Below are 57,671 nucleotides of genomic sequence, written 5' to 3'. Positions count from 1 at the left end.
CGACGAGCTTGGCGATATTGCGGGTGTTCGTATTATGTGCCAATTTGTAGATGATATTTCGACGGTGACAGAGCTAATACGACAACGTAAGGATATGCGCGTTGTTGAAGAGCGCGATTATATCACCCATAGTAAACCAAGTGGTTACCGTTCACATCATATGATTGTTGAATACCCCGTTGAAACCATTCAAGGAAAAAAGGTAGTGCTAGCTGAGATTCAAATTCGTACATTAGCTATGAATTTTTGGGCATCAATAGAACATTCACTAAATTACAAATATAAGGGCATGTTTCCAGAGGAAATAAAGAATCGTCTGCAAAGTGCCGCAGAGGCTGCATTCCGGTTAGATGAAGAAATGTCATCGATCCGTAGTGAAATTCAAGAAGCGCAAGCCTATTTTAGTGAATATAAAGAGGCATCGAATCCTAGTTTACTATCAGAGAAGGAGCGTGACTCACAATGAAATTTTCCATTCAATCACGTAGAGATGCACAATCAAATGAATTAATGGAGCTAGCAAAAACATATTTGCAAGATTTTGGATTAACATATGATGAAGAGACGCCTGAAATTGTTGTATCAATAGGTGGGGACGGAACGTTATTACATGCTTTCCATCGCTACTCACATTTGCTAGATCAGGTTGCGTTTGTCGGTATTCATACAGGTCATTTAGGATTTTATGCGGATTGGAAGCCTTCGGAATTAGAGAAATTGGTGTTATCCATTGCCAAGAAGGATTTTAATGTTGTTGAGTACCCATTACTGGAAGTAAAAGTAGAGCATCATAATACAGATTCCAATACTTATTTGGCATTAAACGAAGCGACGGTGAAATCACCGGATGTTACGCTCGTAATGGATGTAGAGTTAAACGGGAATCAGTTTGAGCGATTCCGTGGCGACGGGCTTTGTGTTTCGACACCTTCAGGTAGTACAGCCTATAATAAAGCCCTTGGAGGAGCTATTATTCATCCTACATTAGCGGCGCTTCAAATTACTGAAATAGCATCTATAAACAATCGTGTTTTCCGTACAGTTGGCTCACCATTGATTTTACCAGCACACCATCACTGTGTTTTACGTCCAGTTAATGAGCAAAACTTTAATATGACAGTTGATCATATTCAAGTTACACAAGGCGATGTGAAATCCATTGCTTTTAATGTAGCCAATGAAAAAGTTCGCTTTGCACGCTTTAGACCTTTTCCATTCTGGGAACGTGTGCATGAATCATTTGTTGCCAATGAATAATACCGATACACGTTTTACGCTCCGTTTTCTAGCGGAAAAGGATGGCCAATTATTACGTGAAGCTTTAGCAGAGTGGCAAATATCCAAACGAGCCTTAACAGCTATTAAATTTGATGGGGGTTTATTGACGGTCAATGGTACCGAACAAAATGTACGTTACCCTCTTCATATAGGCGATCAGGTAGAAGTGAAATTCCCACCAGAAGAGAAAAGTGATGGGCTTGCTATTGAATATGGCAAGCTTGCTGTTATTTACGAGGATGAGGCTCTGTTAGTGCTCGATAAACCAGCACATCAAAGTACCATTCCATCTCGTGAGCATCCAACTAAAAGTATTGCAAATGATGTTTGCGGCTATTTCGAACAACAGAGTTTAGCTTCTACCATTCATATTGTGACAAGACTTGACCGGGATACATCTGGCTTGTTATGCATTGCGAAACATGCGCATATTCATCATCTTATGGGTCTAGCCCAACGGCTTGGTGAAGTGTCACGTGAATATGAAGCAATTGTACATGGACATTTAGCAGAAGATTGGCAGTCTATCGTGGCGCCCATTGGACGAAAAGAAACGAGTATTATTGAGCGTGAGGTACGACAAGATGGCCAATATGCTCATACGGATGTAACAGTATTACAGCGTTTTTCAGTTCAAGGAGAGCCGATGACTCATATTCGCTTAAAGTTGCATACAGGTCGAACACACCAAATTCGTGTGCATATGAGTTATTTGGGTCATCCGCTCGTTGGTGATGATTTATACGGAGGGAGTCGCAAGCTAATAGATCGACAAGCATTACATTGCGTATCGTTATGTTTGCAGCACCCTCTAACAAAAGAGAAGCATTATTTCACTAGTCCGATAAAGGATGATATGCAACGAATATTAAATAATTGAGGAGGTGTTCGCAAAAACGGGCATCTCCTTATCATTTTTATTAAAAATAATTATCTTAATAGCATGTTAACAGAAAAATAATCAATTGTAGGGTATAGTATAGGAGAAAGTTGATGTTATCTAAAAAAAGAGTTTGCACAAACAGTACATGCACACTATTATATAAAAGGTAGATTTACATCAACGTATGTAAAATGAATTCAACGCTCGGAAGGAGGGGACAAGCATGATAGAGGAAAGAAATGAAAAGGATGATGTGCAATTCGACGAGGCACATTTACGAGGTATGCTCGAGACCAATGATATTACCGCATTCCGTGATGAGTTTTTAGAACTTCATCCATATGATCAGGCAACGTTTTATGAAAAGGTGGAGCCTGATATACGAAAGATCATCTATTCGTACTTGTCTCCGACGGAAATGGCTGATATTTTTGAGGCAATCGAATTAGATGATGATGAATATAAAGCATATTTAGCAGAGATGGCTCCCGCATATGGTGCGGAAATGCTGTCCCATATGTATGCAGATGATGCCGCAGATGTTTTAAATGAGCTGGATATGCAGCAACGAGAAAGCTACTTAGGCATGATGGACGAAGAAACGGCTGGAGAGATTAATGAGCTTTTGAGCTACGATGAATATACAGCTGGTTCTATTATGACAACTGAATACGTGGCTATTCCTGAAAATTCTACAGTTCGTTCGGCCATGGCGATATTACGTAAAGAGGCACCGAATGCCGAAACGATTTATTATATTTTCGTAGTGGATGAGGCACATCGACTTACAGGTGTTATTTCTCTACGTGATTTAATTATTGCAGACGAAGATACACTTATTCGCTCAATTATGAATGAACGAGTTGTGATGGTACATGTTGGAGATGACCAAGAGGAAGTAGCACAAATTATGAAAGATTATAATTTCTTGGCGACACCGGTTATTGATGATAAAGGTGAGCTTTTGGGGATTATTACAGTCGATGATATTATCGATGTTATTGATGAGGAAGCATCTGAGGATTACTCTAAGTTAGCGGGTATTTCAGATATGGATAAATTTGATACAAATCCTTGGCAAGCAGCGAAAAAACGATTGCCATGGCTTGTCGTATTATTGTTTTTAGGCATGCTAACAGCGAATTTAATGGGGCAGTTTGAAGATACATTAGATAAGGTTGCGCTACTGGCTGTCTTTATTCCACTGATCTCGGGTACATCGGGGAATAGTGGGACACAAGCATTGGCTGTTGCCATTCGAGGTATTGCTACAGGTGACGTTGAAGAACATAGCAAAATGAAACTGTTACTTCGAGAGGCTGGTACTGGAATTTTGACTGGTATTGTTTGTGGTATCATTGTAATCGGCATTGTATATATATGGAAAAACGAATTAATATTAGGCATGCTTGTAGGTGCAGCTATTTGTGGTTCAATTTTAGTAGCAACACTTGCAGGATCATTTATCCCATTATTGATGCATCGTATGAAAATTGATCCAGCTGTTGCATCAGGTCCGTTTATTACAACGTTAAATGATATTACAAGTATTTTAATTTATTTAGGACTAGCGACAATGTTTTTAAGTCAAATAGGCTAAGAACCAATTTCTTCATTTTTGCATATTGTAGGGAAAAAAGGGAAGTGATAATTGTGGAGCGAGAGCCACGCTTATATATAAAATCACCAACTTATTTCTTAAACATTTCCAAAATGCTACATGAACTTGATTTGGATGAAAGTACGTCTGTGTATGTAAGGGATCAATATGAAAACGAGTCGAGTGAAGAAGAAACGTTGCCAAAACAAAATGAAGATAAAGTAGAAATACAAGTACAAGAACAAATTGATGAATATATAATCAAACAATTGCAGTTTTTGGAAAAACCGTTTCGTCAAAAGGCCTATCAGCCATTATTAATTAGTTTAAAAGATGGCAGAAAGTTGAGTGGAACTGCCTCTGATATGCAAGTTGATTCACTTATGTTGACGTCGAGGGAATTTAATACGCAAGAAATTATTTACTTTGAAGATATTGAACAAATATTATGGCGAGGGAAACAATTGCCAACATTATAAAAAAAGTGTACAGCAGAGGATGCTGTACACTTTTTTTTTATGTGTAGTGTGTCAAAGGAGAAAGACTTAATCACAAATCCCTAAGTCAACATCAGCGATACATTGTACAGCGCAGAAACAAGATAGATCCACAGTAATACAGCTATCAGTTGAGTTCCAATCGTCTACTTTACAAATTTTCTTCATATTGACGCAGCAGCCATCACGACTTAATAAGTCAACTGTGCTTTCAGTAGAATCATAAGTACATAAAGGTTCTAAAACACGTAAAGTAGCACAGCATTCATCAAACATATCTTCGACACGGAAAAATACTGATGTACATTTACATGGATCTGCTGATGGTGAGCTAAAGAATGCTTTAAATGGAGTACCGTCTTTTGTAATTAACATGAATACGCGTGTATCTGCTGCTGAACGTGCAGGACTTACAATCCCGCCTAGTGGTTCTAAGAAACAATTTGCTGTACATGGGGAACACTCATCTCGCACCGCTTGATTTTGAATATCTAAAATTGCACGAACTACGTCACAAACGCAGCCTGCTGAATGGATAGGTCCAATAGGATTTGTTGGTTTACCACAACCCATATCGTCACCTCCTTTCTTTCTAACTACTTCTACAATATGTACTTTTAAAATAAGGAATCGGGCTTTCGTTTACTTATTCAAATGAATAGTTTTTTTCTGTGTGGAGAAACTGAGAGGAAAAGGAGGGTAAATACTTGAGGTTATTAAGAATGATGTTGCCTCTATTAGTCTGTATGACATTGCTTATTGGATGCACGGAAAAAGAAAAATTTATTGTTTATGGTTCTCCGCAAAACGAAGAAGAGCTTGAGTCTTTATTAAAAGAAGAAAAATTTGTTGAAAAATCAACTGTTATTCAAAATGACGATAAAATGCTTGTAGCGGTGCAAATTAAACCAATAAAAAAATGGAACAAGACTAAATTAGAGAAAAAACTACAGAAGAAGTTTGATGAAAAATACCCTGACAAAGAAATTTTCGTTTCAGCTGATTATAAAATATTTTATGAAGCAAATAAAATAAAAAAGGATCAACTTGAAGATAATAAACTAAGCGAAAAAATGACTGAGCTAGAGAAGCTTGCAAAGGAGGAAACATAATGGAAAAAGAGCAATATCAAAAACTTGAGCAAAATATAACACCAACTCCACCCTACTTAAAAAATGCTGTAAAAGCATTCATAGTAGGAGGTCTAATTTGTACAATCGGACAAGCAGTTTCTCTTTTTTATATGGTTTTCTTTAATTTCACGGAAGCAACTGCAGGGAATCCAACAGTAGCAACAATGGTGTTTTTCGCAATGATCTTGACTGGCTTAGGTTTATACAAAAAAATTGGTCAATTCGCTGGAGCTGGTTCGGCAGTGCCAGTTACAGGGTTTGGTAACGCCGTTATATCAGCTGCAATTGAACATAAATCTGAAGGTCTCGTACTTGGTGTTGGCGGCAACTTATTCAAATTAGCTGGATCTGTTGTGTTATTTGGCGTAGTATCTGCATTTTTTGTAGCACTTATTAAATATATTCTTGTGACGATAGGGGTGGTTTCATGGTAATCATATTTCCATCAAAACCATCGTTATTAGCTGGTGGCGTGGTGGCAGGACCGTTAGAAGATCGTAGTACGTTTAAACAATATTTTGATACAATCTACGACGATGAGCGCTGGCAAATGGAAACAAATGAACAAGGCCATCGAAAAATGATTGAAGAAGCATGTGAAATTGTGATGAAAAAAGGTGAAATTACAACTGGAGAAGTCGATTTTTTATTAGGTGGCGATTTAGTTAATCAAATGACACCTACTAATTTTGCTGCAAGGGAATTAGCCATCCCATTTATCGGATTATTTTCAGCATGTGCTACCTCTGTTTCAGCTGTTATTGTGGCTAGCCTTTTAACAGAGCTTGGAGCAGCGAATTTATCAATTGCCGGTGCTTCAAGTCAGCATAATGCGATAGAACGCCAATTTCGCTATCCTATCAATTATGGGGCACAAAAACCTCAAACGGCGCAGTGGACAGTAACGGCTGCTGGGTATGCACTTATTGGTAAACATCGAGAAGACGCTCCATGTATTGAAGCGGCGACAGTTGGAAAGGTTATTGATTATGGGATGGATGATCCATTTCATATGGGCGCTGCAATGGCTCCTGCTGCCTTTCAAACAATTAAGTCACATCTTGAGGAGCGTAAACAAGAAATTTATCATTATGATTTAATTTTAACGGGTGATTTAGGACAGCTTGGCTTAAAACTTCTTAAAGGGATGCTTGTTGAGAGTGGCATAAAAAATGAAGAACTAACACTTTTACGCGATGCTGGAGCAGAATTTTACGGTCAAGATGAAGCATTTCAATCTGGGGCAAGTGGAGCAGGCTGCTCAGCGGCTGTTTTTTTTAGTTATGTTATTCAAGAACTCCGAGCAGGCACATATAAGCGTGTGCTTCTTGTAGCGACAGGTGCGCTACTATCTCCACTTTCATTCCAACAAAAAGAAACGATTCCATGTACGGCACATGCGATAGAAATTACAATGAAATGAGGCAACAGCATGGTTACGACATTTATTTTTGCATTTATTATAGGAGGCATTATCTGTGTTATCGGTCAATTATTAATGGATGTTGGTAAATTGACACCAGCACATACATTAAGTACATTAGTTGTCGTTGGTGCCATTTTAGATGGAATGGGTTTATACGAGCCGCTAATTCATTTGGCGGGTGCAGGTGCAACAGTACCTATTACATCATTTGGTAACTCCTTAACACATGGTGCAATGGCGGAAGCAGAAAAACATGGATTAGTGGGCGTGTTAACTGGAATGTTTGAAGTAACAAGCTCAGGAATCAGCGCTGCTATTGTTTTTGGCTTTATAGGAGCTTTAATTTTTAAACCAAAAGGGAATATTGACTAGACGAATACCCCTCTCTAATCTGCAACTTTACATATTATAGGTTGTAGAAGGGAGGGGTGCTTTTATGGGATATCAGGGCTGGTGTGCACAACCTTATGCAGGGATGAATAGCTGGAACAATAATTATTGTGGAGGTAATAACAATAGTGGCTATGGCTCAACGTTTGTCTTAATAGTTGTCCTATTCATTCTTCTAATTATTGTTGGTGCTACTTTCGTTAACTAATTTTCTAGCTATTAGTGATTTATAAAACGTTTTATATTATTTAGGCTTTAACTTTAATTCTGTGAGTATATTAATAACTTACTAAATTAGGTTAAAGCCCCCAACCGTTGTCATAGATGTTTTGTGCAAAACCTATGCGCACAAAGCATTAACGACAATGATGTTGAGGTGGAATTGATAGGAGGGGGAACATGCATCGCTCGTTTTTTAATTCGATTGAGCAAAAGACAGGCGTTTCAATGGATGAAATCTTTGCATTAGCAAATGCAATTCAACATGCAGATTTTACCAATGAAAAACAAGTAAGAAAAATTGTACGTCGTGTTGGCAAAGTGTCCAATAGACAAATCACACAAGAGCTTGAAGATAAAATAGTAAAGTCTATTATTCAAGATGGTGCTTCACTAGACTTCGACAAGCTTGCTAAAATGATGAAGTAATGCTGAAAGCTAGCATTATTTAATATATAAAAGAGCTTAAATGGCTACTTAAAATAGATAACTATTTTCTAAGAAATAAAAAAAGGTGTTACGATTATGCTTTGGCATATCGTAACACCTATTAATTAAATCATTTTTTCCATTGCTCGATGTGGTATACCGGCATCCATAAATTCAGGAGATGTTACCGTATAGCCAAGCTTTTCGTAAAAAGGAACAGCGTAGCTTTGCGCATGGAGTTTTAATTTCTTCTGGTCAATGGAAGTCGCGTAGTTTTCCATTTCCTTCATTATTAAGGCACCTAGTTTTTTGCCACGCTGACTTTGCAAAATACATACGCGTTCAATTTTTGCAGTATGCTCTTCAATGCTACGGAGACGAGCAGCACCAACAGGTTCATCGCCCTCATACATAATGAAATGTGTTGCAGTGTCATCTTGCGCATCACATTCTAAATGAAGTGGAACACCTTGTTCCTCTACAAAAACCTTTTTTCGAACAGCAAATGCATCGCCATGTTCTTTCTCTGTTTCAACAATCTTAACGTTATACAAAAATTATTCAGCTCCAGTCAATCGGAATGTTTCATATGTTGTCCATGACCCATCTTCCAATTGATATAAAAGATGAATACGATCAATACTATCTTTTTCATCAACCCCTGTCATGCGGAGTTGGCCAAAAATATCATCATGCTCTGAATCAGTCATTTTTTGTGCAATTGTAATGTGTGGGACAAAAACATGTTTAGAATCCCCAAAAGGAATTTTTTCTTCAATCACACGATGGAATGCTTGTAATTGTTCAGTTGGTTCGATGCGGAAATAAATCGCATTTGTTGTTGGGAAAAACGAACTAATGCGTGATGCGTGAATGCTTAAAGGTGCATGATTGGCAGCAATGTCATCTAATTGCTTCACGATGGATTGAATATCCTCTTCCGTTGCATCAAAGCTGTCCTTTAATGTCATATGCGGTGTAATCTTTGCATAATGCGGATCGTAACGTTTGCGATACGTGTTCGCTAAATCTTGCAATTTTTTTGATGGAAAAGCCACAATTCCGTACTTCATAGTCCATTACCTCCCGTAAATAAACAATTTTTCTATCTAAGTATAACAGAAAATTAAAAATACGTAATTTGAATCGCCCAACATTAATTGAAATTTTCAATTAATGCACGTCTTAAATCAGGTTTCCAATATTTCCATGTATGATTTCCATCGAACTCTTCATAAAATGTAGAAAAGCCTTTGCTTAACATAAGATTATGCAACTGACGATTTGGTGTTAAGAAATCTTTTACAGTTTTATCCATTGTTACAACTTTATCTTCGTTTTTTCCAACGATATGATAAATAGAAATTGCCCCCGGATCTTTGAAGTATTCAACAGCTTTCAGTACATCTTCGTCAACATAAGGTGATTGCAAAATAACTTTTCCAAAAATGCTTGGATACTTTAAAGCAGCCATTAAGGAAGCGGTTGCAGCCATAGAATCACCAATGACAGCGCGACTCATACCCATCTGGTACGTTGCATATTCAGCATCCAAATAAGGAACAAGTTCATGTGCTAAAAAGCGCAAATAGGCTTCGTGTTGTTCACCACTCGGAATATATTTATGACGGCGATCTTTAATATCTTTATATGGAACAAATGCAATGATTAAATTTTCGATTTCATAGTCATCGATAAGTTCATCGGCTAGTTTTGTAATACCTCCTAGTTGGAAATAGTCCTTACCGTCTGATGCGATTAAAATATTGTATTTGTATAGTGGAGAATAATTAGCAGGGACATAAATATATAACTCTAATTCCTCCTGCAATGCTTCACTATAGAATTTTAAATCTTGTACAGTTCCCTTATCCAATGATGACACTCCTTCATGTGTTTGTGACAAAATTGTACCATATTACGTAAGTAAAGGTATAATAGGTTGGGCTAGCGTTATACTAGCAAAAAAACTGAAATGAGGGTTAGTTATGCATGATAAAAGTATTCGCGTACATTCAGAAGAAGTGGCGAAAGCAGCTCAAGCTGCACTAATTCGTCGTGGTGTAGAGTTAGAGGACATTGCTGAAATTGTTTATGAAATGCAAAAATCCTACAATGTAGGGTTAACATTAGAGCATTGTATTCATTCGGTTGAACGTGTATTGCGTAAACGTGAAGTCCAGCATGCAGTATTAGTTGGGATAGAGCTAGATGAATTAGCTGAAAAAGGGCTATTATCATCACCTCTTCAACAAATTATCGAATCCGATGAAGGATTATTCGGAGTAGATGAAACAATTGCGCTAGGGTCTGTGTTTACATATGGAAGTATAGCTGTAACAACATTTGGACATTTAGATAAACAAAAAATCGGTATCATAAAAAAACTAGACACAGAGCCAGGGCATCATGTTAATACATTTTTAGATGATTTAGTTGGCAGTATTGCAGCTTCCGCAGCCTCACGTATTGCTCACCGTATGCGTGACTTAGAAGAAGAAGGCGAAACATTTGCAGATATTGAGCCAGAAGAGCTTGGTCCAAAACCAAAACCACATAATGAAATTTAAAATGTTGTTTAAATAAAGAGTCCCTCAAAAGTTTTGGGGGAGCATTTAATGTCGACTAAAGGCATCAAGAAGTTTCAATCTTGATGCCTTTGTTGTTTTTTCATGTTGATCGTCATAAAGTAGAATTTCTCTACCAACGTTCAGTTGATTGAAGTGAAGGGCGACGACTCCTGCGGGAACAGCACAAAACGTAAGACGCAACAAACCGCGCGCTAGCGAGGGTTGCGGCTTACGATGTGCCCGCGGAAAGCGTCCGCCCGTAACGGAAATCAACGGCAGAAGTCATTTATAATTATTTCGACTAACCCTTTTTATCCCATGACCACAAATTTTTTATTGAAAGTATTCTGTTTTCATTGACTATTAAGTTGATTGAAGTGAAGGGCGACGACTCCTGCGGGAACAGCACAAAACGTAAGACGCAACAAACCGCACGCTAGCGAGGATTGCGGCTTACGATGTGCCCGCGGAAAGCGACGCCCGTAACGGAAATCAACGGCAGTAATCAACGGCAGTAATCAACGTTGTAGTGTTTGGTGATTTTAATTTTCCACCATCTACATAACTTGAATAACATAGCTTGGTATTTTATTTGAGAAGGCTGATTTTATAATTGGTACAATCACACTCGGAGGATACTTGAAAAATTCTTCAGAAGACAAATCAAATTCATTGTGATATTAGTCGACTTTATTGATAATATAATTAAATAATGTTTTGTAATAATGATGTAAGAAGAGAGGTACTGAAAATGAGTGACAAAGATATTAAGACGTTAATCACTAGCGGAACAATTATTTTTGCTGTTGTTTTGTATTTAATATTCAGATAAATTTTAAAATCTTCAGTTTAAATTAACTGAGGATTTTTGATTTTTGACAAATAGGAGTATGGAATTTAAAAATATAGTTTAATTTTAAGGAAGTAGGATATTGAATTGAAAAAATTATTATTCGCGTTGTTTTTTTCAACATTGCTTATTAGTGGATGTACGGAAGAATCTAGCACCGATAGTGTTAAAACTGAAGATATACAAGGAATTGTAGCTTCAACAAAGGAAACTACTGAAAAGCACGATGTGAGTAAATTTGAAGAATATGAGCTACAGGATGTAATTGACGGCGACACTATAAGAATAAAATATAATGGTAGCTCTGAAAAAGTACGTTTTCTTCTCGTAGATACTCCTGAAACGAATCACGAAACGTTAGGGGTACAACCTTTTGGGCCAGAAGCGAAAGAATTTGCAAAGCAACTACTAGCTGGACAAGATACGGTTTATTTAGAATTCGATGTTTCATATCGGGATAAATATAAAAGATTACTAGCATATGTTTATACGAAAGATGGTATTAGTGTTCAAGAGCAACTATTGAAAAATGGATTAGCACGGGTGGCATATATTTACGAACCGAATACAAAGCATGTAGATTGGTTTAAGTCTATTCAAAAAACTGCGCAACAATCTGCCATTGGTATTTGGTCAGTTGAAGACTATGTAACAAATCGCGGTTATGATAAAGAAGCGTATGATGAGGCTGTGAAAAAAGAAAAACAATCTAAAGCAGATGAAGATGATTCAAATAAATCTAGCAGTAATGAGAGCTGTAAAATTAAAGGGAATATTAATTCAAAAGGTAATAAAATATACCACATGCCAGGACAACGTGATTATGATAATACAATAGCTGAAGAAATGTTCTGTACTGAGGAAGAGGCAGTGGAAAATGGGTTTGTTCCAGCAAAGCAATAAAATATTTGAAGTTTTATATTTTTAGATTTGAAGCATCGACAAATAAAGTAATAAACGTTTATGTAATCTATGGGTAAGCGCCAAATACAACACACCAATAGAAGGAAAAGCGTTCTTCCATTGATGATCAACAGGTAAATGAGGGGTTTTTTTATTCCCCCATACGCTCTTTCATTGGGGCTACTTGTTCTTGCGCTGACCAATTACGTGTATTATGTGTCCAACACTCTGGATGCCTTTGTTTTGTTTCCTCTACACATCTTTTCACTTTCGCACGCCAAAGACTAAAAAAACCGAACGACTTTTCAATAGTCGTTCGGTTTTTTTTATTTACTTTTTACTTTATTGCGTTTGTTTTTTCTCCTCTACGGGCTTCGGTAAACCGAGGACTGGGTCACCGAGTAAAGGTGTAGATAGGGCATACATGCCATGATTTGAAAATGCCCAAATTAAATTTCGGTCCCATTCGACGAAAATGCCGTGTACGGGATTAGAGTGATCGCTTTTCGTAGTTGTGCCATCTTCATTTGGAATTTCTCCAGACATCTTCGGCACAAAGTATGCTTCGATTGTTGATTCTGTTGGGTTGGTTACGTCAAAAATTTGGACACCTGCATTGTAGAAGGCATAAGGGATATATTGGTCGCTCGGAACACCTGGATTAATGGTTGCATAGCCACTACGCTTCGGTCCAAAGCTGCCGCGACGTTGGCAAAAGTCTGTGAATGGTGCTGATTCTGGTGGTGTCGGGCGTTTTAACGTACTAATGATTTTAGGCTTAAGCGGATCGTTGACGTCGATTGCGTAAATATCCTTATAAGGCTCATGGCAATCTTCGCTCAGTGGATAGCCGCTATAGTAAACAATGCCTGTGCTTTCGACTTTGGAAACGTCAATATTATCCCCTTCAGTACCGCTAACACTCATTGGCATCTCAATATGTGAAACCGTTTTCATATTTGCTGGATCAGATATGTCGACAATATAAAACCCAAAGCCACCCATTGCTGCATAGCCATACTTGCCACCCTTTTCTACAGGAGTCGGAATGAATAGCGGCATGCGAGCGCCCATCCATGTTGTTTTGTTGCCAGCGTGGGGATTTTTGTTATAGTCTTCTTCTTCGCCTACACGTTGACCTGGCACCCACCAAGTTGAAAGACGTTTCGGATTAGATGGGTCTGAAATATCAAAGGCCATTTGTGCGCCTGAATATAAATAGCTTTTATATTCTGTATTGCTGAAGGAATCATCAGGTGCACCTGCAACAAATAAATAATCTCCACCATCATAGACAGGTACGTCTTGACAACCAGAGCCTTCTTGTACAAGGTCACTTGCATTTGCTTTCGCATCTAAAGGTGTTTCCGATAGCAGATCCCATTCTGAAAATAATGGGCTTGTGACTTCAAAAATTCGGAATCCACGCAGCATTTCTTTTTCTTTAATAGCCTTTACTTGCTCAGGGGATTCATACTTATTCGATAGAACACCATAACGCGGTACTTCGTAACATTGAACGGCAATTGTTTTGTCCAACTTTTTATTGTATTTTACTGTCATTGGACCGAAGCGTTTGTCTCCCTTATCTGTGTCAATTAATTTATTGGCGATACGCTTGGCATTTTTAGGATCTGTAATATCGAATACATTGTACATATCTGTTTCAAGATCGTATAAATAGCGACGACCGTCTAGATCGAATGTAGCTTGCCAGCTATGCCCCCAACCAATAACGTATGGATAGAATGCTTCTACATTCATATTTTTCGTATATTGATTTTGATCTAGATAAGGCAAACTCCCTTCAAATGGTTGTGGACCTTCATTATCCGGTGTTGCGGCTGGGTGAGTGAAAATCCCGGTCTTCGCATCATAGCCCCAGCTGTCAGGCGCGGGCTCTTCTGGTTCACCTGGTAAAAGCTTTGTTGTGCCTTCCTTTTTCGTTGGCAGCGGTGCATCAGGTGCAAATTTGTTCAGACCTGTGCGCGGTGCTTCCCGCTTTTCTTCTTTTTTAGCATCATCGTTCGCTAAGACAGTGCCTAAAGACAAGAAGAAAATAATGCCCATCATAAGAAAGGTAAAAGCTAAATTACTCAGAAAAGGATATGACTTAAATTTTTTCATCAACGCAATCCCCCTAGAAATCTATGAATTTTTTAAAGCGTAAGAGCATTTTACTAAAGACATGTAGATTGGATAGGTGACAAATAATTTGAAGCTGAAAAATTGTGAAATTCAGTTGTTCCGGAACTAAATAAATACTACAATCATATATGACATGGTGTCAACTTTTATTTTCTGAATATTTAGACTCCATACAATTTTAGTCTCCTATCCAACCTATACGCTAAAATTAGATCTCGGAAATGGGATGCCAGGCAAGTATGTCACACAGAGGGAATTGTTGGGATAATGTGGTGATTGAGTCCTTTTTCGAATATTCAAACAGAAGCATTTGAGCGTGTGAAGTATCATTCGTTGACTAATGAAGTGACGAGATTACGTGTAATGGAATATATGAGAAAATATTATGAGGAACGAATACAAGAAAAATTAGGCTACTTAACTCCCCTAGAATTTGGGAAGCAAGCAGCCTAATGGGGTATTTTATATGTGTCTCAAATGACTAGGTCAGTTCTTGATCTGGTTTTTTTATTTGTATAACCCATCGATATACATCGTTGTAATCGTCCAAGCGATATCCTCAATAGACGCGGACGTATCATCACGCACGAGGTCCCATTGGTGGTTTTCATTAATTAAAAACCATGAGCGTGCGACAATATCGATTTTTAAATCTGACCGTACTAAGCCTTGACTCTGCGCATATGTAATATCGCGGATAATAAAATGAATGTTCGTTTTTCGGATGTCATCCCACTTTTCATTCACGGCAGGGGAAAGGCTAATCGCTTCTGCGAATACTTTCATAATATCTTTATTGGATTTTGCCATCGTTAAAAAAGCAGTGACTTGTTTCAGGACAAGCTCTTTTGCTTCTTCTTTGCTAGTAGGGAGGAAAGGTGTGTGTGCCATATCAAGAAATTCCTGCATGACCGTTTCCATGAGTGCGATTAAAATCTCGTCTTTTCCTTTGAAGTGTACATAAGCCGTCCCATAACCAGTTTCTGCTCTCTTAATAATTTGAGTAATAGTAGTTTTTTTAAAGCCAAATTCGTAGAATAAGTCGCGCGCGGCATCCAATAATTTTTGTTTCGTTGCGATAGAGCGCATATTTCTTCCGTCGATTTGCTTCGTTTCTTCACTCATTAAATGACCTCCTATATATGACTTGTTTTAATTATAATAAGCGTGCTATTGCTTGATAATTCAATGATTTATTTCATTTAATCATAGCCCAATAGAAATATTTTTACAAAGGACGTTGAAAAAATTTGGCAAAAATAATATTGACACTATGTCAACTTTATTTTAGACTATGAACATATTCAGAAAATTTAAAAAACGGGGGAAATAATTTTGGAGACTAGAGAAAGCGTTTACAACAAAGAACATGCAAAACAATATGATGCGAATGATGCATTTCGATCATACCGCGATGAATTTTATTTACAATCAGGTGTTATTTACATGGATGGCAATTCCTTAGGCTTAATGTCCAAAAGAGCCGAGGAAAATGTCAGTGAATTAATGGAATCGTGGAAAGCATACGGGATTAAAGGGTGGACAACTGGTAAGTATCCATGGTTTTTCATTTCAGAGAAGCTCGGTGAAATGTGTGCACCGCTAATCGGAGCTGAGAAAAACGAAGTCATTATTGCTGGTTCTACGACTTCCAATATTCATCAAGCTGTAGCAACATTTTATAAACCAGAAGGGCGACGAACAAAGATTTTAGCGGATGAATTAACATTCCCATCAGATATTTATGCGCTACAGAGTCAAATTAAGTTAAAAGGCTATGATCCAGATGAGCATTTAATACGTGTGAAAAGTCGTGATGGCAAGCTAATTTTAGAAGAGGATATTATCGCAGCGATGACAGATGAGATAGCGCTTATATTGCTGCCAACTGTCCTTTACAGAAGTGGTCAGCTACTAGATATAAAACGCTTAACTGCCGAAGCACAAGCGAGAGGCATTTGCATTGGCTTTGATGCTTGTCATTCCATAGGAGCAATTCCGCATTACTTCAGTGAGTGGAATGTTGATTTTGCTATATGGTGTAACTATAAGTATCTCAACGGTGGTCCTGGTTCAGTCGCTGGTTTGTATGTGAATAAAAAACATTTCGGCATTCATCCTGGCTTAGCTGGCTGGTACAGCTCCAAAAAAGATAAACAGTTTGATATGGCACATACATTAGATGTGGAAGAATCTGCAGGGGCATTTCAAATGGGTACACCGCACGTGCTGAGCTTAGCCCCTATTATCGGCTCATTAGAAATGTTTGCGGAGGCTGGTATCGAAAATATTCGTCAAAAATCATTAAAGCTTACACGTTATATGATGGACTTAATCGAGCAAGAGCTAACTGAGCTTGGCTTTTCAATTGGCAATCCAAATGAAGATGATAGACGAGGGGGGCATGTTTGCTTAGAGCATGATGAGGCGGTTCGAATTTGCAAAGCTTTAATTGATAAGGGTGTCATTCCAGACTTTAGACCGCCTAATATTATTCGTCTCGCACCAATCGCCTTTTATACGTCATTTGAGGAGGTGTGGGAAACCGTCGAAATATTAAAGGCAATCGTGACAGAAAAGCAATATGAAAAGTACGGGAAGGAAAGAAATGTAGTATCTTAAACGACAATATCAAAGGGGGGAAATGTATGTCACAAGACAATCGTTTGCAAGATATCGTTGAAAGAGAAAAGGGATTAAGTCAGAGCTTAACAACACGCCAGCTGACGATGATTGCCATTGGTGGAGCAATCGGGACCGGGTTATTTTTAGGGAGTGGCTTGGCGATTGGCTTGGCAGGACCGAGTGTCATTATTAGCTATACAATCGGTGCATTAATTGCATTATTACTCATGGGCTGCTTAGCAGAAATGACTGTAGCTCATCCAGTGACAGGGTCGTTTGGAGCCTATGCAGAGAAGTATATTAATCCGTGGGCTGGCTTTACGGTACGCTATTCGTATTGGTTTAGTTTAGTATGTGCAATCGGGACGGAGGTTACAGCTGTAGCCGTTTATATGAAGTACTGGTTTCCGACCGTGCCTGCCATCGTTTGGATAGTCTTGTTTGCAGCAGTGCTTATGTATGTGAACGCCACAACGGTCAAATTATTTGGTGCTGTTGAATATTGGTTTTCAATCATTAAAATAGCTGCGATTATTGGATTTATTATTCTAGCAGTCTATGTCATTGTTGGCGCGGATAGTGGCGCAGCTATTGGTACTCAAAATTATACAAATGACGGTGGTTTCTTCCCTAATGGGGTATGGGGCATGTGGATTGCTATATTTGTATCGTTGTTCAGTTATTTAAGTATTGAAATGATTGCTGTTAGTGCTGGTGAAGCAAAGGATCCGGAAAAAGCAGTGCCGATCGCGCTTCGTTCAGCGGTTGTTCGACTTGTACTGTTTTACTTATTAACGCTATCTTTAATGCTGATGATTGTGCCTTGGGGTATGGCAGGAATCGATAAAAGTCCATTCGTAAAAGTAATGGAAATTGTGAATATACCAGGAGCAGCAGCTATTATGAATTTCGTCGTACTTGTAGCAGCGCTTTCTGCGATGAATAGTCAATTATATATTTCTACACGTATGATGTTTTCTTTATCAAGAGGTGGCTACGCGCCGAAAGTATTAGGTAAATTAAATAGTAAAAGCGTACCTTCAGTTGCATTATTTGCTTCTGTTATCGGAATCGCCATCGCGACAATTTTTACAGTTGTTAGACCAGATGCGGCTTTCGCAACGATGATTTCGCTTTCTAGCTTTGGTGCGATGTTTGCTTGGTTTATGATTTTTATTACACATCTGTTCTTCCGTAAAAAATGGAATGAAACGAACGGGCGCAAATTACCGGTAAGAATGATTGGTTATCCGTACTTAACAATTTTCGGAGCAGTCCTGTTAGCGTCTGTTGTCCTATCAACATGGTTCTCACCAGACTTTAAAGCTACATTGACACTCGGATTCCCTTGGTTAATCTTTATTACAGTTTGTTACTTCTTCTGGAAGAAGGCGAACACGAAATCTTCGGTTATTGTAGAAGATACTACAGAGAGCTCAGGAAGCGGGATTATTTAGCTGTAGGCAATCATGGTATGAAGTCGGTAAGCAATTTCAGCACGGTGTTAAAATCCATAAAAAAACATAAATATAAAAATTTAGAGGAGTGGATTTCGTATGGCAACATTACAAGCTTTTAATCTATTAAAATGGATCGAAGAAAATAAGCATTCTTTAAAACCACCTGTTAATAATAAAGTGCTATGGGAGGATTCGGAGTTTATTTGTATGATTTTGGGCGGACCTAATCGCCGTCGAGATTTCCATGTCGATCCATCTGATGAGTTCTTTTATCAAATTAAAGGCGATTGCTTCGTTGAGGTAATTAATGAAGGAAAGCGTGAAGTGATTACAATTAAAGAAGGAGAAGTGTTCATGCTACCAGCCAATGTGCCGCACTCTCCTCACCGAATTGCTGACACATATGGACTTGTCGTAGAAAGGAAGCGGGCAGAGGGAGAGCTAGAGGACTTCGTATGGTTCTGTGAAAACTGCGATCAACAAATGCACAAAAAAACAGTGCAATTAACAGATATCGAAACACAAGTGAAAGGTGCAATCGAAGAATTCAATGGTAGCTTAGAGCTGCGTACATGTAAAAATTGCGGTCATGTAATGTCTGAAGAAGTGAGTTTATGGCAATGCGAGTAGATTTTCATACTCATATTATTCCAGAAGATATTCCTAACTTTGTGGAGAAGTTTGGCGGAGAGCGCTGGCCAACATTAGAAAAAACATGTACATGTGGTGCGAATATTATGGTAGCAGGTCAAGTGTTTAGAGAAGTGACAGACCAAGTATGGAGCCCAGAAAAACGCATACAGGATATGGATGCTGAAGGGGTGGATATACAAGTATTGTCCCCGATTCCTGTGACGTTTTCCTATTGGGCGGAGGCACATGCGGCAGAGGAAATGGCTCGTATTCAAAACGACTTTATTGCGAATACGGTGAAGCAATATCCGAAGCGATTCATCGGTCTTGGCACAGTGCCACTTCAAGATGTAGAGGTAGCGATTCGTGAAATGGATCGTTGCATACATGAGCTAGGTCTTAAAGGCATCGAAATCGGAACGAATGTAAACGGCAAAAATTTAGACGACCCAGCTTTTACAGCATTTTTCGAAATGGCGGAGAAATGGCAAGTGCCTTTATTTATTCACCCGTGGGAAACGCTTGGGAAGGACCGAATGCCGCGCCATAATTTTATGTACACGGTAGGAATGCCAAGTGAAACTGCGCTTGCTGCTGCTAGTCTTATTAACGGCGGAGTTATCGAAAAATTCCCAAAACTTAAAGTGTGTTTTGCACACGGTGGCGGCTCATTTCCTTATATTTTACCTCGCTTAGATCAAGGGTGGGAAGTATGGCCGCATCTACGCTTAACGAGTAAACCGCCGAGCTATTATGCGAAAAATTTCTATTTCGATTCTTTAAATTATGATCCGCTAAATCTTCAATATTTAATTGATCGATTTGGAGCAGATAAAATAGTGATGGGCTCAGACTATCCCTTCTTATTAAGGGAAATCCCACCGGGGAAGATAGTGGATGAGACACTGCAACTTTCAGAAGAACAAAGAAGGGATATTTTAGGGAGAAATGCCTTAGCCTTTTTAAATATCGAGATAAAGGAAGAGATCGGATCATGACACCAGAGGAAAGACTTGCGCAGTTAGGACTTGAATTACCACCTTTACGTCCTGCTTGGGGTGACTATGTAGGGTGTGTGAGGACGGGCAATCTCTTATTTACCGCAGGACAGGGTGTGGATCAGTACCACGGTAAGCTAGGGAGAGATTTGACGACAGAAGAAGGCTATTTAGCAGCACAGCAATCGATGCTAAATCTACTCAGTGTAGTGAAACATGAAATAGGCGAATTAAGTAAAGTGAAGCAATTTGTGAAAGTATTAGGGATGGTAAATTGCACGGAGGATTTCATTGAGCAGCCTAAAGTAATGAACGGAGCCTCGGATTTAATTGGGAAGGTTTTCGGCGAGAAGGGTAAGCACGGGCGCTCTGCTGTTGGCATGGCTCAATTACCTAATAATACAGCAATTGAAATAGAGATGATTATTGAAATCGAAGAATAGGAGGAGTGGCATTGATTAATGAAAAAGTAATCGACGATAAATATTTAAAAGATGCCAAACTATTCATTGGTGGCCATTATGTAGACGCCTTATCAGGTGAAACTTTCGAGACGATTAATCCCGCTACAAATGAAATATTAGCATCAGTAGCAAATGGCGGACAAGGGGATGCAAAGCGCGCAATAGAAGTTGCACATAAAACATTTGCTAGCGGTATATGGAGCAAGATGCCTGTTGAGGAACGATCGCGGATTTTATGCAAAATGGCTGATTTAATAATGAAGAATGTTGAAAAACTTGCCTATGTCGAAACGTTGGACGTAGGTAAGCCAATACGGGAGAGTCTCGAATTTGATATTCCGCGAGCGGCTGCTAACTTCCGTTTCTTCGCTGAGATGGCGAAATATATGACGCACGAGCATTATGATCAAAGCAAGCATTTTTCATATGTGCAATATGCTCCAGTTGGTGTGACTAGCTTAATTATTCCTTGGAACTTGCCGTTTATGCAAATGACGTGGAAGGCATCGGCTGCTCTTGCTGTAGGTAATACCGTTGTCATCAAGCCTGCTTCTTATACACCGCTAAGCGCCATCATGCTTGGAGAAATAGCGAATGAGGCGGGATTACCTCCAGGGGCGCTAAATATTTTGACAGGTCCAGGTGGTATTGTAGGAACAGAAATGGCGACAAACCCTGCTGTGAGGAGAATCTCCTTCGTGGGTGAATCAAATACAGGAAAAACGGTTATGCGTAATGCTGCTCAAAATTTAACCCCAGTTTCGTTAGAGCTTGGTGGGAAATCAGCTAATATTGTGTTTGAAGATGCTGATTTAGAAGAAGCAGTAGCAGGATCAATAGAAGCCATTTATCGCAATCAAGGAGAAATCTGCTTAGCAGGCTCCCGAATTTTAGTGCAGGAAAGTATTTATGATCAATTTTTAGATAAATTCGTGGCTGCTGTGAAACAAATTAAAGTCGGAAACCCCCTCGATATGACAACAGATATGGGTGCTTTAGTTTCTAAGGGGCATTTAAAGCTCGTAGATGAGTATGTGAAAATTGGTCTAGCGGAAGGGGCGAAACTAGCTTACGGCGGTAAGGCTGTCGCTTCACTACCTGAAGGAAACTTCTATGAGCCGACCGTTTTGTACGATGTCAATAATCGTATGCGCATTGCTCAAGAGGAAATATTTGGTCCTGTCCCTGTCATTATTCCATTTAAAACAGAAGAAGAAGCTATTCAGATAGCGAACGATTCTATTTATGGATTAGCAGGGGTCGTATGGACGAATGATTTACGAAGAGGCCAGCGTGTAACAGCCCAAATTCATGCGGGCTTATTATGGGTGAATTGCTGGTATGTGCGAGATTTAAGAACTCCATTTGGTGGAGCAAAGGCTAGTGGTATTGGGCGTGAAGGCGGTCGTCATAGCTTTGAGTTCTATAGTGAAACAAAAACAATTACCGTAAAAAAATAAGCAATGAATAAACAAACAAAAGCTGGTATAGCAACCGTCTTTTGTTTGTTTTACTAAGGAGGGTGAATGGTGGTGCCAGAGAAAATTAAGCAATATGCCACACAATTACTGACGGCTGAAAAAACAATGCAAAGCATAGTTCCTTTAACAGAGTCGGATACAAGCTTAAGCATAAAGAATGCTTATGAAATACAGCTTGAAATAGTAAAAATGAAGCTGGACGAAGGTCGACACGTCGTTGGTAAAAAGGTTGGTTTAACAAGCGTAGCTATGCAAAAAATGCTCCATGTAGATGAGCCTGATTACGGTCATTTATTAGATGATATGGTGTTTGAAAATGAAGCTATTGTAAAAGTGTCTAGCATGCTCTCCCCAAAAATCGAGGCAGAAATTGGTTTCGTACTAGGAGAGGATTTAGTAGGACCAAATGTAACCTTTCTCGATGTCATGATGGCTACTGACTATATCGTGCCGACAATTGAAGTAATTGATAGCAGAGTAGAGAATTGGCGCATTACATTAATTGATACAGTTGCTGATAATGGTTCGTCTGCAAAGGTCATCGTCGGTCATGAAAAGACGATGGTAAATGAAGTTGATTTACGGACAGCAAGTATGGCACTTTACAAAAATGGGGAGCTACTCGCGACAGGGGCAGGGGCTGCTGCACTGGGACACCCAGCACACGCGATTGCTTGGCTAGCAAATAAATTACATGAGTTTGGCATTACACTTAAAAAAGGCGAGCTTATTTTACCTGGCGCTTTATCTGCGGCAGTTGCAGTAAATGCTGGAGATAGTATTGAAGCAAAATTTGGGGGTATCGGTACAGTAACGGTTCACTTTGAATAATGTGAAAGGAGACAAGGATATGGACAAAATTAAAGCAGCTATACTAGGCACAGGAAACATAGGCACTGATTTGCTTTATAAATTAGAGCGCAGTGAAGTGATTGAAGTTGTGGCGATGATTGGGATAGATTCACAATCAGAAGGTTTGAAGCGTGCAGCAGAGAAAGGGTATGCGACATATGCAAATGGCATCGAAGCTATCGTTGCCAATCCTAACATGGCGGCTATAGTGTTTGATGCCACTTCAGCAAAAGCTCACGTATGCCATGCGAAAGTATTGAAGGAGCTAGGAATTTTAGCGATTGATTTAACACCAGCAGCAAGAGGCCCGTTCTTTTGTCCGGCAGTGGGGACTGCGGAAAACTTACTCGATTTACACAATGTCAATATGATTACGTGTGGTGGTCAGGCGACGATTCCCATCGTCTATGCGGTCAACCAAGTTGCAGATGTACTATATGGGGAAATTGTGGCGACTATTTCAAGCTTAAGTGCAGGTCCAGGGACGAGGGGAAATATTGACGAGTTTACGATTACGACGCGCCGTGGAATCGAAGAAGTAGGTGGAGCAAATACTGGAAAAGCGCTCATTATTTTAAATCCGGCAGATCCACCTATCCTTATGCGGGACACTATTTATTGTGAAGTGAGAAATATGAAAGAAGAGGAAATTCGCGACTCTATTTATACAATGGTAGAGAAAGTGAAGGCATATGTGCCAGGCTATCGTCTAAGACAGGAGCCATTATTTGATGGCAACCGTGTAACAATCTTTATAGAAGTAGAAGGTGCTGGAGATTATTTCCCTCCATATGCAGGGAATTTAGATATTATGACAGCTGCTGCGACACGTGTTGCGGAAGATTTTGCGCGGGCCATGCTAGAGAGAACGACATTAGAGACGCATTAAGAAAGGGGCAAAATACATGAATTCGCAAGTTAATAAACCAATTCGCTTAACAGAAGTGTGCCTCCGAGATGGCAGTCATGTCGTGGCACATCAATTTACAGAGCAGCAAGTACGAGATGTTGTGAGAGGGTTAGATGATGCAGGCATGCATTATATAGAAGTAAGTCACGGAGATGGCCTTGGAGGCTCCACTTTTCAGTATGGCAAATCGCTCGTTAATGAGATGAAGCTCATTGAAGCAGCTGTTGGTGCATGTACCAAGTCAAAAGTTGCTGTGCTGTTAATACCAGGGATTGGTACTGTACACGAATTGAAGCAGGCAAATGACTTAGGTGCTCGCTTAGTGCGTGTTGCTACACATGTAACAGAGGCGGATGTGTCAGCTCAACATATGAGCAAGGCACGCGAGCTAGGGATGGAGACAGTAGGCTTCTTAATGATGGCTCATTCTGCACCTGTGGAAAAGTTAGTGGAGCAAGCGAAGAAAATGGAAAGCTACGGTGCTGAAGCTGTCTATATAACAGATTCTGCTGGCGCATTGCTGCCGCATGAGGTGCGTGAGCGTGTGCGCGCTTTACGACAATCGTTGCAAATAGAAGTAGGATTCCACGCTCATAACAATTTATCTATGGCAGTGGCGAACACGGTCGTTGCTATAGAGGAAGGAGCGACACGTATTGACGGGAGTGTGCGCTGTTTAGGAGCAGGTGCAGGGAATACTCAGACAGAAGTGCTATTAGCTGTGCTAGACCGCATGGGAATAGATGTAAGTATTGATTTATATAAAATGATGGATGTCGCAGAAAATATTGTAGGCCCTCTCTTGCCAGGCTCGCAAGAAATTCGAAAGGGGAGCTTAGTGTTAGGGTATGCAGGGGTGTACTCAAGCTTCCTGCTTCATGCAGAGCGTGCGGGGAAAAAATTTGGTCTTGATCCACGCGACATACTTATCGAATTAGGTAAACAAAAAGTAGTAGGTGGTCAGGAGGATATGATTATCGATGTCGCTGCTGAGCTCGCAAAAAAAAGGGAAATTGAGGTGTGAAAATGACGGTACAAATAAATCAGCAAAAAATGGTTGATTATTTATATGAGGCAGAGCGTGATGTAAAGGAAGTCATCAAGCTGACAGACGACTATCCACAGTTGACGATACAGGAGGCTTATCGTATACAGGATGCTTTACTAGCGCGCAAGCTAGAGGAGAATGGCACGAAGCAAGTAGGCGTGAAGCTAGGTTTAACGAGTAAAGCAAAGCAGCAGATGATGGGAGTCAATGAAGCGATTTATGGCTATTTACATAGTGATATGCTCGCACTAGAATGGGAAGCGATTGAATTTTCACAGCTCATTCATCCGAAAGTTGAACCTGAGATTGCCTTTTTTTTAGGGGAGGACTTGGCGGGGGAGGCGGTTACAGAGGCGGATGTTGTAAAGGCAACGAAATACGTCGCACCTGCCCTTGAAGTAATAGATAGCCGTTATAAAGATTTTCGCTTTACATTAGCAGATGTTATCGCAGATAATTGTTCCTCGGCGAAATTTATTGTTGGTAGTAAGTGGGTTTCTCCTCACATGCTTGATTTGGGGCAAATCGGCATGGTACTAAGTAAAAACAGCGCTGTGGAGCAAACAGGCTCAAGCGCTGCTGTATTAGGGCATCCTGCTACTGCCATTGTATGGGCAGTGAAAGAATTAGCCAAGGTTGGAAAAGGCTTTAAAAAAGGCGATATTATTTTAAGTGGTGCGATGTCTGAGGCGATTTCTTTTCAGCCAGGGGATACAGTTGTAGCAGATTTCGATGTGCTTGGCAGTGTGACATTATCTTGTAAATAAAGGACGATGCTTCTTTCTTCTCAATTGTGAAAAGACGATTGCAACATCCTTTACTTTAAATGAGAGCATCTGGAAATGGAGTTTTATTTCCAGGTGCTCTTTTAACGGTTTATGAAAGGCAGAAAGGTAGCAATTAATAGGTGCATCCTTATACTAGAATAGAAGATGTAAGAAAAGAGTGGCACAGCAAAAAGTGAGTGTACATTTGTTGAATGGGGATTCTATTTTTCCAATTTTCATTATCGTCATATTTTTCATTGTTATAGGCGCAATTATTAGTAGTATTTTCCCGTCTATTAAAAAGAAATAAAGATAATGAGTGTCAAGCATAGCAATAAAGAAATGAACCGTCTTTTTAACTATGAGTAGGACGGTTCATTTTTTGATGGCGTATAAACTTTATTTGGGAATGGACCTTTTACTAGAAGTAAGAGCATATTGATTGATAACCGCTAATTTAATTAAGAGATAATCCTTCCTTTACCGAAGGGTATACATAAAGGCGTACCGTATATAGGATCATTTGTCATCTGACATTCTAAATCGAAAACATGTTTTACTAATGAAGTTGTCATAATTTCTTCAGGCTTTCCCTCTTGATAAACTCCTCGATCTCGCACCGTAATAATGTGATCAGCATATCGACATGCCAAATTAATATCGTGTAGAACCATAACGATTGTTCTATTTTGTTTATTTAATTCAAAGAGTAAATCTAAAATTTCAATTTGATGTGTTAAATCTAAGTAAGTGGTAGGTTCATCTAACAAAATAATATCTGTATCCTGAGCTAGCGTCATAGCAATCCAAGCGCGCTGACGTTGACCACCTGAAAGCTCATCCACTGGTTTATCTTGTAAATGATCTACGCCCGTCGCTTTTAAGGCGTTTAACACTATTTCTTCATCTTTTTCTGTCCATTGTTTTCGCCAGCTTTGATGAGGGTAACGACCTTGTTTTACAAGTTGTAAAACTGTTAACCCTTCTGGTGCTACTGGTGATTGAGGAAGAATAGAAAGCTTTTTAGCAACTTGTTTCGTGGATAATTTAAAAAGGTCTTGTCCATCTAATAATACCGTGCCTTGTTTAGGCTTTAATAAACGAGCAATTGAGCGTAAAAGTGTAGATTTTCCACAACCGTTGGCACCAATCAGTACAGTAATTTCATTCATAGGAATAGATAAATTTAGATTTTCAATTATATTGGAATCACCATAATTTAGTGTAAGTGATTTAGTTTCTAAAGTTTTAGTCATGAAGTTTGACTCCTTTATTTTCTAGGGTTTCTCAATAGTAAATAGATGAAATAAGGGGCACCGATAGCAGCTGTAAACACTCCTGCTGGCACTTCTAAAGGACTAAATGCAGTGCGTCCAATAATATCTGCGACCATTACTAATAAAGCACCAATAGCAGCGGATGTTGGAATTAATACACCGAATGCTGGACCTACAATGCGTCTTGCAATATGTGGTGCCATTAAGCCGACGAAGCCAATAGCTCCTGCAAATGAAATGGCACTAGCAACGAGACTTGAACTCAATAGTAATAAGAAAAAACGAGTTTTTTGTACAGTTTGACCTAAACTTGCAGCTGTGTCATCACCCAATTCTTGCACATTTAACTGTCGAGTAATAAAGACTGTTAGAAGCAGAAGGATTATAATGATTGGAACGATAATTTGAACTTGATTCCAATCGGCACTTTTGACGCTACCTGTAATCCACTTATTGGCTTCACTAGCTTGATAAATAGGACCGATTACCATCAACATCGTCGTAATAGCCTGCATAAAAGCTGAAACCCCGATACCAATTAATACAAGACGAGTTGCAGTCACACCATCTTTCCAAGCAAAGATATAAACAATAAATGCAACGACAGTAGCTCCAATAAAACCTGCGAGAGGTAGCCATTCAATACTAACTGTTAATGAATGATTGGAGTCACTGAAAATAGCTAAAAAACCAACTACCGCAGCTCCACCACCAGCAGAAATACCGATTATATCTGGTGAAGCAAGTGGGTTTTTAATAAGACCTTGTAAAATAGCACCTGCCACAGCTAAAGCCATGCCTGCAAACGCAGCAATAAAAATTCTTGGCAGTCGAAAGTCAATAATAATTAATTGATCGAAATCAGAACCTTGTCCGATGATCGTTTGCATTACCTTTAACGGATTTATAAATGAATCACCAAATGATGCACTGAAGAAAAAAACAAATAGTGCGAAGATGCTAAGAAAAGTTAATTTTTTAGAAGCATTTACATCTAGTAAAAAGGATATTTTATTTTGTAGTAAACGTACTGTTTTTAATTGTTTCATTATTTTTTTCCACCTTTTCGCGCAAGGTAAATAAAGAATGGTGTGCCAATCATGGCTGTCATTACGCCAACTGGCACCTCTTGAGGCATAATAATATAGCGTGCTGTTACATCTGCTAACAGTAAAAGAATCCCACCTAATATAGCAGCCATCGGAATAAGCCAACGATGATCAGTACCAACAAACTTTCGCGCAAAATGGGGTACTACAATTCCAACAAATCCTATAGGACCAGCTATTGCAACTGAACTACCTGCTAAAAAGATGACAATAATGCCAACTGCTAATTTCATCATTCCTAGTGGTAAGCCGAGGCCTCTTGCAATATCATCCCCAAGAGCAAGAATATTCATTTTAGAAGAGATAAGTAAAGCTGCAATCCACCCAATAACTAAATATGGTAAAACAGATATTAGAATTTCTAGCTTTCTCCCTTGTACAGATCCAGCTAACCAAAACAATACTTGCTCAAGTTCTGCTTCGTTTGTTGCAAGTAAACCTTGTGTAAAAGAAGCGAAGAGTGCACTGATTGCGGCTCCAGCTAACGTTATTTTGACTGGTGTTACGGCATCTCGTCCAGATGAACTAATGCCATAAACTGATAGAGCAGCAATTGCTGCACCTAAAAATGCCACCCATGCTAAAGATTGTAAACCTGAAATATGGAAGAAAATCATTGCAAATACAACTGCAAAGCCAGCTCCCGTATTGATTCCTAAAATTCCAGGTGATGCTAGTGGATTTTTCGTTAATGTCTGCATAAGTACCCCTGTAATAGCTAAGGAAGCACCCACACATGTAGCAATTAAAGCTCTAGGAATACGAACATTTTGAATAATAATATGCTCGTTAGAATTATTAAACTGGGTAAAAGATTCAATCGTCGTTTGAATAGAGGTATTTGCATAGCCATATACAATACTTATTCCCATGCAAATAAGTAAGAGAAGCGTTCCTACTATTAAAGCTAAAGATTTTGAAGAATTATTTTTTAAAATCATAAATTCATACTCTTTCTTTTTTATAGATTGTACTCACATTTTATTAAAAATATATTGACAGTAATAAATTCTTACAATATTATTGATTTCGTTCTTAATTAAAATGATAATCATTATCACCAAACAATTCTATCATATACAATGGGGGAAAAAAAGATGCAAAAAGCATTTCAAAAGTTATTAGTATTGCTAGCTGTTATGGCTATTTTTGTTCTTGCAGCATGTGGCAATTCTAAAGATAACGAGAAGGAAGAAAGTTCAAAAGAAAGCAATGCTTACAGTGTCGAACATGCAATGGGGACAACTGAGGTAAAAGACACACCAAAACGTATAGTTGTATTAACGAATGAAGGTACCGAAGCACTTTTAGCTTTAGGAATTAAGCCAGTAGGTGCTGTTCAATCTTGGTCAGGTGATCCTTGGTATGATCATATTAAAGATCAAATGGACGGTGTAGAAGTAGTTGGGGTTGAACATGAAATTAATATTGAAAAAATCGCTTCGTTAAAGCCCGATTTAATCATTGGTAATAAACTAAGACAAGAAAAAGATTATGCGAAACTTAGCAAAATTGCTCCAACAATTTTTTCAGAAACATTACGTGGTGACTGGAAAGAGAATTTTAAATTATATGCAAAAGCAGTGAATCAAGAAACAAAAGGTGAAGAAGTATTAACAGCCTACGAAGATAAATTACAAGCACTTAAAGAAGAACTTGGTGATCAAACGAATAAAGAAATTTCGTTCGTACGTTTTATGGCAGATAAATCTCGCATCTATTACACAGATTCATTCTCAGGTGTTATCTTTGATGCATTAGGATTTAAACGTGTTCCAGCTCAAGCAGACTTATTTAAAGACAATGCAAAATTAGGGAAGTTGGCTATTGATTTAGGAAAAGAAGCAATTCCTCAAATGGATGGCGATGTTATTTTCTACTTCACATACATGCCAACTGGTGATGATTCTGCGTTAGCAACTGAACAAGAGTGGACACAAGATCCACTTTGGAAAAACCTAACTGCTGTCCAAGAAGGCAACGCACACAAAGTGGACGATGTCATTTGGAATACTGCTGGAGGCATTCTAGCTGCTAATATTATGTTAGACCAAGTTAAAGAATATTTTGTTAAATAAGATTATTGACGAACCATCTACTGTAGAAAATCATTTCATACAGTAGGTGGTTTTTGCTTCGCGGAAAAAAGTGTTTAAATCGCGGGAAAACGGAGTGCTACCGCGGAAAAATGAACTTAAATCGCGGAAAAACCACGTGCTACCGCGGAAAAACGCATAACAACCGCGGAAAAAGCCTCCAACCAGCCCCCCTCGGATTAAACCGCACCCGCAGATGAACGCCCAATAAAACAAAATTTACTCTTCATATGATAGAAAATGGGTAAACGTATTAACTTGCTTCAGAGGAGCTTTTCAAGCGGGTTCGATAAAAATCCAGACACAATTATGCCAAGGCATTGTTGACAGGAGGGAAATCATGCATTGGATAACCATCATATTGATTGGTATAGCTGCCAATTTAGATAATCTAGGGATTGGCCTTGCCTATGGGGTTAAGCGAGTAAAGATACCTATTATATCGAACGCAGTTATTGCTATTATTTCAATGATTGTCACTTACGTGGCAGTAACGGCTGGTAGTACAGTAGTAGAGTATATTTCTCCACACACGGCCAATCTTTTAGGAAGTCTTTTGCTGTGTGCAATTGGAGTATATACGCTATTCTCTAATCGCCTTTCCAAAAATGGCATCGCAAAAAATCCTGAAGTGTTTGATGAAGATAAAAATCACATTATTTCAATCAGAGAGGCCATGACACTTGGATTTGTTTTATCGGCGAACTGTTTAGCAGGCGGAATCGCTATTGGAGCGAACGGTATTTCAGCTATATGGACGGTTATCTCGATTGGAACGTTTTCCTTTATAACTGTGGGCGTGGGAATTCATTTTGGTGCGCTTCTTTCAAAAACATACATTGGCGTGTACTCCACAGCAATTTCGGGATGGTTACTAATTCTAATCGGGGTGTTTGAAGTTTTTGCTAAATAATAAAATTGAGGGATATTACTGATGTTTAACAGTGATATTCTTTTTTTATTGAGGAAATTTTGACATATTGAGGACGTTTTTGGATTGCTAGTTGACATACTAAGGCACCAGATATTATTCTTTGGATAGATAGTGTAATTGAGAATTATTTTCGTTTTCATTTTCATAATATTGCTTTCATGGAAATATTGAGAATATTATTCGTATCAATTATAATGTTTAATGGAAAATAAATAAAATTTTTCCATAATATTTAGAGGGGGCGTGCAACACATGAAGAAAATAATGATGTTGGTCATGCTAGTCAGTATGGTTATTTTTAATTTAGCGTTACCACATGCATCTGCTCAAATGGCTGACGGCACATATTCTGTAAAATATCAGGTCAATAAACCTGATAGCAGCTCTGCGTCTATTGCGAATGATTATTTCGTAAAGCCAGCTAAGGTGACAGTAAAAGATGGTACAGCTACTGTGCAAATTACATTAAAGAATAGTGCTTGGATTACTAAATTCCAACCGCCAGGGGGAGCAGCAGTTGTTAGCGAAGATAAAGCAGCTGATACACGTGTTGTACAATTCACAGTAAAAGATTTATCAAAACCAGTTGTAACATCTATGAAAATTGATATCGATGATATTAATTACCACCATGAATATAGCGTTTCACTAGTATTTGATGCAGCAGTATCAGGAAGTTCAGCAGCAACAACAGCAACAAGTAATACGAAAACGTCAACAACATCTGAAAGTGAAAGTCAAGTGTCTAATCCACAAACAAGCGATGCGATGCCTTATTTGTTATTAGTTGCATTTGCAGGATCAGCATTTTTACTTTATAGAACTAAATACAAAACAAAAATGGAGGGTCAATAATGGCTAACAAACGTCAATCTCGCGCAACAAAAATCGTACTCGCTTCATTATTAGCAGCATCACTTTCAGTTCCAACATTTGCATCAGCAAAGGTGGCTGACACAACAACGACAACTATATCTACAGATGTAAAAGTGGAAGCTACAGCTGAAACAACAGAAGGGACAGTTGTAAAGTTCCAAACGTTTAAACCTGGTACAGAACAAGCAGGATATATGGATAAATATTTTGCTGGAACAGGCTTACTTGTTGAAAAAGATGGTACATACACAGTGAAACTAACGATCCCAGCTCAATTTGCTGCAATGATTCCTGGTTTCCAAGTAAAACAAGGCGATAAATATGTTGATGCGACAATTGAGAAGCAACAAGATGGTTCAAGCATCGTGACATTCCCAGTAGATCCAAAGGTGAAAACTGCAGCAAAGGTACATGTAGTTGTTTCTCAAGCTAACATGGATACATGGTATGACTTTGATTTCCAACCAGTTGCGACAACTGAGGTTACAGAACCAACTGAGGAAGTAAAAGAAGAACAACCTGAAAAAGAGGAAACTGTTGTTACTGATGAAGAAGAAGACGTAGCACTATATGAAGGTACTGTAACTGTTTATAAAGATGGAACTAAAGAAGAATCCATCATGAAAAACTATATTAGTTCTACTGTAGTTGTTGGTGAAGCAGATGGCACATATGTTGTAGGTATGGTTTTCCCTAAAGGTCAATATGTTCAATCATTCAAAGTAGACGGTAAAGACGCTGTATTAGAAGAAGAAGATAAAGAAACAAATGAACGTATTTATACATTTGAAGTGAAAGATTTAAAAGCACTAACAAATGCACAGATTCATATTATTGTAGATGAGCCTGCAGCTGGAGTTAAATATGATTCAGTTCATACTGTTCAATTTAGCTTTAATGTAGACTTAGACAAACCAGTAACAGATACTGAAGAAACACCAATTGTTAATCCGTTTAAAGATATTGATAACAACGAAAATAAAGAAGCAATCTTAAACTTACTTGCTTATGATATTATTGTTGCGCAAGATAAATTCAACCCAAATAACAATTTAACACGTGCTCAATTTGCATTAATGATTGCACGTACTTTAGAGTTAGAACCTACTGAAGTTGCTGGGTTCCAAGATATTAAAGGCATCGAAGCAGAAAAAGCAATTAACGCTCTTGCTGAATATGGCATCGTAGAATCACGTGAAAAATTCAATCCGAATGGTATTTTAACACGTCAACAAGGTGCATTAATGATTTACCGTGCAATCCAAGCTGTCACTGAAGGCGACTTAAATGTTGAAATTTCTTTACCTTATGCTGATGTAGCAACAATTGCGAATGAAGAAGCGAAAGAAGCATTCTCATTACTTAACAAAGAAGGCATTATGACAGGTTCTGTTGCTAAAGACGGTAAAACATACATCAATGCAAACAAACCATTAACACGTGGTCAAATGGCGAAAATTTTAAATAACTCTTTACAATTTTTCTATGAATTTGAAGAATAAAAATATTTAGTAAACAGCAACTTCCTTTCTCACTTTGATGAGGAAGGAAGTTACTGTTGCTTCTATAGAGATTGGGGGTATTTGATGAAAACATACAATAGAAAAGGATTCTTACTATTAGCTCTTATTAGCGCTATTATCTTGGTGTTTATCCCTCAATTGCCGTTACATGCACAAGCTGAAGTAGATAGTTCAATAGGAAATGGGAGCTATCAAGTTGAACTAAGTTTTTCATCCCTTGATGGAATAGAACAAAACCGATTTTTCAATGAAGAAGCAACACTCAACGTAAAAAATGGTAAATATACATTGTCCATGACAATCAATCATCCATATATTTTACAAGAGATACATATTGAACAGACGGAAAAAGCGTTATCTTCTAAGTGGACAGAAAATTTAGTTCAGTTTGATGTAAAAGATTTAAAAGGGCCTATTATGATAAAAGGTCTTTTGGCTTCTGAGTCAGAAGAGGATAGTTTTCAATTTGCACAGGAACTTCGCATCATATTAAAAGCACCCATCGAAGAAAATGAACATGGTATTATAATAGAAGAAACTACACCTGAAAAAGAATGGTCGATTGATTACATATTGTACGTTGATGGAAAAAAAGAACAATCAATTATGAATACATATGTCAATCCAGTGGCAAAGATGATAGAAAAAGACGGCAAATACTATGCTCAGATGACCATTTTAAAATCTGCTTGGGTAACGGGGTTAACAGTAGATCAACGAGGGCAACAGGTAGAACCAACGCTTGTATCCATTGTGGGAAATGAGAGAATTGTCGAATTTGAAGTAGTTGATTTAGAAAGACCACTGCGCATGTGGGTACAGGTAGATATTCCGGAGATTGCTTATCATCATCAATATTTTGTTGATTTACAGTTTGATGAACAACAAGTGGCGAATATTTTAGAAAAGCCTATAGAAACGGAGCCTCCTAAGCAAGACATAAACGTGAAGCCTCCTATTGTCACAAGCGACAAAATAGAGAAGCCATTAGAGAAAAAAACAGAGGAACCTACAGCAAAATCAAACGTACTTTCATTGCCAACAGTTCAGCCTCCTTTCACAACATTAGTGGAAGAACAGTTAGCTTTTGACCGAACACTTGATGCAAATGTTGAAGAAGTAGTAGAAGAAGAACCCACTGTAACTGAAGAGGAAAAGCAACCAAACATTGAGCAGGCTGAAAACAAAACGAATATAGATCAGCAACTTGCCCAGTTAGATAAAGTGAAAATTGTATTGTTAGTGCTAATTTGTGTTTTATCGGGCTGGTTACTCGTTCGTCGCTTGAGAAATTCTAAAGATAACTGAAATAAGTAGGAGATGACTATATGTGCAAAAAACAAAAAAACTGGCTGGCATTGATAGCGCTTATGACAGTATTTTTAATTGCTGGTTGTAGCAGTGGGGACAATCAAGCAAAGAATGAAACATCTACTAATAAAGCGGATGTATCAGTAGAAACAAATACACCAAGTGAAAATCGTATTATAGCAGGGACTGTTGTGATAGCTGATATTTTAGATAAGCTCGAGCTTGATGCTATCGCAGTACCGGAAACTGAAAAAGAGTTAGCGAAACGCTTTGAAGGTTTACCTACAATAGGGAATGCAATGGAGCCTGATATGGAAATTGTTAAGTCATTAACTCCTACGGATGTATTATCAGTGTCAACATTACAATATGATTTAGAAGATAAATTCGAACAACTAAAAATACCTGTGAATTTTTTGAATTTCCAAAGTGTTGATGCGATGATGGCTGAAATTAAAACGTTAGGTGAGCGTTATGATCGTAAGGCTCAAGCAGAGGATTTATTGACGGGTCTACAGAAAAACATTGATGCCATACAAACTGTCGCTGCTAATAAAGAAGGACCTCGTGTATTAATTTTACTTGGTATTCCAGGCAGTTACTTAGTAGCAACTGAAAATTCTTACGCCGGGGACCTTGTCAAACGTGCTGGAGGAATGAATGTGATGGAGGGGCAAGAAGCAGAGTACTTATCGTCAAATACGGAGTACTTGCATAATAGCAACCCTGATATTATTTTACGTCTATCACACGGCATGCCCGATGAGGTTGTCAAAATGTTTGATGAAGAATTTAAAACGAATGATATATGGAAGCATTTTGACGCAGTGAACAATGGTAAGGTGTATGATTTGGAAGAAGAATTATTTGGAACGACAGCTTCCTTACAGGCGCCACAAGCTTTAGGACAGTTAATGGAAATTTTTTATCGCTAATAAGTAAGTTGAAATTGTCGCTCGTATTGCAAGATAAGCCTTGCCATAGAGCGCTTTTCTTATATTTCTTGTAGCACACAGGATATTACATATTACTTTTCGTTCCAATGTAACCGTAGTGAGCGAATCTTTTAATAAAGTAAAATCGAAGCAATCGCAACAATGGATGCGCATACTTTGTGCAAAGATATAGTGAGGAATTTGATTAGAAAAAGGAATCCGATATGACTAAAAAAATAATAAGTTTTGCAATGGTAATATTGTTGTTGCTTGTTTCGATGGTTTACTCAGCAACGACAGGTAGTATTAAAATGGGCTTTTTTGAATTTATAGGGGCGTTGTTTGAAGAAGGGAATAGCCAGATGGAGGCAATCCGTGATTTGCGATTTCCCCGTATTCTTGTCGCTTTATTTGCTGGGGCTGCGCTTTCTGTTTCAGGCGTCTTATTACAATCAGTAATGCGTAATCCGCTAGCAGACGCGGGTGTCATTGGTATTTCATCAGGTGCAGCATTTGTACAATTATTTATTATTTCATTTTTTCCAGCTTTATTTTTCATGACGCCGATATTGGCGTTTATAGGTGGGGCATTTGCTTGTGCGCTAGTGTTCGCATTGTCATGGAAATCGGGATTGAGTCCCCTAAAATTAATTTTAGTAGGGATTGCGATCAATGCGATGTTTACTGGTCTAACGGAAGCTTTTTTAAGTTTAGGAGGCTCGTTAAATACATCTGCTGCTAGTGTCGTCGGATCAAATTTAACGATGCGTACATGGAAAGATGTTTCGACTATTGCAACGTATGGAACGATAGGCTTGATTGCAGCATTTGCGTTATATAGTTGGTGTAATCTTCTTGTTCTACAAGATAAAACGGCAAAAAGTCTCGGCTTTAACGTAGCACGTGCTCGTTTAATTATTGCAGCTGTTGCTGTATTATTATCAGCCGTGTCAGTTGTTGTTGCTGGCGTTATATCGTTTGTCGGCTTATTAGTCCCACATATTGCCCGACGTTTAGTTGGACACGATCATCGAATACTAATACCGTTTACGGCATTAGCAGGAGCCTTATTAATTTTAGTGGCAGATACAATTGGTCGAACGGTGGTTGCACCAATTGAAATCCCTGCTTCAACTATTATGGCAATCATCGGTGGTCCGTTCTTAATATTCCTTTTACGAAAAGAGTGAAGAAAATGGAAATGCACGACATTATCGTCTCTCATGATAATACACGTAATCATTTAGATGGTATCTCAACGAGAATACGAAAGGGCAAAATCACAACGATAATTGGTCCGAATGGCTGTGGAAAATCGACATTACTAAGTGTGATGTCTCGAAATAATATGCCGCAATCCGGTAATGTTTCTTTGGAAAATAAAGATTTAGTTCATTACAAGCAAAAAGAGTTTGCTAAAAAGCTAGCAATTGTTTATCAACAAAATGATGTTCCAAAAGATTTAACGATTGAAAAGTTAGTAAGTTTTGGTCGTCTTCCGCATAATACAATGTTAAAGCGTAATCATGAGGAAGATGAAAAAGCGATTGATTGGGCATTAGCATGTACAAACTTATTAGAAAAGCGAAAAAATGATTTAGAAGCGCTATCAGGCGGTGAACGACAACGAGTATGGATAGCGATGGCATTAGCACAGCAATCTGAAATTTTATGTTTAGACGAGCCGACTACGTATTTAGATATTTATTATCAAATGGAGCTATTGGAGCTTGTAAAATCTTTGAATGAAGAACATGGCTTAACAATTGTTATGGTACTCCATGATATTAACCAAGCAATTCGTTATAGTGATCATATTATTTTGATGAAAGCAGGACAAATAATAGCTGAGGGCGCGCCGCGTGACGTCATCACAAAGGAAGTTATTAAAGAAGTATATGGTGTTGAAGCAATCTTCAATGAAGATGAACAGCTCGGTCTTTATATGGTGCCTCTTGGTATTTAAGTTGGTGAAACGATGAAAAAATGGAAAACTAAGCTTTTAACAGTTTTATATTTGGCTATATTTTTATATTCTGGTTTTGCGCTTGTAAAGTACGTCTACACGTATTATGAGTCATCGAAATCATTAAAAGAAGTACAAACGATTTATGCTGAAACATTGGCAACGATTCAAGAAGAAGTAGTAGCTGATGATGAAGTTTCGAACGCTGAAATAAAATCAAAATATACGATAAGACCACAATTTCATGATTTACTAGCTGTAAATAATCGCATTGTTGGCTGGATTTCTGTGGATAATACAAAGCTCAACAATCCAATTTTACATGCGGATAATAATGAATTTTATTTGAACCATAATTATAAAGATCGCCAAAGTCGTGCAGGCAGTGTTTTTATGGATTATCGTAATGATGCGCTCGATATAAGTCGCAATACCATTTTGTACGGTCATGCCATGAAAGATGGGACGATGTTTGGTAGTTTGAAAAATTACTTGAATCAAGATTATGCCAATGCACATCGTACAATTTATTTGGATACATTATATGAAGGTTACGATGTTGAAGTATTCGCAGCTTATGAAACAACTATTGATTTTTATTATATTGAAACAGAATTTAAAACGGATGAGGATTTTATTCAGTTTATTGGAGAAGTTCAAAAGCGTTCTACAATTGATATGAATGTAGATGTAGGACCAGATGATAAAATAATTACACTTTCTACGTGCAAAGATTCTGTAATGAGTGATGATCATCGATTTGTTGTGCAAGGGAAATTAGTAAAGAGATAACAGAATGAAGCTCGCGAATCACCGATAAGACATAGGAAATCGACTACCTTAGCAGACATCAATGGCACTTGTTCTCTTTGTCCCTTGCTCGTATATTAAGTATTCATAGAATTAGAGGAGTTACGTCGAGAAATAATTTAAATAAATTACTTGACGTAAATTAATTATTAATATATAGTAAGTTACATAAAGTAATTGATTACTTTTAGTAACGGAAAATTAAAAAAGAAGTTCTCGAAGTAACTACATATGTTTAGTCCAATTATTTTTGGGTAACATAATTAGTGTAGTTACTTCATATTTTAACATATATCTCGAATTCGAGATATAAAACAATACAAATTGGAGGAATTTAAAATGGCAAAATGGAATATCGATTTAGGACACTCAGCAATTAACTTTCAAGTAAAACATATGATGGTATCAAAAGTAAAAGGTGTATTTGATTCTTATTCAGCTGATATTGAAGCAGCAGATCTTGCAGATTTAACAACAGCAAACATTAGTATTACAATTGATGCATCAAGCATTAATACACGTAGCGAAGACCGCGATAATCACTTAAAAGCAGGTGATTTCTTTGATACTGAAAAATACCCAAATATTACTTTTAAATCAACTAGCATTACAAAAAAATCAGGTGAAGAATATGCATTAACTGGTGATTTAACAATTAAAGATGTTACGAAATCAGTTACATTTAATACTGAATTTAACGGTAAAGGTACTAACCCATGGGGTCAGGAAGTATATGGCTTCGAGGCAGAAACGACAATTAACCGTGAAGACTTCGGTTTAACTTGGAATGCAGCTTTAGAAACTGGTGGAGTACTTGTAGGTAAAGATATTAAAATTTCAGTTGAACTAGAAGTAAACCCTGCTTAATATATAAAACAATAAATAATATTTTTGTTTAAATCCGCTCGACTTTCGAGGTAACGTCTGAGTTGAGTCGCTAGTTAACACTTGCGATTCACTCGTCTGCTTGCTTGGAAGTTTGTGTGGATTTTTTTATTATTTAATTAAAAATAGAATGCTCACTTAACTTTTACCTATTGTTGATAGTCTGTTAAAATAATCCAGTGGTAAGTTCCTTGCATATTTTTAGCAATTCATGCATATAAAACATCATATTGTTTTTGGGGGCGATGGGATGAATGTATTAGTGACAGGTGGCTATGGGTTTATTGGCAGTGCAGTGGCGAGGCGATTTTTCGAGGAAGGTGCCAATATTTATATAATTGATAATTTAAGTACAGGACATCTACGAAATATTGATTTTGAGCATAAATCTTACTTATTAAATGTTGAAGATGAGGTTTGTGAGCATTTCTTTAAAGAAGTAGCTTTTGATGTAGTCATTCATTGTGCGGCGCAAACAAGTGTTCAACTTTCTATACAGGAACCGATGAAGGATATATTGACAAATATTGTAGGGCTAAGCCAAATGCTCTTTTATTCATCAAAATACAAAGTGAAACATTTTGTTTTCGCTTCTTCTGCTGCGGTGTATGGTAATAGCCACTATCCACCGCTTGAGGAAACGGATATTAGTGAGCCTGTTTCGATGTATGGGCTAAATAAAAGCATTGGTGAAACATATTGTGAAAAGTGGCAACGTGATTATCGTTTACCGACGCTAATTTACCGTTTTGCGAATGTTTTTGGCCCGAGACAACGTATGCAAGGGGAGGCCGCTGTCATCCCTAGTATGTTGAAAAGTAGTCTTGAAGGTAGACCTTTTACTATTTATGGCGACGGTGAACAGACGCGTGATTTCATCTACGTAGATGATATTGCAGATGCCATTTATGCTGGAGTAGAAGCTAGACTTCAAGGCATATACAATGTTTCAACAAACGAAGCATGGTCACTGCATCAAGTTATATTATTATTACAACATTTAAATCATCCACTTGAGATTCAATATGCCCCTGCAAGAGAAGGGGATATTGAGCATTCATTTTTAAATAATGAAAAGCTTGCCAATGCGATTGGATGGAAGCCGAAGAATTCATTTGCAGAGGGCATCGAGCGGACTATTCAAGCACTTCAAAAAGAGAAGATTGTAGAAATTTAATAATGATAAACACAGAAAAGCCGTTCTGTTCAGATGAAGTCTACTAAGTGGTTTATTGGGTCTGCGTTCGATTTATTCGAGCACAGACCTTTTTAATTTCCTGCAAGCAAATTATAAATAATTTAGGTAAGTTGTCATTTAATTGCATGATTGATAATTTTGTATTATATTAGTTGACGGGTCAATGATTGTTCTATCAATGAATATTTGACACTTCTTTAAAGTTGACCTCACAAATTATTAGGAGGGTTATTGGTGCGATGTTCACTTTCAAATCAGGAAAAAATCTTACAGCTTCTTAAAGGGCTAAACAATCAAATTAGCCCTAAATTTGAACGATGTACAGGCATTAGCGCATCACGCTATGAATTGCTACACCAGCTTTATGAAACAGAAGAAATTAATCAATCTGCCCTTCAAAAAGCAGTTAATATAGACAGTGGTGCCATTACTCGTCATTTAAAACAACTTGAGGCAAGCGGTATGGTGACAAGACGACGAAACCCAACCGATAATCGTGTAATATTTGTTCGCCTGACTGATGAAGGTCGTAAACAAATTGTCGGTTACAAAAAAGAAAAGGTTCGTTTCGTTAACCAAATGCTTCATGATTTTAACAAAGAAGAATTAGAATCCTTATCTGTCATGCTAAATCGCATGCAAAACAACATCATCGATTATTGAATTTTTTGACCAATAAACTGATCTGAAAATTATTAAATATAAGCATGTAGTTCAATAAATGAATCTAATTAAAAGGATGGGTAACTATGATTATTATTCACGCACACCTACAAGTAAAACCGGAACAAGAGCAAGCATTCTTGCAAGAAGCAAAGATCCTTCTTTCAGCAACAAGAGCTGAAGAGGGTAACATTAGCTACGATTTAATGAAGTCTACTGAACATGCTTGCCATTATACAATGGTTGAAGTTTGGAAAGACGTAGAAGCTACTGCAATCCATAATACGAGTGAGCATTTCACTGCTTTTACTCAAAAAGCACTAACTTTTATGGCTGCACCAATGAACCTTAAAATATTTAGTGGAGAACCTGTAAAAGCATAATTTGTAAAAATAGCAAACACCCCAAGGAGTGATTCTTGGGGTGTTTGCTTATGTTCATTTTCATCAAATGGATTTTAAAGGCACGGACAAATGTTGCATTTGGCATGAGTCATAGTAGATGCATACAATAAAAGAAAGGCGATCTTTTTCTAGTGAACTCATTGCAACACCAGTTATAAATGAATACTTATCCAATCAATATTTACGTGAAGTGGAGGTATTTGACCAGTGAGCGTACATCAACATGGCAATCGAACAATACGTAAAACAATATTAATTTATTGTGAGGGAGAAACGGAGCGCATTTACTTTGAGCAATTGCGTATTTTAAAACGCTCGAAAACAGTGAGTGTCAAAATAAAAAACGTTAAGCGCTCTGCAATCAAGCTAGCACAACACGCCTTCCGTGATTCCAGCTATCAATATTTTGATGAAGTATGGATTGTATTTGATAAGGATGATTTAACAGATAAACAGCTAGACGAAGTAAATGTGTTCTGTGAGGAAAAAAATATTCACATCGCTTATTCGAATGAGGCATTTGAATTGTGGTTATTACTACATTTTGAAGAAGTAGATGTATCTGAAAAATATCCACGTGCTGTTTTAAACAACAAGATGGAGGAGCATTTAGGGGTAACACGATATTTCCGGCATAAGGCAGATGAGTCTATTATTGCTCCGATTGCATTACTTCATGAGGTAGCCATTAAAAATTGCGCGGAAATGATGTCCCTACGAACTACAGAAAACCGTGATAATCCTTATTGCAATATACATGACATGATCCAATACATATTCTAAATATGATGTCTTGTTCAGCTAACGTAATGAGAAAGGTAAAGCATTATTTAAGTACAGGCGATGAATAGTTTGCAGGTTTTTTATCTAAAAATAGAAAACCTGTTTTTTTATGCGAATTGTCGGAATACAAATATATTTCTTGAAATTAGGTTGAAATTTTAAACTGAGTATAATAAAATAACTTAAAACATATTAAACCTAGTAAAATTATAAGATTAAAGTGTGAGGTGACAATTGCATGAAGACAGCACCGTTAATTTCTATTCAACAAGTTAGTAAATCATTTGCTGAGCAGACAGTACTCCATGAAATATCATTGGATATACAAAAGGGAGAGGTTATTGCCATATTAGGAAAGAGTGGTTGTGGCAAAAGTACATTGTTAAATTTAGTTGGGGGTTTTGAGCAACCATCTAGTGGACAAGTATTGTTAGAAAACCAAGTTGTTACTAGAGCAAGTAAACGCTGTATTATGCTCATGCAAAATTATGGATTACTACCTTGGCGTTCTGTGCAAAAAAATGTAGAGCTCGCATTAGAGGGAGAGACTTTAACAAAGAGTGAACGACAGCAACGTGCACAGTATTATTTGAAGCTTGTTGGCTTAGAAAATCGATTAAGCGCATTACCTAGTGAATTATCGGGCGGTATGCAACAGCGTGTTGCCATTGCACGCGCATTAGCGATTCGTCCAGAGGTTATTTTAATGGACGAACCGTTTGCAGCACTTGATACCTTTACACGTTATTACTTACAGGATGAGCTACTTGCTATTCAAAAAAAGGAGCATACAACTATTTTATTGGTAACCCATGATATAGACGAGGCTATTTATTTAGCAGATCGCATTTTTATTATGAGTCCAAATCCCGGACGCGTCCATCGTGAATTACATATTCGTAGTACGAAACCACGCGATCGTTCTGATTCGGAATTCCAGCATTTTCGTGAGATTATTTTCAATGAATTTCAGTTTACGCATCCGCAAGATACGATTGAATACAACATTTAAATTGGGGGTAAAACGATGAACAAGAAGTTAGGCATATTTTTACTAGCGTTGCTACTTTTGCTGACACTTGCGGCATGTGGAACGGATGAAGAAGGGGCAGTATCGCAAACAGAGGGCAATAAAAAGGTAGTGAAAATTGGGTATTTACCAATTACGCATGCTGCACCACTTTACATGCAAACAGATAAAGAATACGAAGATTATGTCATTGAGCTTGTGAAATTTGGTTCATGGCCCGAGCTAATGGATGCTTTAAATACAGGGAAAATTGATGGTGCTTCAGTTCTTATTCAACTAGCGATGAAGGCAAAAGAACAAGGAATTGACTTAAAGGCAGTAGCGTTAGGACATCGAGATGGCAATGTTTTAGTTGCTGCTCCAACGATAAAAAAAGTGGATGACTTAAAAGGGAAAAGTTTTGCGATTCCAAATAAATATTCTACACATAATATTTTGTTATATCGCATGTTACAGAACGCGGGCTTAAATTATGAGGACGTAAATGTCGTAGAGCTACCACCAGCAGAAATGCCAGCTGCGCTTGCAGAAGGTCGTATTGCAGGATATGTAGTAGCAGAACCATTTGGTGCTATTTCTGTGGCACTTGAAAAGGGTAAAGTGTTATTCCAATCAGAGGAAATTTGGCCAGATTCAATTGACTGTGGACTAGTACTCCGTCATGATTTTATCGAAAAAAATAAAAATATTGCAAAACAATTCGTCAAAGATTATGCCGCTGCTGGTGAACTCATGAATGCAGAGGGAGACCATGCACATGATGTTGTTGCTAAATACATTAAGGTTGATAAAGATGTTTTAGATTTATCATTAAATTGGATTTCGTATCACAACTTGAAAATTGAAGCGGATGCGTATGCTATTTTAAGAGATTCTTTAATAGAGATGGGCTTGTCAGAGAACCCACCATCATATGAGGAATTTGTTGATACGACATTATTGGAAGAATAGTAGGGTGCATATGATGAAAAAAATAGGACCAATTTTACTTGGATTCGTGTTATTAATAGGAGTTTGGCAAGTAGTAACGATTATTGGTGATCATGATGCAGCATTATTTCCTCCGCCATTAGATGTTTTTATGGCATTACTAGATATCATCAAAGATGGCTCAATATTCGAGCATATACAAATTAGTTTATTTCGCTTTTTTAGCGGTTATTTGTTAGCGGTTGTAGTCGCTGTAACTGTCGGATTAGTTGTAGGGAGATTGGTGAAAGTTTGGGCAGTGCTAGATCCGATTGTACAAATTCTACGTCCTGTATCACCGATTGCCTGGTCACCTTTTATCGTACTATGGTTTGGCATTGGCAATATGCCAGCCATCGTCATTATATTTATTGCAGCATTTTTCCCAGTGTTATTATCCACAGTGGCTGCTGTGAAAAAAGTCGATGCTACTTATTTACGAATTGCAGCCAATTTTGAAATGTCGCAGTTTAACCTAATGCGTAAAATTATTTTTCCAACTGCATTCCCTATGATAGCAAATGGGTTGCATATGGCATTAGGAAGTGCGTGGATATTCTTAGTTGCTGGAGAAATGGTGGGGGCGCAATCAGGATTAGGCTTTTTAATAGTCGATGCTAGAAATTCACTAAGTCTAGATTTAGTTATGGCGGCCATTATTGTTATTGGCGTACTCGGTTTGTTGCTCGACAAGGTCATTCGTTATTTTGAAGGATGGGTTGCGAAAATTTGGGGCGGACAAGGAGCTTAGAGTGGGCAAAAAAGAGCTAGCCCAATGAATTATTGGTTAGCTCCGTTTTGAATGGCACGTATTTGAATCGTATCGCTACGCTCGCCTGTGTTTTTTGAATAGTAACCAATTTCTACTCGGTCACCTGACTGCGCATCAACAATTTCTTTATAGCAAGGGTCCAAATATTCGCTGCCCCATAAAATCATTGCATTAAATACAGATTCTAATGCCTTTCCTGATTCAGTTAAAGAATAGGCATAACGTGGCGGATGTGCTGAGTAAAGTGTGGAAGCAACTAAACCTGCTTCTTCTAATGATTTTAAGCGTGCAGACAATAAATTTGCTGAAAGACCTGGCAAATTTAATTTAATGTCATTAAAGTTCGATTGACCGATTAAAAGTTCATGTAAGATGAGCAATGTCCAGCGATCACCGATAATGTTCAATGTTTGTGCAATATTGCATGGTAAGTCATATCGTGTTTTCATAGTGTTCCCTCCATGCAGTAGTGTAGCACAAATCATAATTTTTAGTAAATTCAGTTGTTTTTATTAAGTAAGTATAATAAAATAACTCACATAAAGAAAAAACAAACTATTCGGAGGTATTTACTATGAGTTTATTTTTAGTAGAATCAACAGTTAATGAAGTAACGAACAAAGAACAATTTGCAGCATTAGTAGAGCGTGTAGGACAAGAGCAGGATGTAACTGTTATCGAAGTACAAGTAGCAAAGGATTTTAGTCGTGCTTACTTTATCGTGGAGGCAAATGAAGAACGTCAAGCAACAACTGCACTTGCAGGTCAAAACATTCAAACAGATTTAGTAAAAGAAGTTCGCCTAGTTGGGAAAGAGCTGGATGAAGTTAAAACAAATCAAGAAGTTGTGAATTATTTAGTAGAGTGGGAAATTCCAGCAGAAATTACAATGGATCAATATTTAGCACGTAAAAAGAAAAACTCAGTTCACTATGAAGAAGTTCCAGAAGTACATTTTTCTCGCACATATGTATGTGAGGATATGACAAAGTGCCTGTGCTTCTATGATGCACCAGATGAAGCAGCTGTAAAACGTGCTCGTGAGGCAGTGCAAACACCAATTACGTCTTTAACTGAATTAGCTGATAAGTAAAGGATAGGAGTGGAAACCATGGCAGTAGATGCAGTAGCTTTACAAACGTTAATTGAAGAAAAATTAAAACCGTTCGTAAAAAAGATTGATGAGGAAGCTTATTATGCGGAGGATTTTTTATTGGAGCTCGGCAAGGCAGGATTTTTTGCTTCAACACAAAAAGATGAACAAACAACGCTACTAGATGAGCTAACGATTGTACAAGAGACAGCGAAAGTTTGTATGACAACTGCATTTTGCCTATGGTGCCACCTTGCCGCTTTAACTTACTTACGTAAAACGAATAATAAGCAATTACGCGAAAACATTTTACCATTACTAGAACGTGGAGAAGTACTAGGGGCGACAGGTTTATCGAATCCAATGAAGTTTTATGCTGGTCTAGAGAAGCTTCATTTATCAGCGGAGCGTGTGGACGGCGGCTATGTCGTAAATGGAGTGTTACCCGCTGTTTCAAACTTAGCAGCGAATCACTGGTTCGGGGCGATTGCCCATAACGGTGAGCAGGAAGTGATGGTTTTCGTTAATACAGACAATGAAAATATTACACTAAAGGAAAAAATCCACTTTTTAGGTGTCAACGGCAGTGCGACCTATACATGTAAGTTTGACAACGTGTTTGTTGCCGATGACTATGTCATTGCACAAGATGCAAGCACATTTGTAGATACTATTCGCCCGACATTTGTACTGTATCAAATCCCACTAGGTTTTGGTGTCGTAGACTCAGCGATTGAAGGGATAGAAAAAGTGAAGGCTAAGCAAAATGGTTGTAATGAATATTTGCAAGTACAAGCGGATGAACTAACAGAAAATCTACATTTTTTACAAGAAACACTTCAAACACTAATTCAATCTGGAGAAGTAAATTTACAAGCAATTTGTCAGCTTCGTTTACAAGTCGTTTATAATACATTGGCTGCAGTGCAGGCCAACATGCTACATAATGGCTCAGCTGGTTATATTGCGGGAAGTACACCATCACGTAAGCTACGCGAGGCCTACTTCTTTGCTAATTTAACACCGACAGTTAGACAGCTTGAGAAGATGACGACAACAGCGAAAGCTAAATAGAGAATGAAGGAACCTTGACAGGCGTTATTGAGTCAAGGTTCTTTTTTATTGATGGACTCTTCCATTCATGTTTATTTTAGAAAAACATACAGTGTATATAGAGCGTAATTAGAACAAGAGGAAAGGGGATCGTGTGGATAAGTCTAAATCAAATCAGGGCAAGGATTTGACTGAGAATGCGAAGGATCAACAACTAGAGGCATTTCGCGTCAATAATGATGGGAAAAAGATGACAACCAATCAGGGGCTGAAGGTTTCCAATGATGAAGATTCATTGAAAGCTGGCGTTCGTGGACCAACCATTATGGAGGATTTTCATTTTCGGGAAAAAATGACACATTTTGACCATGAGCGGATTCCTGAACGAGTTGTACATGCTAGAGGATTTGCCGCGCACGGAGAGTTTGAACTATATGAGTCGATGAAAGAGTATACGAGAGCAGATTTTTTACAGGAGCCTGGGAAAAAGACACCTGTATTTGTTAGGTTTTCAACAGTAGTAGGGAGCTTGGGCTCAATGGATACGGCGCGTGATGTACGTGGGTTTGCAACGAAATTTTACACTGAAGAGGGCAATTATGATTTGGTCGGCAACAATATCCCAGTTTTTTTTATTCAGGATGCTATTAAGTTTCCAGATTTAATTCATGCTGTAAAGCCTGAGCCTCATAATGATATGCCACAAGCGGCTTCTGCACACGATACGTTTTGGGATTTCGTTGCAAATAATCAGGAAATAGCACATATGATTATGTGGCATATGTCTGATCGAACGATTCCTAGAAGTTTTCGGATGATGGAAGGCTTCGGTGTGCATACGTTTCGTTTTGTAAATGACAAAGGTAGATCCAGATTTGTGAAATTTCATTGGAAGCCTGTGTTAGGTGTGCACTCACTTGTTTGGGATGAAGCGCAAATTATTGGGGGCAAGGATTCCGATTTTCAACGGCGAGATTTATGGGAATCAATTGAAATTGGGGATTTTCCAGAGTATGAGCTTGGTGTCCAGATGATCGAGCCGGAGGAAGAATTTAGATTTGATTTTGATATTTTAGATGCAACAAAACTATGGCCAGAAGAGCTAGTACCTGTCAAAAGAATCGGGAAAATGACATTGAATCGCAATGTGGATAATGTTTTTGCTGAAACCGAGCAAGTCGCTTTTCACCCTGGAAATGTTGTGCCGGGCATTGATTTTACAAATGATCCGCTACTACAAGGTCGCTTATTTTCATATATCGATACACAACTTCTTCGTCTAGGCGGACCAAACTTTGCTGAGATTCCTATTAATAGGCCAGTTTGCCCTATTCATAATAACCAACGAAATGGATTTAGTCGACAAACGATTAATACGGGAAAGGTGAGCTATCATAAAAATTCGCTTGCAGGCAATACTCCTTCGACATCAACTGCAAAAGAAGGGGGATTTGTGCATTATGAAGAAAAAGTCGAGGGACGTATTACAAGGGCTCGAAGTAAGTCCTTTAATGACCATTTCTCACAAGCTCGACTATTTTGGAATAGTATGTCGCCACCTGAAAAGCAACATATCATTGACGCCTTTAGCTTCGAGGTAGGAAAGGTGAAAAGTAAATACGTTCGCCAGCAAGTTGTTGATATGTTTGTCCGTGTCGATAAAGAGATGGCTACAATAGTTGCTGATAATATTGGCGTTAATCGACCTACAGGTGAGCAATCAAAAGTTACTATATCATCACCTGCACTAAGCCAGGCAAATACTGTGAAATTGCCACAGACACTTAAAGTGGGGGTATTAATAGGTGATGGATTTGACGCCAATGAGGTTGGAGAAGTACTGAAGTATTTAACAAGGAACGGAGTTCGATATAGCATCATTTCTGACAGACTCGGTGTTGTGAAGGGCACTAATGGTGTACAGTTAACAGCGACTGATACATTTATTACGACCGATGCGGTGCTGTTTGATTCTTTATATGTTGTCGGAGTTCGAGCTGACAATCAAGCAAAGTTTAACACCTATATTGTCAATTATATTAATGAGGCGTACAGACATTTTAAACCAATTGGTATTGCTTCAACAGGAACAACATTTTTTAATATGTCCAATGCCAATGTAGGGCCAGGAATTATTTTAGCAACTGGAAATGCTGGATTTGCCAAAAAATTTGTAGATGCCATTGCTCAGCAACGCTTTTGGCAGCGCAATATTTATTGATGGACGTTCTATGGCAGGTGCCAGGCACTCAAACAATTTCCATGCAAGCCATGTATTTTATGATTTTTATTATTTAGGAAGCGATATTATGCTAAGTATCTTTGCTTTCTTTGCTAAGTGTCAGGCACTCAAACAATTTATCGCTCATCACATGAAAGAGACTGTTCGATGTTGAACAGTCTCTTTCAGTCTGTCATTATTTCGTATATACTTAATATAGACTATAGTTTGAGAGAGGGACCAATATTATGCAGTATTTAAGGAGAATAATAGTATTTGTTGTACTTGTTTGCTTCTTTATAGCAATGTCAGATCAAGCGATGGCAGCAAAGCCAACAAAATTTTATGAATATAGTAATGCCAAAGGTGTTACGGTCATTAACTTTCATTCATTTGGTGATTACAAGGAAATAGCCAATATAAATATTACAGAAAAGCTATTTCGTGAGCAGTTGAAGATGCTAAAGGACAATGGCTACTCAACAATTACCGAGGATCAGCTAATCGCATATTTACAAGGGCATGGTCGTATTCCTGAGAAGTCTGTATTTTTAACGATAGATGATGGCTATGAAAGTGTATATAAGGTTGCATATCCTATTTTGAAAGAAATGGGCATGCAAGCGACATTGTTTATAATCGTAAATGATGTGGAGACAGGATTCAGAAAAAATGTACCAATGTTGAACTGGCAACAAATAAAGGAAATGTCCGATTCCGGATTTATTCATATCGGCAACCATACATATGATTTACATTGGCGTGGCAACAATGATAAGCCGAAACACGAGGCAATGATACTTAATCAAAAGAAAAATGGAGAGCCGCTTACAAATGAGGAACGCCTTCGATATATTCAAGAGGATATTACAAAAGCACATCAACTAATTGAAAAATATACGGGAAAAGCGCCTAAATCCTTTTCCTATCCATACGGTGTTTATGATCGAATTGCCGAGCAGGCTGTCAAAGAAGCGGGTTATACTATCGATTATTCTACACAGGGTGGCTATAATTTATTTGGCGAGGGTACCGTTCACATTAAACGAATTGACTCTAGCAATCGAGTGTCAGCCCATGAATTAAAAAAGATTTTAGAAAAAAATTATACACATGCGGAGCAACAATATCGACAACGGGATATTCAAGTAGAAGCACAAGTTACAACAAATAAAGTGACAGTAAAAGCTTGGTTGAAAAGTGATATGAATAAAGGACCACTGCAAGCTAAAGAGACGCGGTTTGAGCTTTATAAGATGGTGAATGGTGAGCGTCAGCTACAACGTGAATTTGGCGGTTACCGAGTGGCAGCAAGTTCGAATGCAAGAGTAATGTCAACAGAAGAAAATATTGCAATTTACGAAACAGGAGGCTATTCCGTTAAAACGATTATTATTAAACAAGACGGAAGTAAAGAAGTTTTCTGGATTAATTTCAATAAGTAACTGAAAACAAGTCTCTCTAGAATAGGCTTTCCGCTATAAGAATTTCTATAAAAACCGCTATGCATCGCGGAAATAATGCTTCATAACGCGGGAATATGGTTTTGTATCGCGGAAAAAACGCTTCATAACGCGGGAATATGGTTTTGTTTCGCGGAAAAAATGCTTCGTATCGCGGAAAAAACGCTTCATATCGCGGAAATATGGTTTTGTATTGCGGAAATAATGCTTCGTTCCGCAGAAATCCCGCTATGTTTCTCAGAAGTATCGCTTTGTCCTGCGGAATTACTTTGCTTCAAATAAATCTCGCTATACGCAGATATCCACCTGATACTACCGTAGTTGTCTCGAACAGAAGTCTCTCATGTGAGAGGCTTTTTTCATTAAGTGAATTTCTCCATCGTAACTTAAGAAGGATATGTCAATTGCATTGAAATTTTGTAAATGTTAAGGTGATTATTGAGGTGAATAGACGTGGAACAATTTGATATCGCTATTATTGGTGCAGGTCCAGGAGGATATGTGTCAGCAATTCATGCGGCTAAAAGTGGTATGAAAGTAGCTTTAGTAGAACGTGATAAAGTTGGCGGAGCTTGCTATAATGTTGGCTGTATTCCATCAAAAATTTTGTTAGAGCACAGTAAATTAGTGCAAGAAATACAACGTGGCAATGATTGGGGAATTGAAACGCCAGTCGTTAATGTAAACTTCCCTCGTTTAATGCAACGTAAAAATACAGTCGTTCAAGAGCTTTTAGAAAATATTGAACAGTTCATTGCGAGCAATTATATTACATTTTATCGTGGAGAGGCATCGGTAGCTGCCGATTTAACGGTAACGGTCGGTCAAGAAACTTTTGTAGCGAAAGATATTATTTTAGCAACTGGTAGTAAGCCATTTGTTCCTCCATTTAAAGGACTAGAAAGCTCATCATATTATACAACGGATACATTTTTTGATATGGAAGAACTTCCACAACAGCTAACGATTATTGGTGGAGGCGTAATTGCCGTAGAAATGGCATTTAGCTTAGCACCACTTGGAACGAAAGTAACGATGTTGAATCATAGTGAAGATATTTTACAAACGGAAGAACCAGATGCACGACCAATTATTCGGGAGAAAATGAAAAATATCGGTATCGAACTTGTGACAAACTTTCAATTTGAGCAATTTAACGGCAATGAAATTCATACCTCTAAAGGAATCTATACATACGAAAATTTATTATTTGCAACAGGGCGTCGTCCAAATACGGAAATTGCGCAACAGCTAGAGCTTGATTTTGATGGTCGTTTAATAGCGGTAAATAAGCATTATGAAACAAGTCATCCACATATTTACGCAATAGGTGACTTAGTGGGAGGCTATCAGTTAGCACATGCTGCTAGTGCGGAAGGTATTTATGTTGTGGATTATATTTTAGGGGCTACACGAGCATTGGTTGAACAAGCACTTATTCCGCGTTGTGTTTATACCCATCCTGAAATTGCGACGTTTGGCTTGTTAGAAGATCAAGTTCATCAAGCATATACGGTGACAAAAATGCCAATTAACACAAATCCAAAGGCGTTGATGGAAGGAAATGTGGAAGGTTTTATAAAGCTTGTTGTAACGAAAGAGGAAGGGCATATATTAGGGGCATGTGTTGTTGCTGATGGTGCTACAGAAATACTTAATGCTATTTTAGCTACGAAAAATGCTGGTGGTACAGTAAATGAATTAGCAAATATAATTTTTCCTCATCCTACAGTATCAGAGCATATTGGAGATGCTGCAAAAGCGGTATTCGGCAAAGCGATTCATCAATAAAATAAATGGAGAGAAGGTTGTTCACTTATTGTTGTGGCAACCTTTTTGTATTCAAATATAAATTCCATTAAAGCTTATTGACTTTATCGAATATTATGGTAAATTAAGTTTATAAGATTACTTGGTATTAGACAAAATAAGCTGGCTAGACATCTAGAGGCTTCTATTTTACACAACGGCTTAATTGTTGACTGTAAATATAGAAACCTCTTTTTTGTCAAAGGGAGAAATGAACGCCAAAACACAATGATAAATGTTGAGAAAATGATTTTGCGTAGACGAGTCACCAATTTGGTAATAATGACAAAATAAATATTTCTTCATTTGTCGGGAAGGCCTACTACTTCGAGATAGGGTAGTCAATTATTTAATAAAATAAAGGGAGTGAGCAAGATGACAAAAGTAGTGATCATTAATGGTAGTAATACAAGGTATTCGCGTGTGACGGCGATTCAGGAGAAGGTCGAGCGTTTTTTTTCAGCTCAATGTACAACAATACACACAATTCACGTACATGAACTGCCTGCTGCTGCGTTAATAACTGCAAACTTTGCAAGTGAAGCCATAAAAGCAGAAAATCAAAAGGTGGAGGAAGCTGATATTGTTGTCATTTTAACACCTATATATAAAGCATCTTATACAGGAATATTAAAAACCTATTTAGATTTATTGCCACAAAAAGCGTTAGTAGGTAAAAAGATTTTACCTATTGCAGTGGGTGGCTCTATTGGGCATTTACTTGCATTAGAATATGCTCTAAAACCTGTATTGGCTGTATTAGGAGCTACAGATATTGCCCATTCCGTTTATATTATCGACAAGCAAATTATACGTTTAGAGGACGGCAGCTTTGCTATTGAGGAGGAAGCTATTAATCGTCTTGATGTAGAACTTAAAAAAATCCAGCACATTGTAGCTGTGAATTAACGTATAAAAGCGCATCATAGGAAATATCCACCTATGATGCGCTTTTATTAATTTACTTCAGGTTCATCCATTAAAGTATCTTGCTCCGACGGTATTGTAGAAAGATATAAAAAAGCCTCATCTTGTAATAACGATAATTTCTCTTCACATATCCCGTGCGATAAAGCTCCTGAAAAAATGGATTCCCACCAAGTTCCTGTTGTTGTTGTCATTTATCTACGCCCCCGTTTCGATTCGATATGTAATTGTATAATTCCCGAGATTCACAAAAAAAAACATGGCATCATTAGTTGTTATTTCTTTTTTTTTACATCATCACCTATTTCAGAAGGAGGATTTTTATCCTTCAATGTTGTATCGTATAGACAAAGATAGTTTGTTTCAAAAAAGACAAAACTATGTATCGCAATTTTAAAAAAGGGGTGTTTATTTATGAATTTTACGCCACAAGATGTTGAAAATATGATTACAGAGCAGCGACAATTTTATTTTTCTCGCGCTACAAAAGATGTAAAATTTCGAAAAAATCAATTAACAAACTTAAAGAAAAGTATTTTAAAGTATGAAAAGGATATTTTGAATGCATTATTTTTAGACTTAAGAAAAAGTGAGTTCGAGGCATATGCAACAGAAATTGGAATTGTTCTTGATAGTATTTCTTATATGGTGAAAAATTTAGAGGAATGGGTGAAGCCTGAAACAGTTAAAACTCCAATTCACCTTCAAATGGGGAAAAGCTTTATTGTTCGAGAGCCTTATGGTGTGACGTTAATTATTGGGCCATTTAATTACCCATTTCAGCTTGTGATGGAGCCTTTAATTGGTGCGATTATTGGTGGGAATACAGCTATTGTAAAGCCATCTGAAACGTCAGTGCATACAGCAAATATTGTGAAAAAAATTATTGAGGAGACATTCGATCCATCCTATATACGTGTTGTAGAAGGTGAAAAGGAAGAAGTAACTGCACTTATTCATGCTTCGTTTGATTATATATTTTTCACAGGAAGTGTAGCGGTCGGTAAAATAGTGGCGAAAGCAGCAGCTGAACGGTTAACTCCGATAGCACTCGAACTTGGTGGTAAAAGCCCAGCAATAGTCGATCAAACAGCAAATTTAGAAGTTGCTGCCAAACGAATTGCTTGGGGAAAATTCACAAATACTGGTCAAACGTGTGTAGCTCCAGACTATTTGCTTGTCCATAAAGACGTTTATGATCGATTTATGAAATTGTTAAAGGACACTGTCCGTTCTTTCTACGGGAAAAATGCAATAAAAAGCCCGGATTACGGTCGTATTGTGAATATAAGACAGTTTGATCGTCTGCAGAAAATTTTAGTGGAGGAGCGGGACACAATTACATATGGGGGGCGAACAGATCGTGATGATTTATATATAGAGCCAACCATTATTGAATATGTGAAGTGGTCAAGTCCTTCAATGCAAGATGAGCTATTTGGACCGATTTTACCCGTTATGGTATATGATGATTTACGAATTGCTATACATCAAATTCGTCAATTGCCTAAACCATTAGCTGCATATTTTTTCTCTGAACATGAAAAAGCCATTCAATACTTTTTAGAGGAGCTACCATTTGGCGGTGGCTGTATAAATGATACGGTAACACATGTAGGAAATCAGCATTTGCCATTCGGTGGGGTTGGCCCTTCAGGGATTAATGCCTATCATGGGAAGGCAAGCTTTGATAATTTTACACATCCAAAATCAATATTAAAAAAATCTTCAAAGCTTGAAACAAATATTCTTTTCCCACCATATAAACAAAAAGTTAAGCTTATTCGTACTATTATGAAGTAATGCTGAGGGAGGTGTCTTGTTTATCCTTTTAGACACCTCCAACCTCATTATTTTCTGCTGGCGGTAGTTTTATTTTTATAGTTGAACCATAGTTTAACTTGCTTTCAATAGCAATAGCACCACCATGTTCCTGAATAATCTTATTTGATATGAGCATACCAAGACCTGTTCCTGTTGACTTGGTCGTATAAAAAGGTTCAAAAATACGTTTAATCAGTGCCTCAGACATTCCGATACCATTATCTGTAATCGTCACCATAATTAATCCTTCCGTATCCTTAGCAATGAAAATAATGATTTCACCTTCAGTTGTACGTGCTTCAATTGCTTCTATGGCATTTTTTATAATATTAATGAATACCTGTTTTAACTGATTTTCATTAGCTAAAATTTGGTTATCTTCGCTGACGATATGTAGTGAAAAGATAATGTTATGTTTTTGAAATTCGAGATGAAATAGTTGACTAATACTGTTAATCACGTCGTCAATCGATACGATTTTTAATTGTTCAACATGAGGCTTGGAAAGTACTAAAAATTCACCAATAATTAAATTAATACGCTCGATTTCCGATTGGATTATTTCGGTATATGCGTAACAGGTTGAATCTTTTTCCGTACTCATCATTTGAACAAAACCTGATATAACCGCCATAGGATTACGGATTTCATGTGCTACCCCAGCCGCTATTTCGCCTGCCATTTTTAGCTTTTCTGATTGTAGTAAAAGTTGTTCATTTTCCTTTTTATAAGAAATATCGCGTGAAATAGCAGAAATAGCGATCATTTTGTTTGTGCGGTCATAGATAGGCGAGAGTGAAATTTCGACATCGAAAACTGTACCATTTTTTCGCATATCTTGTGTTTCTAACAGTTTAAAACTTTTTCCTTCTAATAAACTTGCATAGCGTTGTTCTGCTTCCAAAACATTTTCGGGAGGGACGAGAGGGATGCTCTTGCCAACAATTTCTGCACTTGTCCAACCATATACTTCCTCAAAAGCAGGATTTACATCAATGACGCGATTATCTAAACTAAAAACCGCAATACAATCATTCGCATGTTGGAAAAACAAATGCAAATAGGCTTCTTGCGAAAGCAACTCTTGTTTTTTCTGTAAGTTCATCTCATTTAGTCGATACCAGAAATGTTGTAAATGGCGAGATTGAATCCAACCAACAATAGTGAGTAACAGTACAACAAAAATAAATGTTTCGAAATACCGTGGATGTACAATGAATTCACTTGAAATCCGGTGAAAATAAGAAAGAGCTATAATTTCCAACAAAGAAACAATACTAATAAAAGTATTCAATTTTATCGATTGGTAAATAGTTATTAATAATATATAGAAAATAAAGCAAATAAAACTAGTTAAGGAAATGCTAAAAATATTAAGATAAACGATAGCTATATTGCCTGAAATAATTATTACCCATTGCATAGCAATTGGTTTAATTTTTAAAATTTTACCAGCCAGTAAAGGTAGAGAGATTATTAACAACACACCGATCAGTACTTCGAGGCTACTATAGAGATCTAACATAATGAGCACTCCATAGGCAAAAATAGCTGTCACATAAAATAGCACGATAATCTCATTGCGCATACGTAATAATTCCAATTGTTGCATATTTAGCACCTCAATTTTTAATCGATATTCCCATCATACATGATTCATTGTTGTCGATAAATGCCGATTTTTGATAAGATAGGAAAAATCCAACTTAAATTTTAAAATGGTAGCGTTTTCATTTAAAAAACGTTTCGTGAGGCATTTCATTTCTAGGCGAATAAGTAGTAAAATAAATTCATTAGGTAAGTGGGGGTATTCAGATTGTCTTTTTTTGTCGAAAAACAAGGAATGATGAAATGAATGTTGAGATTGATTGGAGGACTATGAAATGTATGCAGAGGAATTGTTAAGTGCATTACCTTTGAAAAAAATAATTGGCGTGTTACCAAACCAAGTGACGGATATTGTTATCGATTCTAGAAGTGTGCAACCGAATAGCATGTTTGTATGTATTAAAGGTTACACAGTGGATGGCCATGATTATGCGCAAAGAGCTGTTGAGGGTGGTGCAACTATTGTTGTCACAGAACGAGAACTACCATTAGCTGATGCGATTGCACAAGTTGTCGTGAAGGATACAGATCGTGCAGTTGGTTTGTTAGCTGCGAAGTTTTTTGATTA

At 37.8% G+C, this 57,671-nt stretch carries 61 protein-coding genes (2 of these 61 cut by a window edge); 49 read left to right on the top strand and 12 right to left on the bottom strand.

Annotated elements, in window-relative coordinates; genetic code table 11:
- The 5 genes from yjbM to ACIP9C_RS08935 form a co-directional block, all read left to right on the top strand.
- Nucleotides 1-466, top strand: partial view of a GTP diphosphokinase gene (gene yjbM / locus ACIP9C_RS08955; protein WP_340826276.1) — the 3' portion only. Its footprint begins 206 nt before the window's first position; 466 of the gene's 672 nt are visible here — the last part of the coding sequence; its start codon lies off the left edge, out of view; it ends in the stop codon at nt 464-466.
- The gene (locus ACIP9C_RS08950; RefSeq protein ID WP_340826274.1) at nt 463-1,257 is read left to right on the top strand and encodes an NAD kinase; all 795 of its coding nucleotides are present in this window, start codon (nt 463-465) and stop codon (nt 1,255-1,257) included. The genes yjbM and ACIP9C_RS08950 overlap by 4 nt, the downstream gene beginning before the upstream one ends.
- Nucleotides 1,232-2,158: an RluA family pseudouridine synthase gene (locus ACIP9C_RS08945; protein WP_401009793.1), complete on the top strand. Its 927-nt coding sequence runs from the start codon at nt 1,232-1,234 to the stop codon at nt 2,156-2,158. Before ACIP9C_RS08950 ends, ACIP9C_RS08945 begins: the two co-directional genes overlap by 26 nt.
- Nucleotides 2,159-2,384: 226 nt before the next feature.
- Complete coding sequence (gene mgtE, locus ACIP9C_RS08940; RefSeq protein ID WP_401009792.1) at nt 2,385-3,761, top strand: magnesium transporter; 1,377 nt, start codon at nt 2,385-2,387, stop codon at nt 3,759-3,761.
- 53 nt (nt 3,762-3,814) lie between these two features.
- The gene (locus ACIP9C_RS08935) at nt 3,815-4,240 is read left to right on the top strand and encodes a hypothetical protein (RefSeq protein WP_401009790.1); all 426 of its coding nucleotides are present in this window, start codon (nt 3,815-3,817) and stop codon (nt 4,238-4,240) included.
- A 66-nt stretch (nt 4,241-4,306) separates the two neighbouring features.
- On the opposite strand, the gene ACIP9C_RS08930 is transcribed toward ACIP9C_RS08935, so the two are convergent.
- Nucleotides 4,307-4,831: a CotY/CotZ family spore coat protein gene (locus ACIP9C_RS08930; RefSeq protein WP_340826268.1), complete on the bottom strand. Its 525-nt coding sequence runs from the start codon at nt 4,829-4,831 to the stop codon at nt 4,307-4,309.
- A gap of 134 nt (nt 4,832-4,965) precedes the next feature.
- On the opposite strand from ACIP9C_RS08930, the gene ACIP9C_RS08925 reads away from it, so the two are divergent.
- From ACIP9C_RS08925 to ACIP9C_RS08900, 6 genes are all read left to right on the top strand, one after another.
- Complete coding sequence (locus ACIP9C_RS08925; RefSeq protein WP_401009787.1) at nt 4,966-5,370, top strand: hypothetical protein; 405 nt, start codon at nt 4,966-4,968, stop codon at nt 5,368-5,370.
- On the top strand, nt 5,370-5,825 hold the full coding sequence (gene spoVAC, locus ACIP9C_RS08920) for a stage V sporulation protein AC (protein WP_401009785.1): 456 nt from the start codon (nt 5,370-5,372) through the stop codon (nt 5,823-5,825). The genes ACIP9C_RS08925 and spoVAC overlap by 1 nt, the downstream gene beginning before the upstream one ends.
- Nucleotides 5,819-6,814: a stage V sporulation protein AD gene (locus ACIP9C_RS08915; protein ID WP_401009783.1), complete on the top strand. Its 996-nt coding sequence runs from the start codon at nt 5,819-5,821 to the stop codon at nt 6,812-6,814. The genes spoVAC and ACIP9C_RS08915 overlap by 7 nt, the downstream gene beginning before the upstream one ends.
- 9 nt (nt 6,815-6,823) lie before the next feature.
- A complete protein-coding gene (gene spoVAE, locus ACIP9C_RS08910; RefSeq protein ID WP_401009781.1) occupies nt 6,824-7,189 on the top strand; it encodes a stage V sporulation protein AE in 366 nt (121 codons plus the stop codon).
- A 64-nt stretch (nt 7,190-7,253) separates the two neighbouring features.
- Nucleotides 7,254-7,415 carry a YjcZ family sporulation protein gene (locus tag ACIP9C_RS08905; protein ID WP_401009779.1) on the top strand — a complete coding sequence of 54 codons (162 nt, stop codon included), beginning with the start codon at nt 7,254-7,256 and terminating at the stop codon, nt 7,413-7,415.
- Nucleotides 7,416-7,606: 191 nt separating this feature from the next.
- Entirely contained in the window at nt 7,607-7,855 is a 249-nt protein-coding gene (locus ACIP9C_RS08900) for a stage VI sporulation protein F (RefSeq protein ID WP_340826260.1), read from the top strand.
- 125 nt (nt 7,856-7,980) lie between these two features.
- Here the strand turns inward: ACIP9C_RS08900 and ACIP9C_RS08895 are convergent, their stop codons facing one another.
- The 3 genes from ACIP9C_RS08895 to ACIP9C_RS08885 form a co-directional block, all read right to left on the bottom strand.
- Entirely contained in the window at nt 7,981-8,409 is a 429-nt protein-coding gene (locus ACIP9C_RS08895) for a GNAT family N-acetyltransferase (RefSeq protein ID WP_401009776.1), read from the bottom strand.
- Between the two features lie 3 nt (nt 8,410-8,412).
- Nucleotides 8,413-8,928: a YjcG family protein gene (locus ACIP9C_RS08890; protein ID WP_401009774.1), complete on the bottom strand. Its 516-nt coding sequence runs from the start codon at nt 8,926-8,928 to the stop codon at nt 8,413-8,415.
- 83 nt (nt 8,929-9,011) lie between these two features.
- Entirely contained in the window at nt 9,012-9,731 is a 720-nt protein-coding gene (locus tag ACIP9C_RS08885) for an alpha/beta hydrolase (RefSeq protein WP_401009771.1), read from the bottom strand.
- 112 nt (nt 9,732-9,843) lie between these two features.
- On the opposite strand from ACIP9C_RS08885, the gene ACIP9C_RS08880 reads away from it, so the two are divergent.
- Nucleotides 9,844-10,425: a phosphatidylglycerophosphatase A family protein gene (locus ACIP9C_RS08880; RefSeq protein WP_340826254.1), complete on the top strand. Its 582-nt coding sequence runs from the start codon at nt 9,844-9,846 to the stop codon at nt 10,423-10,425.
- Nucleotides 10,426-11,362: 937 nt separating this feature from the next.
- Entirely contained in the window at nt 11,363-12,178 is an 816-nt protein-coding gene (locus ACIP9C_RS08875) for a thermonuclease family protein (RefSeq protein WP_401009769.1), read from the top strand.
- Nucleotides 12,179-12,520: 342 nt separating this feature from the next.
- Here ACIP9C_RS08875 and ACIP9C_RS08870 read toward each other — a convergent pair whose 3' ends face one another.
- Entirely contained in the window at nt 12,521-14,305 is a 1,785-nt protein-coding gene (locus ACIP9C_RS08870; protein WP_401009767.1) for an LVIVD repeat-containing protein, read from the bottom strand.
- 297 nt (nt 14,306-14,602) lie between these two features.
- Here ACIP9C_RS08870 and ACIP9C_RS08865 point away from each other — a divergent pair, with 297 nt between their 5' ends.
- Complete coding sequence (locus tag ACIP9C_RS08865) at nt 14,603-14,779, top strand: IS3 family transposase (RefSeq protein ID WP_401009765.1); 177 nt, start codon at nt 14,603-14,605, stop codon at nt 14,777-14,779.
- A gap of 54 nt (nt 14,780-14,833) precedes the next feature.
- On the opposite strand, the gene ACIP9C_RS08860 is transcribed toward ACIP9C_RS08865, so the two are convergent.
- A complete protein-coding gene (locus ACIP9C_RS08860) occupies nt 14,834-15,451 on the bottom strand; it encodes a TetR/AcrR family transcriptional regulator (protein ID WP_401009763.1) in 618 nt (205 codons plus the stop codon).
- A 210-nt stretch (nt 15,452-15,661) separates the two neighbouring features.
- Between ACIP9C_RS08860 and kynU the strand changes: the two genes are divergently transcribed.
- The 10 genes from kynU (at nt 15,662) to ACIP9C_RS08810 (ending at nt 25,564) form a co-directional block, all read left to right on the top strand.
- Nucleotides 15,662-16,948, top strand: a complete 1,287-nt coding sequence (gene kynU, locus ACIP9C_RS08855) for a kynureninase (protein ID WP_401009761.1) — start codon at nt 15,662-15,664, stop codon at nt 16,946-16,948.
- Nucleotides 16,949-16,974: 26 nt separating this feature from the next.
- Nucleotides 16,975-18,408, top strand: coding sequence for an amino acid permease (locus tag ACIP9C_RS08850; protein WP_401009759.1), 1,434 nt, complete (start codon nt 16,975-16,977; stop codon nt 18,406-18,408).
- Nucleotides 18,409-18,507: 99 nt separating this feature from the next.
- Nucleotides 18,508-19,041 (top strand): 3-hydroxyanthranilate 3,4-dioxygenase, encoded by a 534-nt coding sequence (locus ACIP9C_RS08845; RefSeq protein WP_139859707.1) that lies wholly within the window; start codon nt 18,508-18,510, stop codon nt 19,039-19,041.
- Complete coding sequence (locus tag ACIP9C_RS08840; RefSeq protein ID WP_401009885.1) at nt 19,032-20,042, top strand: amidohydrolase family protein; 1,011 nt, start codon at nt 19,032-19,034, stop codon at nt 20,040-20,042. The genes ACIP9C_RS08845 and ACIP9C_RS08840 overlap by 10 nt, the downstream gene beginning before the upstream one ends.
- Nucleotides 20,039-20,485 carry a RidA family protein gene (locus tag ACIP9C_RS08835; RefSeq protein WP_139859705.1) on the top strand — a complete coding sequence of 149 codons (447 nt, stop codon included), beginning with the start codon at nt 20,039-20,041 and terminating at the stop codon, nt 20,483-20,485. The genes ACIP9C_RS08840 and ACIP9C_RS08835 overlap by 4 nt, the downstream gene beginning before the upstream one ends.
- Before the next feature lie 11 nt (nt 20,486-20,496).
- Nucleotides 20,497-21,966: an aldehyde dehydrogenase gene (locus ACIP9C_RS08830; protein WP_401009756.1), complete on the top strand. Its 1,470-nt coding sequence runs from the start codon at nt 20,497-20,499 to the stop codon at nt 21,964-21,966.
- A 126-nt stretch (nt 21,967-22,092) separates the two neighbouring features.
- Nucleotides 22,093-22,818, top strand: coding sequence for a 2-keto-4-pentenoate hydratase (locus tag ACIP9C_RS08825; protein WP_401009883.1), 726 nt, complete (start codon nt 22,093-22,095; stop codon nt 22,816-22,818).
- 19 nt (nt 22,819-22,837) lie between these two features.
- Nucleotides 22,838-23,728, top strand: coding sequence for an acetaldehyde dehydrogenase (acetylating) (locus tag ACIP9C_RS08820; RefSeq protein WP_401009754.1), 891 nt, complete (start codon nt 22,838-22,840; stop codon nt 23,726-23,728).
- A gap of 16 nt (nt 23,729-23,744) precedes the next feature.
- Complete coding sequence (dmpG, locus tag ACIP9C_RS08815) at nt 23,745-24,773, top strand: 4-hydroxy-2-oxovalerate aldolase (RefSeq protein ID WP_401009752.1); 1,029 nt, start codon at nt 23,745-23,747, stop codon at nt 24,771-24,773.
- 2 nt (nt 24,774-24,775) lie between these two features.
- A complete protein-coding gene (locus ACIP9C_RS08810; RefSeq protein ID WP_401009750.1) occupies nt 24,776-25,564 on the top strand; it encodes a 2-keto-4-pentenoate hydratase in 789 nt (262 codons plus the stop codon).
- 461 nt (nt 25,565-26,025) lie between these two features.
- Here ACIP9C_RS08810 and ACIP9C_RS08805 read toward each other — a convergent pair whose 3' ends face one another.
- Genes ACIP9C_RS08805 through ACIP9C_RS08795 form a run of 3 tightly spaced genes read right to left on the bottom strand, consistent with a single transcriptional unit; the run spans nt 26,026 to nt 28,891 of the window.
- Nucleotides 26,026-26,820 (bottom strand): ABC transporter ATP-binding protein, encoded by a 795-nt coding sequence (locus tag ACIP9C_RS08805; RefSeq protein ID WP_401009748.1) that lies wholly within the window; start codon nt 26,818-26,820, stop codon nt 26,026-26,028.
- Between the two features lie 14 nt (nt 26,821-26,834).
- Nucleotides 26,835-27,890 (bottom strand): FecCD family ABC transporter permease, encoded by a 1,056-nt coding sequence (locus tag ACIP9C_RS08800; RefSeq protein WP_401009746.1) that lies wholly within the window; start codon nt 27,888-27,890, stop codon nt 26,835-26,837.
- Nucleotides 27,890-28,891 (bottom strand): FecCD family ABC transporter permease, encoded by a 1,002-nt coding sequence (locus tag ACIP9C_RS08795; RefSeq protein ID WP_401009744.1) that lies wholly within the window; start codon nt 28,889-28,891, stop codon nt 27,890-27,892. The genes ACIP9C_RS08800 and ACIP9C_RS08795 overlap by 1 nt, the downstream gene beginning before the upstream one ends.
- 156 nt (nt 28,892-29,047) lie before the next feature.
- Between ACIP9C_RS08795 and ACIP9C_RS08790 the strand changes: the two genes are divergently transcribed.
- The 17 genes from ACIP9C_RS08790 (at nt 29,048) to ACIP9C_RS08710 (ending at nt 45,084) form a co-directional block, all read left to right on the top strand.
- The gene (locus ACIP9C_RS08790; protein WP_401009743.1) at nt 29,048-30,028 is read left to right on the top strand and encodes an ABC transporter substrate-binding protein; all 981 of its coding nucleotides are present in this window, start codon (nt 29,048-29,050) and stop codon (nt 30,026-30,028) included.
- A gap of 358 nt (nt 30,029-30,386) precedes the next feature.
- A complete protein-coding gene (locus ACIP9C_RS08785) occupies nt 30,387-30,959 on the top strand; it encodes a manganese efflux pump (protein WP_401009741.1) in 573 nt (190 codons plus the stop codon).
- A 273-nt stretch (nt 30,960-31,232) separates the two neighbouring features.
- Complete coding sequence (isdC, locus tag ACIP9C_RS08780; protein ID WP_401009739.1) at nt 31,233-31,835, top strand: heme uptake protein IsdC; 603 nt, start codon at nt 31,233-31,235, stop codon at nt 31,833-31,835.
- Nucleotides 31,835-33,358, top strand: coding sequence for an NEAT domain-containing protein (locus ACIP9C_RS08775; protein ID WP_401009737.1), 1,524 nt, complete (start codon nt 31,835-31,837; stop codon nt 33,356-33,358). Before isdC ends, ACIP9C_RS08775 begins: the two co-directional genes overlap by 1 nt.
- Nucleotides 33,359-33,442: 84 nt before the next feature.
- Nucleotides 33,443-34,687, top strand: a complete 1,245-nt coding sequence (locus ACIP9C_RS08770) for an NEAT domain-containing protein (protein WP_401009735.1) — start codon at nt 33,443-33,445, stop codon at nt 34,685-34,687.
- 20 nt (nt 34,688-34,707) lie between these two features.
- Nucleotides 34,708-35,625, top strand: coding sequence for a heme ABC transporter substrate-binding protein IsdE (isdE, locus tag ACIP9C_RS08765; RefSeq protein ID WP_401009733.1), 918 nt, complete (start codon nt 34,708-34,710; stop codon nt 35,623-35,625).
- A 224-nt stretch (nt 35,626-35,849) separates the two neighbouring features.
- On the top strand, nt 35,850-36,815 hold the full coding sequence (locus ACIP9C_RS08760) for a FecCD family ABC transporter permease (protein ID WP_401009731.1): 966 nt from the start codon (nt 35,850-35,852) through the stop codon (nt 36,813-36,815).
- 5 nt (nt 36,816-36,820) lie between these two features.
- Nucleotides 36,821-37,591 (top strand): ABC transporter ATP-binding protein, encoded by a 771-nt coding sequence (locus ACIP9C_RS08755; protein WP_401009729.1) that lies wholly within the window; start codon nt 36,821-36,823, stop codon nt 37,589-37,591.
- A 12-nt stretch (nt 37,592-37,603) separates the two neighbouring features.
- Entirely contained in the window at nt 37,604-38,383 is a 780-nt protein-coding gene (gene srtB / locus ACIP9C_RS08750; protein WP_401009727.1) for a class B sortase, read from the top strand.
- A 357-nt stretch (nt 38,384-38,740) separates the two neighbouring features.
- Complete coding sequence (locus ACIP9C_RS08745) at nt 38,741-39,268, top strand: YceI family protein (protein ID WP_401009725.1); 528 nt, start codon at nt 38,741-38,743, stop codon at nt 39,266-39,268.
- A gap of 268 nt (nt 39,269-39,536) precedes the next feature.
- Nucleotides 39,537-40,463: an NAD-dependent epimerase/dehydratase family protein gene (locus tag ACIP9C_RS08740; RefSeq protein WP_401009723.1), complete on the top strand. Its 927-nt coding sequence runs from the start codon at nt 39,537-39,539 to the stop codon at nt 40,461-40,463.
- A 255-nt stretch (nt 40,464-40,718) separates the two neighbouring features.
- Entirely contained in the window at nt 40,719-41,147 is a 429-nt protein-coding gene (locus ACIP9C_RS08735; protein ID WP_401009721.1) for a MarR family winged helix-turn-helix transcriptional regulator, read from the top strand.
- Between the two features lie 86 nt (nt 41,148-41,233).
- The gene (locus tag ACIP9C_RS08730) at nt 41,234-41,530 is read left to right on the top strand and encodes a putative quinol monooxygenase (protein ID WP_401009719.1); all 297 of its coding nucleotides are present in this window, start codon (nt 41,234-41,236) and stop codon (nt 41,528-41,530) included.
- A 228-nt stretch (nt 41,531-41,758) separates the two neighbouring features.
- On the top strand, nt 41,759-42,334 hold the full coding sequence (locus ACIP9C_RS08725) for an RloB family protein (RefSeq protein ID WP_401009717.1): 576 nt from the start codon (nt 41,759-41,761) through the stop codon (nt 42,332-42,334).
- 238 nt (nt 42,335-42,572) lie between these two features.
- Nucleotides 42,573-43,346: an ABC transporter ATP-binding protein gene (locus ACIP9C_RS08720; protein ID WP_401009715.1), complete on the top strand. Its 774-nt coding sequence runs from the start codon at nt 42,573-42,575 to the stop codon at nt 43,344-43,346.
- Nucleotides 43,347-43,361: 15 nt separating this feature from the next.
- Complete coding sequence (locus ACIP9C_RS08715) at nt 43,362-44,315, top strand: ABC transporter substrate-binding protein (RefSeq protein WP_401009714.1); 954 nt, start codon at nt 43,362-43,364, stop codon at nt 44,313-44,315.
- Between the two features lie 10 nt (nt 44,316-44,325).
- Nucleotides 44,326-45,084 (top strand): ABC transporter permease, encoded by a 759-nt coding sequence (locus ACIP9C_RS08710; RefSeq protein ID WP_401009713.1) that lies wholly within the window; start codon nt 44,326-44,328, stop codon nt 45,082-45,084.
- Nucleotides 45,085-45,113: 29 nt separating this feature from the next.
- Here ACIP9C_RS08710 and ACIP9C_RS08705 read toward each other — a convergent pair whose 3' ends face one another.
- Nucleotides 45,114-45,554 carry a winged helix-turn-helix transcriptional regulator gene (locus ACIP9C_RS08705; protein WP_401009711.1) on the bottom strand — a complete coding sequence of 147 codons (441 nt, stop codon included), beginning with the start codon at nt 45,552-45,554 and terminating at the stop codon, nt 45,114-45,116.
- Between the two features lie 125 nt (nt 45,555-45,679).
- Between ACIP9C_RS08705 and ACIP9C_RS08700 the strand changes: the two genes are divergently transcribed.
- The 6 genes from ACIP9C_RS08700 (at nt 45,680) to ssuE (ending at nt 53,653) form a co-directional block, all read left to right on the top strand.
- On the top strand, nt 45,680-46,198 hold the full coding sequence (locus ACIP9C_RS08700; protein ID WP_401009709.1) for a DUF4242 domain-containing protein: 519 nt from the start codon (nt 45,680-45,682) through the stop codon (nt 46,196-46,198).
- 18 nt (nt 46,199-46,216) lie between these two features.
- Nucleotides 46,217-47,272: an acyl-CoA dehydrogenase family protein gene (locus ACIP9C_RS08695; RefSeq protein WP_401009708.1), complete on the top strand. Its 1,056-nt coding sequence runs from the start codon at nt 46,217-46,219 to the stop codon at nt 47,270-47,272.
- Between the two features lie 133 nt (nt 47,273-47,405).
- Nucleotides 47,406-49,472 (top strand): catalase, encoded by a 2,067-nt coding sequence (locus ACIP9C_RS08690; protein ID WP_401009707.1) that lies wholly within the window; start codon nt 47,406-47,408, stop codon nt 49,470-49,472.
- A 248-nt stretch (nt 49,473-49,720) separates the two neighbouring features.
- Nucleotides 49,721-50,917: a polysaccharide deacetylase family protein gene (locus ACIP9C_RS08685; RefSeq protein WP_401009706.1), complete on the top strand. Its 1,197-nt coding sequence runs from the start codon at nt 49,721-49,723 to the stop codon at nt 50,915-50,917.
- A gap of 471 nt (nt 50,918-51,388) precedes the next feature.
- Nucleotides 51,389-52,726: a dihydrolipoyl dehydrogenase gene (lpdA, locus tag ACIP9C_RS08680; protein ID WP_401009704.1), complete on the top strand. Its 1,338-nt coding sequence runs from the start codon at nt 51,389-51,391 to the stop codon at nt 52,724-52,726.
- A gap of 393 nt (nt 52,727-53,119) precedes the next feature.
- A complete protein-coding gene (ssuE, locus tag ACIP9C_RS08675) occupies nt 53,120-53,653 on the top strand; it encodes an NADPH-dependent FMN reductase (RefSeq protein ID WP_401009702.1) in 534 nt (177 codons plus the stop codon).
- A 47-nt stretch (nt 53,654-53,700) separates the two neighbouring features.
- Here ssuE and ACIP9C_RS08670 read toward each other — a convergent pair whose 3' ends face one another.
- Complete coding sequence (locus ACIP9C_RS08670) at nt 53,701-53,865, bottom strand: hypothetical protein (RefSeq protein WP_401009700.1); 165 nt, start codon at nt 53,863-53,865, stop codon at nt 53,701-53,703.
- Nucleotides 53,866-54,085: 220 nt separating this feature from the next.
- Between ACIP9C_RS08670 and ACIP9C_RS08665 the strand changes: the two genes are divergently transcribed.
- Nucleotides 54,086-55,474, top strand: a complete 1,389-nt coding sequence (locus ACIP9C_RS08665) for an aldehyde dehydrogenase (RefSeq protein WP_401009698.1) — start codon at nt 54,086-54,088, stop codon at nt 55,472-55,474.
- A gap of 28 nt (nt 55,475-55,502) precedes the next feature.
- On the opposite strand, the gene ACIP9C_RS08660 is transcribed toward ACIP9C_RS08665, so the two are convergent.
- Entirely contained in the window at nt 55,503-57,107 is a 1,605-nt protein-coding gene (locus tag ACIP9C_RS08660) for a two-component system sensor histidine kinase NtrB (RefSeq protein ID WP_401009697.1), read from the bottom strand.
- 271 nt (nt 57,108-57,378) lie between these two features.
- Between ACIP9C_RS08660 and ACIP9C_RS08655 the strand changes: the two genes are divergently transcribed.
- On the top strand, nt 57,379-57,671 hold the 5' end (the start) of the coding sequence (locus tag ACIP9C_RS08655; RefSeq protein WP_401009695.1) for a UDP-N-acetylmuramoyl-L-alanyl-D-glutamate--2,6-diaminopimelate ligase. It continues 1,174 nt past the right edge of the window; 293 of the gene's 1,467 nt are visible here — the first part of the coding sequence; it begins with the start codon at nt 57,379-57,381; the stop codon falls past the right edge of the window.

Origin of the sequence: Lysinibacillus sp. NPDC093210, from assembly GCF_044753985.1 — a bacterium.
Lineage (GTDB): Bacteria > Bacillota > Bacilli > Bacillales_A > Planococcaceae > Lysinibacillus.
Note: the sequence above shows the minus strand (reverse complement) of the source record. Positions and strands in the feature narration are given on the sequence as shown.

What these genes read in the sequence shown, in the direction of transcription:
- ACIP9C_RS08890 (WP_401009774.1), bottom strand. Translation starts at nt 8,928, where the DNA reads ATGAAGTACGGAATTGTGGCTTTTCCATCAAAAAAATTGCAAGATTTA.
- ACIP9C_RS08685 (WP_401009706.1), top strand. Translation starts at nt 49,721, where the DNA reads ATGCAGTATTTAAGGAGAATAATAGTATTTGTTGTACTTGTTTGCTTC.
- ACIP9C_RS08945 (WP_401009793.1), top strand. Translation starts at nt 1,232, where the DNA reads ATGAATCATTTGTTGCCAATGAATAATACCGATACACGTTTTACGCTC.
- ACIP9C_RS08740 (WP_401009723.1), top strand. Translation starts at nt 39,537, where the DNA reads ATGAATGTATTAGTGACAGGTGGCTATGGGTTTATTGGCAGTGCAGTG.
- ACIP9C_RS08850 (WP_401009759.1), top strand. Translation starts at nt 16,975, where the DNA reads ATGTCACAAGACAATCGTTTGCAAGATATCGTTGAAAGAGAAAAGGGA.
- ACIP9C_RS08760 (WP_401009731.1), top strand. Translation starts at nt 35,850, where the DNA reads ATGACTAAAAAAATAATAAGTTTTGCAATGGTAATATTGTTGTTGCTT.
- ACIP9C_RS08840 (WP_401009885.1), top strand. Translation starts at nt 19,032, where the DNA reads ATGCGAGTAGATTTTCATACTCATATTATTCCAGAAGATATTCCTAAC.
- ACIP9C_RS08950 (WP_340826274.1), top strand. Translation starts at nt 463, where the DNA reads ATGAAATTTTCCATTCAATCACGTAGAGATGCACAATCAAATGAATTA.
- srtB (WP_401009727.1), top strand. Translation starts at nt 37,604, where the DNA reads ATGAAAAAATGGAAAACTAAGCTTTTAACAGTTTTATATTTGGCTATA.
- ACIP9C_RS08795 (WP_401009744.1), bottom strand. Translation starts at nt 28,891, where the DNA reads ATGATTTTAAAAAATAATTCTTCAAAATCTTTAGCTTTAATAGTAGGA.
- ACIP9C_RS08825 (WP_401009883.1), top strand. Translation starts at nt 22,093, where the DNA reads ATGCAAAGCATAGTTCCTTTAACAGAGTCGGATACAAGCTTAAGCATA.
- ACIP9C_RS08930 (WP_340826268.1), bottom strand. Translation starts at nt 4,831, where the DNA reads ATGGGTTGTGGTAAACCAACAAATCCTATTGGACCTATCCATTCAGCA.
- ACIP9C_RS08805 (WP_401009748.1), bottom strand. Translation starts at nt 26,820, where the DNA reads ATGACTAAAACTTTAGAAACTAAATCACTTACACTAAATTATGGTGAT.
- ACIP9C_RS08775 (WP_401009737.1), top strand. Translation starts at nt 31,835, where the DNA reads ATGGCTAACAAACGTCAATCTCGCGCAACAAAAATCGTACTCGCTTCA.
- dmpG (WP_401009752.1), top strand. Translation starts at nt 23,745, where the DNA reads ATGAATTCGCAAGTTAATAAACCAATTCGCTTAACAGAAGTGTGCCTC.
- spoVAC (WP_401009785.1), top strand. Translation starts at nt 5,370, where the DNA reads ATGGAAAAAGAGCAATATCAAAAACTTGAGCAAAATATAACACCAACT.
- ACIP9C_RS08730 (WP_401009719.1), top strand. Translation starts at nt 41,234, where the DNA reads ATGATTATTATTCACGCACACCTACAAGTAAAACCGGAACAAGAGCAA.
- spoVAE (WP_401009781.1), top strand. Translation starts at nt 6,824, where the DNA reads ATGGTTACGACATTTATTTTTGCATTTATTATAGGAGGCATTATCTGT.
- ACIP9C_RS08705 (WP_401009711.1), bottom strand. Translation starts at nt 45,554, where the DNA reads ATGAAAACACGATATGACTTACCATGCAATATTGCACAAACATTGAAC.
- ACIP9C_RS08860 (WP_401009763.1), bottom strand. Translation starts at nt 15,451, where the DNA reads ATGAGTGAAGAAACGAAGCAAATCGACGGAAGAAATATGCGCTCTATC.
- ACIP9C_RS08915 (WP_401009783.1), top strand. Translation starts at nt 5,819, where the DNA reads ATGGTAATCATATTTCCATCAAAACCATCGTTATTAGCTGGTGGCGTG.
- ACIP9C_RS08785 (WP_401009741.1), top strand. Translation starts at nt 30,387, where the DNA reads ATGCATTGGATAACCATCATATTGATTGGTATAGCTGCCAATTTAGAT.
- isdE (WP_401009733.1), top strand. Translation starts at nt 34,708, where the DNA reads ATGTGCAAAAAACAAAAAAACTGGCTGGCATTGATAGCGCTTATGACA.
- ACIP9C_RS08810 (WP_401009750.1), top strand. Translation starts at nt 24,776, where the DNA reads ATGACGGTACAAATAAATCAGCAAAAAATGGTTGATTATTTATATGAG.
- ACIP9C_RS08900 (WP_340826260.1), top strand. Translation starts at nt 7,607, where the DNA reads ATGCATCGCTCGTTTTTTAATTCGATTGAGCAAAAGACAGGCGTTTCA.
- ACIP9C_RS08660 (WP_401009697.1), bottom strand. Translation starts at nt 57,107, where the DNA reads ATGCAACAATTGGAATTATTACGTATGCGCAATGAGATTATCGTGCTA.
- ACIP9C_RS08905 (WP_401009779.1), top strand. Translation starts at nt 7,254, where the DNA reads ATGGGATATCAGGGCTGGTGTGCACAACCTTATGCAGGGATGAATAGC.
- ACIP9C_RS08820 (WP_401009754.1), top strand. Translation starts at nt 22,838, where the DNA reads ATGGACAAAATTAAAGCAGCTATACTAGGCACAGGAAACATAGGCACT.
- ACIP9C_RS08700 (WP_401009709.1), top strand. Translation starts at nt 45,680, where the DNA reads ATGAGTTTATTTTTAGTAGAATCAACAGTTAATGAAGTAACGAACAAA.
- ACIP9C_RS08800 (WP_401009746.1), bottom strand. Translation starts at nt 27,890, where the DNA reads ATGAAACAATTAAAAACAGTACGTTTACTACAAAATAAAATATCCTTT.
- ACIP9C_RS08880 (WP_340826254.1), top strand. Translation starts at nt 9,844, where the DNA reads ATGCATGATAAAAGTATTCGCGTACATTCAGAAGAAGTGGCGAAAGCA.
- ACIP9C_RS08845 (WP_139859707.1), top strand. Translation starts at nt 18,508, where the DNA reads ATGGCAACATTACAAGCTTTTAATCTATTAAAATGGATCGAAGAAAAT.
- ACIP9C_RS08710 (WP_401009713.1), top strand. Translation starts at nt 44,326, where the DNA reads ATGATGAAAAAAATAGGACCAATTTTACTTGGATTCGTGTTATTAATA.
- isdC (WP_401009739.1), top strand. Translation starts at nt 31,233, where the DNA reads ATGAAGAAAATAATGATGTTGGTCATGCTAGTCAGTATGGTTATTTTT.
- ACIP9C_RS08720 (WP_401009715.1), top strand. Translation starts at nt 42,573, where the DNA reads ATGAAGACAGCACCGTTAATTTCTATTCAACAAGTTAGTAAATCATTT.
- ssuE (WP_401009702.1), top strand. Translation starts at nt 53,120, where the DNA reads ATGACAAAAGTAGTGATCATTAATGGTAGTAATACAAGGTATTCGCGT.
- ACIP9C_RS08665 (WP_401009698.1), top strand. Translation starts at nt 54,086, where the DNA reads ATGAATTTTACGCCACAAGATGTTGAAAATATGATTACAGAGCAGCGA.
- ACIP9C_RS08870 (WP_401009767.1), bottom strand. Translation starts at nt 14,305, where the DNA reads ATGAAAAAATTTAAGTCATATCCTTTTCTGAGTAATTTAGCTTTTACC.
- ACIP9C_RS08835 (WP_139859705.1), top strand. Translation starts at nt 20,039, where the DNA reads ATGACACCAGAGGAAAGACTTGCGCAGTTAGGACTTGAATTACCACCT.
- ACIP9C_RS08670 (WP_401009700.1), bottom strand. Translation starts at nt 53,865, where the DNA reads ATGACAACAACAACAGGAACTTGGTGGGAATCCATTTTTTCAGGAGCT.
- ACIP9C_RS08755 (WP_401009729.1), top strand. Translation starts at nt 36,821, where the DNA reads ATGGAAATGCACGACATTATCGTCTCTCATGATAATACACGTAATCAT.
- ACIP9C_RS08790 (WP_401009743.1), top strand. Translation starts at nt 29,048, where the DNA reads ATGCAAAAAGCATTTCAAAAGTTATTAGTATTGCTAGCTGTTATGGCT.
- mgtE (WP_401009792.1), top strand. Translation starts at nt 2,385, where the DNA reads ATGATAGAGGAAAGAAATGAAAAGGATGATGTGCAATTCGACGAGGCA.
- ACIP9C_RS08770 (WP_401009735.1), top strand. Translation starts at nt 33,443, where the DNA reads ATGAAAACATACAATAGAAAAGGATTCTTACTATTAGCTCTTATTAGC.
- ACIP9C_RS08695 (WP_401009708.1), top strand. Translation starts at nt 46,217, where the DNA reads ATGGCAGTAGATGCAGTAGCTTTACAAACGTTAATTGAAGAAAAATTA.
- ACIP9C_RS08745 (WP_401009725.1), top strand. Translation starts at nt 38,741, where the DNA reads ATGGCAAAATGGAATATCGATTTAGGACACTCAGCAATTAACTTTCAA.
- ACIP9C_RS08715 (WP_401009714.1), top strand. Translation starts at nt 43,362, where the DNA reads ATGAACAAGAAGTTAGGCATATTTTTACTAGCGTTGCTACTTTTGCTG.